This window comes from Streptomyces sp. NPDC043878 (assembly GCF_056435735.1).
This window is the reverse complement of sequence record NZ_JBWKDW010000014.1, coordinates 178,327-226,983: the sequence shown is the minus strand read 5'-3', so window position 1 is coordinate 226,983 and position 48,657 is coordinate 178,327. Positions and strand designations below refer to the sequence as shown.

The following is a 48,657-nucleotide window of genomic DNA, read 5'->3' as shown; positions in this document are numbered from 1 at the left end:
TTCCCCGCACCCCCGACGAGGTGGGTCGGGGGATCCGTCGACAGTCTGTGCCGGTCCGTCGGGGGCTTTCGCGCAGTTCCCCGCACCCCCGACGAGGTGGGTCGGGGGATCCGTCGACGGTCTGTGCCGGTCCGTCGGGGGCTTTCGCGCAGTTCCCCGCACCCCCGACGAGGTGGGTCGGGGGATCCGTCGACAGTCTGTGCCGGTCCGTCGGGGGCTTTCGCGCAGTTCCCCGCACCCCCGACGAGGTGGGTCGGGGGATCCGTCGACAGTCTGTGCCGGTCCGTCGGGGGCTTTCGCGCAGTTCCCCGCACCCCCGACGACGTGGGTCGGGGGATCCGTCGACGGTCTGTGCCGGTCCGTCGGAGGCTTTCGCGCAGTTCCCCGCGCCCCTGGAGGGGGGTGGGTCAGGCCGGGGTCAGGGCTTGGGGGGTGAGGGTGAGGGTGGTTTGGTCGTAGTGGTGGAGGAGGAGGTGGGCCATGGCGGGGTGGGTGCCGAGGGGGGCCGAGGCGATCCAGGGGGCGGCCTGGGCGCACTCGGTGGCGAAGCGGCCGGGGGCGGTGAAGCAGGAGGCGACGGCGACGCGGTCGTGGCCGCGGGCGGCGAGGGCGCGCAGGGCGGCGGGGACGGTCGGGCCGGCGGTGGTGGCGTAGGCCGGGACCACCGGAACGCCGAGGCGGTCCGCGAGGAGCTGCGCGGTGCGACCTGTGTCGACGGCGGAGTCCGGGTCGCGGGAGCCCGCGGCGGCGAGGACGACGGCGTCGGCGGTCCGGGGGCGCCAGCCGGCCTCGACGAGACGGGCGTACAGCGCCTCGGCGAGCAGCGGGTGCGGGCCCAGCGGGGCGGCCACCCTGGTGCGCAACGGGGCGGCGGCGGCCATCTCGGGGATGTCCCGCTTGACGTGGTAGCCGCGACTGAGCAGAAGGGGGACCAGGACCGCCTCCTCCGTGCCCATGTGCGCGAGGGTGGTCAGGGTGTCGGGCAGCAGCGGCTCGTTGAGCTCGATGTGGCCGAGGTGCACGGGCAGCCCGGGCCGCAGCTCGCGGACCCGGTCGAGGAGCGCGCGGACCGTGCTCAGCGCCCGCGGGTTGCGGCTGCCGTGTGCCACGACGACCAGCGCGGGCGGGTCGGGTCGCCGCCCGCCGTCGAGCGGGACGAGGCTGAGCCGGCCTGCGAGCCGGCTGCCGATCCGGTTCAAGAGGTGCGCCGTACTGTCGAGGTGAGCCCCCTGGGCCTGAGGGCCGGGGCCGGTCGTGGACTCGTGGCGAGCAGGGTTCGACGCCGTCATGCACCGATGGTGGCGGGCGGAGGTTGCCACCCCGTTGCACGGGAGTGACGGGTGTTTTCCGGGGGTTCACGGACGGGGGCACGGGGTGTGTGAGGCGGACTGAACTGCGGTTTCACCCGTACGAGTCCCGCGACAGGCACCGGACGCCGCTCCTTTGACGGGCAGACGTCGCCTTCGCGGCCACGGGTGAACCCGGTCACGTCCGGGTGACCGAACCGGAGAGCCTTACGCTGCGTCCCTCTCTGTCGAGAGCCGACCGGGGAGGAACCGTCCGATGCACCACCTGAAGCTCCGCAGACCCCGGCTGCCCCGCACCCGGACCGGACGCCGGCGGCTCGTGCAGGCCGTGATGGCCGGGTGTGTGCTGGCGCTGCTGCCGAGCACCTGGATGTGGGTGGTGACGGCCGACCGGCTGCGGACGACGGCGGACGCGCCCCGCGCCGACGTGGCCGTCGTCTTCGGTGCCGGTCTGTGGGACGGCGAGCCCTCGCCGTACCTCGCGCACCGACTGGACGCGGCGGCCACGCTGTACCGCGAGGGCCGGGTGAAGGTGGTCCTCGTCACCGGCGACAACAGCCGCGCGGACTACGACGAGCCGGACGCGATGCGCGGCTATCTGACCCGGCACGGCGTCCCCGGCCGGCGGATCGTCAGCGACTACGCGGGCTTCGACACCTGGGACTCCTGCGTCCGCGCCCGGAAGATCTTCGGTGTCGACCGGGCCGTCCTGATCAGCCAGGGCTTCCACATCCGGCGGGCTCTCGCGCTGTGCCGGGCGGCGGGCGTCGAGTCGTACGGCATCGGTGTCGCCGCCAAACACGACGTGACCTGGTACTACGGCGGCGCCCGGGAGCTGCTCGCGGCCGGCAAGGCGGCGCTGGACGTGGTGTTCGAGCCCGACCCGCGCTTCCTCGGCCCGAAGGAGCCGGGGGTCGCGCGAGCGCTCGCCGCCGCCCGGTGACGCCCGCCTCACGCGCCCCTCACTCCGGCCGGCCGGCGGCGGGGAGGTCGGCGTCCCGGCCGCGTAACAGGGCGCCGTCCCGCGCGTAACACGGCCGACGCACGCTGAGGGGCATGGAGAACTCCGTGACGCCCACGCACTGCCCGTACTGCGCCCTGCAGTGCGGGATGAACCTGACGCCCGCACCGGACGGGACGGTCGAGGTGACCGAGCGCGCGGACTTCCCCGTGAACCGGGGTGCCCTGTGCGGCAAGGGTCGTACGGCGCCGGCGGTGCTCTCCTCCCGGGTGCGGCTGACCTCTCCGCTGGTGCGCTCCGGGGGCACGCTCGTACCCGCCTCCTGGGAGGAGGCGCTGGACCGGATCGCCGGCGAGTTGTCCCGCACGCGTTCGGAGCATGGCCCGGACGCGTGCGGGGTCTTCGGCGGGGGCGGCCTCACCAACGAGAAGGCGTACGCGCTCGGCAAGTTCGCGCGGGTCGTCCTCGGCACCTCGCAGATCGACTACAACGGCCGTTTCTGCATGTCGTCGGCGGCCGCCGCCGGCACCAGGGCGTTCGGCCTGGACCGCGGGCTGCCCTTCCCGCTGGAGGACATCCCGCGCACGGGCTGTGTGATCCTCGTCGGCTCCAACCTCGCGGAGACCATGCCGCCCGCGCTGCGCTACCTGAGCGAACTGCGCGAGAACGGCGGCACGTTGATCGTCGTGGACCCGCGGCGCACGAAGACCGCCGAGCAGGCCGACCTGCACCTGGCGCCCCGGCCGGGCACCGATCTGGCCCTCGCCCTGGGCCTGTTGCACCTGGTCGTGGCCGAGGGCCGGGTGGACGAGTCGTACGTCCGTGAGCGGACCGTGGGCTGGGAGGACGCCCGGGCGGCGGCGATGGCGCACTGGCCGGAGTACGTGGAACGGATCACGGGGGTGTCCGTTCCCCAACTGCGCGAGGCCGTCCGGATGTTCTGCGAACCGGAGGCCGCGATGGTGCTCACCGCCCGCGGACCCGAGCAGCAGTCCAAGGGCACCGACACGGTGGGCGCCTGGATCAACCTGTGCCTGGCGACGGGCCGGGCGGGGCGGCCCCTCTCCGGGTACGGCTGTCTGACCGGTCAGGGCAACGGGCAGGGCGGACGCGAACACGGCCAGAAGGCCGACCAGTTGCCCGGCTACCGCAAGCTGACCGACCCGGCGGCGCGCCGGCATGTGGCCGAGGTGTGGGGCGTGGACCCGGACTCGCTGCCGGGGCCGGGGCGCAGCGCGTACGAACTCCTCGACGCGCTGGGCACGGACATCCGTTCACTGCTGCTGATGGGCTCGAACCCGGTCGTGTCGGCCCCGCGCGCCGCGCACATCGAGGAACGGCTGCGGTCCCTGGACTTCCTGGCCGTCGCGGACGTGGTGCTGTCGGAAACGGCCGCGCTCGCGGACGTGGTGCTGCCGGTGACGCAGTGGGCCGAGGAGACCGGCACGACGACCAACCTGGAGGGGCGGGTGCTGCTGCGGCGGCGCGCGATCACGCCCCCGGACGGCATCCGCAGCGACCTGGAGGTCCTCCACGAGGTCGCCGACCGCCTCGGCGTGGAGAAGGGCTTCCCGACCGACCCCGAGGAGGTCTTCGAGGAGCTGCGCCGCGCGAGCGCGGGCGGCCCCGCGGACTACTCCGGGATCACCTACCGGAGGCTCGTGGAGGAGAACGGGGTGTTCTGGCCGTGCCCGGCACCGGCACCGGCCCCGGCACCCGAGGACGGGAGCGTCGCCGGCTCGGCGGTGATCGTCTCGGAGGGCGACGGGCGGCGGAGGGATCTGCCGGTGCCGGACAACACGGTCCGACCGGTGCCGGACAACACGGTCCGACCGGTGCCGGACAGCACGGTCCGAGACGCCCGCGCCGACGTCCACCCCGGCACTCCCCGTCTCTTCCTCGACCGGTTCGCCACCGAGGACGGGCTCGCCCGGTTCGTCGCCGTGTCGCACCGGGCGGCCGCCGAGGAAACGGACGACGAGTACCCGGTGCTGCTGACGACCGGGCGGGTCGTGGCGCAGTACCAGTCCGGCGCGCAGACCCGGCGCGTGGACGAGCTCAACGCCGCCGCTCCCGGCCCGTTCGTGGAACTTCATCCGCGGCTGGCGGAGCGACTGGGGGCGGCCGAGGGCGACCCCGTGGTGGTGGTGTCCCGGCGGGGCCGGGCCGTGGCGCCGGCGCGGATCACCAGCACCATCCGGCCCGACACCGTCTTCATGCCCTTCCACTGGGCCGGCGAGGGCCGGGCCAACACCCTGACCAACCCGGCCCTCGACCCGATCTCACGGATGCCGGAGTTCAAGGTGTGCGCGGTACGGCTGGAGACGCCGGCCCCGACGCCGACACCCTGACCGGGCGGCTTCCCCGCTTCACGAGTGCGGCGGGAGCGGCCCGAACCGCGGGGTGACCTGAGCGGCCGGGCGGCCGGGCGGCCGGACTGGCCGAGGCGGCCGGGCGGCCGGGCGGCCGGACTGGCCGAGGCGGCCGGGCCGCCTCACCGCACCAACCACTCCCCGCCCTCGATCAGTTCCCCGCGGGCCCGCAGCCGTGCGGCGACGGCGGGTGCGGCGACGTACACCCAGGCCCGCACCGACCGTCCGTCCGCGCCGCGGGTCACCGCGCGTTCGACGCGGTCGTAGAGGTTGCCCGGGTCGCCGGGGGCGTACTCCTCCAGCCGGTCCAGGGCCAGGAGCAGCTCCGCGTACGCCTCCGGTACGGCGGTGACCAGCTCTCCGTGGACGATCCCGCCCGGTTCCTCGACGGCGTACGGGTAGCCGGGGCCGTCGTAGAGCACCGCGCCGTCGAGACGGGCGGGCTCCTCGGTCCGGGTGCGGCCGCGCAGGAAGGCGTCGTGGTGGCGGCGGCCGGGGCGCAGGGTGCCGTAGACGAAGAACGGGAGGGTCACGGAAACGATTCTCTCTCCTCACACACCCGCACCGACGCGCTATGGACATGACATGTCATGACCACTTAAATCTCAGTCACCATCAGCGCCGCCCCCACGCACCCAGGGCGCCTTCCCGAGGAGATCGATGAGTCGGACACGGCACATTCGAGGTTCCCGTATCGCCGCGGCCGGTGTCGCCGCGACCGCCGCCACCCTGCTGGCCACCGCACTCTCCCCCGCCGCCGGCGCGGCCGACCGACCCACCAGGAGCTCCGCGATCGAGCACGCCGCCTCGGCGCTCGTCGCGCACGCCGCGAGCCTCGGGCTCACCGCCCCGCAGGACACGAGCGTCCGGGACGTGGTCGTCGACAAGAACGGCACCCAGCACGTCCGCTACGACCGCACCTACCGCCGACTCCCCGTGCTCGGCGGCGACTTCGTGGTCCACCTGGCCTCCGACGGTTCGTACCGCGGGGCCTCGCGCGCGACCCGCTCGTCCATATCCCTGGCGAGCGTGACCCCCCGGCTGGCCGCGCCGAAGGCCGCCGGGCTCGCGGTGAACGCCCTGCGGGCCGCCCACCTCGGCGAGACGCTGAAGAAGGTCCGGGCCAAGCCGCGGCTCGTCGTCGACGCCCTGCACGGCACCCCGAGACTGGCCTGGCGGACCGACACGGTGGCGCAGGACTCCCTCGGCAACCCGGTCGCCCGCACCGTGCTGACCGACGCCCGCACGGGCGCGCAGATCGACGCCTGGGACAGCATCGAGACCGCGACCGGCGACGGGAAGGCGCTCTACGGCGGCACGGTCGCACTGGAGACGACGCTGTCGGGGTCGACGTACCAGCTGAAGGACGCGACGCGCGGGAACACGTACACCGGTGACGCGGCGAACAAGACCGACCTGTGCATCTTCGGCATCTGCATCAGCCGCGCACCGGCCACGCTGTTCACCGACGCCGACAACCACTGGGGCACGGGCACGACGGCCGACCGTTCCTCGGCCGCGGTGGACGCCCAGTACGGCACGAACGAGACCTGGGACTACTACAAGAGCGTCCACGGGCGCAACGGCATCGCGGGCGACGGCAAGGGCTCGTACAACCGCGTGCACTACGGCAGCAGCTACAACAACGCCTTCTGGGACGACAGTTGCTTCTGCATGACCTACGGCGACGGCGACGGGACGACCTTCGGGCCGCTGGTGGCCCTGGACGTGGCCGGCCACGAGATGTCCCACGGGGTCACCTCGAAGACGGCGGCCCTGACGTACTCGGGCGAGTCCGGCGGCCTCAACGAGGCGACGTCGGACATCTTCGGCACCCTGGTGGAGTGGCACGCGAACAACAGCGCCGACGCCGGTGACTACCTGATCGGCGAGAAGATCGTCCGCTCCGGCTTCGGCCGCGACGCCCTGCGCTACATGGACAAGCCCTCCAAGGACGGCAACTCGGCTGACTGCTGGAGTTCCTCGGTCGGCAACCTCGACGTCCACTACTCCTCGGGCGTCGCGAACCACTTCGCCTACCTGCTCGCGGAGGGCAGCGGCGCCAAGAGCCTCAACGGCATCAGCTACAACTCCCCCACCTGCAACGGGTCGACCGTCACCGGCATCGGGCGGGACAAGCTCGGCGCCATCTGGTACCGGGCCCTGACGGTCTACATGACGTCCTCGACGAAGTACGCGGGCGCCCGGACGGCCTCGCTGAACGCGGCGAAGGACCTGTACGGGACCGGCAGCACCGAGTACAACGCGGTGGCCGCCGCCTGGAGCGCGGTCAACGTGAGCTGACGCCGGGGGCGCTCGCCCGGCACGGCTTCGACGGGTGAGTGAGCCGGCCGCTCCGGGCCTGTTCCGGTACGGCCGGGAGGTGGCCGGTCCGCGGGTCTCCCCGCGGGTCCGGTCACCCGTTCACACCCGTGCAGCACCCTCTTCGCCGCATTTCCGTGACGAGACGTCAGTATGGCCGGTGACCTGCTGAAACGAGCGCCCCAAGGGCTCCCGGAGGGGGCCGGCGCCACCCGTTCACCACGTTTGTGACGCTTCCTCGGCAAGCGGACTCGCCCCGGTGGCCCTTACCTCTGAAGGGCAGGGGCGTGACCGACTCGGCGGCACATCGGGGGTGTCGCGGGTGCGCCCCGGCCGAGAAAGTTCGAGGGAGCACCGATGCGACGTACGTACCGTCTGCTGAGCGGAACCGCGCTCGCCGTCGCCGCCGCCGGGCTCGCCGTCACGCCCGCGTACGCCGCTGACACCGCCGACACCGGTGGCCTGGAGGTGTTCCCGTCCTCCGTCGTGCCGGGCGGCCGGGTGAGCGTGGACACCGCGGCGTGCGGCAAGGGCGCCGCCGCGGCGGGTGACGCGGGCGCGGTGGGCTCCGGCACCTTCACGCTGGCGCCCGGCACGCACGGGGACGACACGACCGGGCAGTTCCGGGTTCCGCCGAGCGCGCAGCCGGGAACGTACGAGATCGTCGCGGTGTGCGCCCGCAGCGGTCGGCGGGTGACGGGCGACCTGGTGGTCACGCTGACGTCCCCCCGGCAGCAGGTGCATCCCCGCGGAAGTGTGAAGACGGGGGTCGGCGGCGCTCTCGGCCACGACCCCGCGCAGACCGCGGCAGGCGTGGCGGCTCTCGCCGTCGCCGCCGCGGGCGGTACCTGGCTCCTGCATCGCCGGGCGAGAGGCGACGGGATCTGACGGACACCCTCCGCCGTCCGTCCGCCGGTACCGCATGTCCCCTCCCCCTCCGGGCCCGACGCCCCTCGCGGCCCGGAGGGGGACCCGGGCCCGCCCAGGGGCCGGCCCGGGGCCGCCGCCCGGATCGGTCCGGGCCCCGCGAGCCCGAACTGATCCGCACGACAGACCCGAGGAGGCTCGTGTGCGCGGGTTCAGCAACACCGCGATAGCCGGCGTCACCGTAGCCGCCCTGTGCTGCGCCGCGTGGCTGTTGGGCAGCGGCGCCGAGACGCATCCACCGCCACAGCCGTCCGCCGCGCAGGCGGGCTCCGGACCGGACGGCGGCCGGACCGGGACGTACGGGCGGCTGTCGCGGGCGCCCGTCGTGCCCGCGCTGCCGCCGTCCGCGCCCGACCGCATCCGCATCCCGGCGATCCGTGTGGACGCCCCCCTCATGGGCCTGCGCCTCACCCGGGCCGGCAGCCTCGACGTGCCGCCGGCCGCGAGGAAGAACCTGGCCGGCTGGTACGAGGCCGGCACCACACCGGGCGAGACCGGCACGGCGATCGTCGCCGGGCACGTCGACAACGCCGACGGCCCCGCCGTCTTCTACGACCTCGGCGCCCTGAAGAAGGGCAGCACCGTCGAGGTCGACCGGCGGGACGGCAGCGTCGCGCTGTTCACCGTCGACGCGGTGGAGATGTACGAGGCGAAGGACTTCCCCGACGAGAAGGTGTACGGCGCCGCCGACCGGCCGGAGCTGCGGGTGATCACCTGCGGCGGAGGCTACTCGCGGGCCACCGGCTACGAGGGCAACGTGGTCGTGTTCGCGCACCTGACGGGCAGCCGCTGAGGCACCGGTTCACGGATGCGCCGACGACGGGGGCATGCCCCGGGCTGCGTCCCGGCCGGCCGCCGCTGTCGCCGGGCGATCCGCTCCCGTCGGGCGATCCACTCCCGTCAGGCGATCCGCTCCCGTCAGGCGATCCGCCCCACCCCGGCTGGGCGTCGGCTCGCCTCACGCCACGCCCCTCGCCCGCCCCGATCCCCCGTCGGGGCCCCTCACCACCCCTCCCCGCCGCCCGCCGACCCCCTCACACCGCGCCCCGCCGCGTCCTGGGAACCCTCACACCCACCGTCCGCTTCAGCTGAGGGCAGCGTTCCTCGCGGGAAACAGACGTGATGCGGTCGGGTAACACCCACCCCGCAGGCTCCTGGACATGACCTCGAATACGCGTGTGGTGGTGATCGGCGCCGGGCTCGCGGGCGTACGGCTCGCCCGGCGGCTCGGTGAGCTCGGCACGCCCGCGCTGCTGATCGGCGAGGAGGAACACCGGCCGTACAACCGGGTGCTGCTCGCCGAGGTGCTGGCCGGCCGGTACAGCCCCGAGGTGATCGCCCTCCCGGCGCCCGCCGGGCTGACGCGCGCCCGGGTCACCGGCATCGACCGCGCCGAGCGGAGCGTGCACTGCGCGGACGGCACGGTGATCGCATACGACACGCTCGTCCTGGCCACCGGCTCCAACCCCGTACTCCCGCCCCTGCGCGGCCTGTTCACCCCCGACCACGAACTGCCCGAGGGCGTCCACGCGTTCCGCACGATGGACGACTGCCTGGGCCTGTCCAAGGCGGTACGGCCGGGGGTGCGGGCGGTCGTGATCGGCGGCGGGCTGCTCGGGGTGTCCGCGGCCCGCGCGCTCGCCGTGCGCGGCGCGCAGGTCGTCCTGGCCCAGCAGTCCGAGCGGCTGATGGAACGTCAGCTCGACTCGGGCGCGTCCCGGCTGGTCCACCGCCACCTCGGCGACCTCGGCGTCGAGGTGCACACCGAGTGCCGGGTGCGGGACGTGCGCTGCGTCGGCGGCGCGGTCCGCTCGGTGGAGATGGCCGACGGCTACGCCCTCGACGCCGACCTCGTCGTCCTGGCCTGCGGGGTCCACCCGCGCGTCGGCCTCGCCCAGCAGGCCGGGCTCGCCGTCCACAAGGGCGTCCTCGTCGACGACGAACTCCGCACATCCGACCCGGACATCCGGGCCGTCGGCGACTGCGCGCAGCACGACGGCACGGTGTACGGCCTCGCCGCGCCGGCCCTGGAACAGGCCGAGATCCTGGCCGGGTTGCTGGCGGGCGGCACCCGCGCCCGCTACACCGGCACCCGCTCCCTGACCCGGCTCACGCTCGCCGGGCACAGCGCCTTCGACCTCGCCGCGTTCGGCGAGACGGAGGCACGCCCCGGCGACGACGTCGTGCAGCTCGCCGACGCCACCCGCGGCACCTACCGCAAGGTCGTCGTCCGCGACGACCGCCTGGTCGGCGGGGTTCTCGTCGGCGAACTCGGCACCGTCGGCGCGCTCGCGCGCGCCTGGGAGGGAGCAGAGCCGCTGCCCTCCGACGGCGGCCCCCTGCTCCACCTGCTCACCAACGACGGAGGCTCCTGATGACCGCCACCCTGGGGGGCACCCCCACGATCGTGCTCGTCGGCCATGGCATGGTCGGCCAGCGCTTCCTCGAAGCGCTCGCCGAGCGCGGCCTGACCGCCACGCACCGGGTGGTCGTACTGTGCGAGGAGCCGCGGCCGGCGTACGACCGCGTACAGCTCACCTCGTACTTCTCGGGCCGTACGCCCGAGGACCTGTCGGTCACCGACCTGGAGTTCATCAAGGACCACGGGATCGAACTGCACGTCGGTGACCCCGCGTTGAGTATCGACCGCGCCGCGCGGACGGTGACCGCCCGCTCCGGCCTGACCGTCGCCTACGACACCCTCGTACTGGCCACCGGCTCCTACCCCTTCGTGCCGCCGGTCCCCGGCAAGGACGCCGAGGGCTGCTTCGTCTACCGCACCATCGAGGACCTGTTCGCCATCGAGGCGTACGCGAAGTCGCGGGCCACCACGGGTGCCGTGGTCGGCGGCGGCCTCCTCGGACTGGAGGCGGCCGGCGCCCTCAAGGGCCTCGGACTGACCTCCCACATCGTGGAGTTCGCGCCGCGCCTGATGCCGGTGCAGGTCGACGACGGCGGCGGCGCCGCCCTGCTGCGCACCATCGAGGACATGGGCCTGAGCGTCCACACCGGCACCGGCACGCAGGAGATCGTGGTCGGCGAGGACGGCGCGGTCACCGGCATGAAACTGTCCGACGGCTCCGAACTCGCCACCGACATGGTGGTGTTCTCCGCCGGTGTCCGCCCGCGCGACCAACTCGCCCGCGACAGCGGCCTCACGGTCGGCGACCGCGGCGGCATCGCCGTCGACGAGCAGTGCCGGACGGTCTGCGACCCGCACGTGTTCGCGATCGGCGAGTGCGCGCTCGCCGCGGACGGCCGGGTCTACGGCCTGGTCGCCCCCGGCTACGAGCAGGCGCAGACCGCCGCGGCGACCATCGCCCAGGACGAGGCCGCCTTCACCGGCGCCGACCTGTCCACCAAGCTGAAGCTGCTCGGCGTCGACGTGGCGTCCTTCGGCGACGCCCACGGCACCACCGCGGACTGCCTCGACGTCGTCTACTCCGACTCACGCTCGGGCACGTACAAGAAGCTGGTCATCGGCCGCGACGGGGAACTGCTCGGCGGCATCCTGGTGGGCGACGCGGAGGCGTACGGCACGCTGCGCGCCCTCACCGGCTCGGTCCCCCCGATCTCGCCGGAGCAGCTGGTGCTGCCGGCGGGCTCCGGGGGCGGCGCCCAGCTCGGCCCCGCCGCCCTCCCCGACGAGGCGGTCATCTGCTCCTGCCACAACGTCACCAAGGGCACGATCCGCGACGCGGTCACCGAGCACTCCTGCACGACCGTGCCCGAGGTGAAGAAGTGCACCAAGGCCGGTACCGGCTGCGGCAGTTGCGTCAAGGTGCTCGGCCAGCTGGTCACCGCCGAACTGGAGGCGAGCGGCGTCGAGGTCGACAAGGGCCTGTGCGGCTGCTTCGCGCAGACCCGCGAGGAGCTGTACGAGATCGTCCTCGCCCTGCGCGTCACCACCTACCAGGACCTCCTCGACCGCTACGGCCGCGACGGCGCCCGGGGCGGCGACGGCTGCGAGACCTGCAAGCCGGCCGTCGGCTCGATCATCGCCTCCCTCGCCCCGACGATCGGCGCCAGCGGCTACGTCCTGGACGGCGAACAGGCCGCCCTCCAGGACAGCAACGACCACTTCCTCGCCAACCTCCAGAAGAACGGCTCCTACTCGGTCGTGCCCCGCATCCCCGGCGGTGAGATCACCCCGGAGGGCCTGATCGTGATCGGTGAGATCGCCCGCGACTTCGGCCTCTACACGAAGATCACGGGCGGCCAGCGCATCGACATGTTCGGCGCGCGCGTCGAGCAACTCCCGCTGATCTGGGCCCGCCTGGTCGACGCCGGCTTCGAGTCCGGCCACGCGTACGGCAAGGCCCTGCGCACCGTGAAGTCCTGTGTGGGCCAGACCTGGTGCCGCTACGGCGTCCAGGACTCCGTCCGGATGGCCATCGACCTGGAGCTGCGCTACCGGGGCCTGCGCTCCCCGCACAAGCTGAAGTCGGCGGTCTCCGGCTGCGCCCGCGAGTGCGCCGAGGCCCAGTCCAAGGACTTCGGCATCATCGCCACCGCCAACGGCTGGAACCTCTACGTCGGCGGCAACGGCGGCGCCACCCCACGCCACGCGGACCTGCTGGCCCAGGACCTCAACGACGCCGAACTGGTCCGTCTCATCGACCGGTTCCTGATGTTCTACATCCGCACCGCCGAGCGCCTGGAGCGCACCTCCACCTGGCTGGAGCGCATCCCGGGCGGCCTCGACCATGTGCGGGACGTGGTGGTGGAGGACTCCCTCGGCATCTGCGAGGAGCTGGAGTCCCTCATGGCCGCCCATGTCGCGGGCTACCGCGACGAGTGGGCGACGACCATCAACGACCCCGAGAAACTCGCCCGGTTCGTGTCCTTCGTCAACGCGCCCGACACCCCCGACCCGGTGGTCGGCTTCGTCCCCGAGCGCGACCAGATCAAGCCCGACCTGCCGCTGCTGTCCATCGGCATGCGCCCCCTGGCAGACACCGCAGACGTCCTGGAAGGAAGCGCCCAGCGATGACCCTGGCACCCGAGACGACCGATCTGAAGCTGCAACTGAACCTGGACGACGCCTGGTTCACGGTGTGCGACCTGAGCGCGCTGCTGCCCGGCCGGGGGGTGGCGGCCCTGCTGCCCGACGGCCGCCAGGCTGCCCTCTTCCGCGACCGCTCCGGCCGGCTCTACGCCATCGACAACCGCGACCCGTTCGGCGGTGCGGCCGTCCTCTCCCGCGGTCTGACCGGCACCCACCAGGGCCGCCCCTTCGTCGCCTCCCCCCTCCTGAAGCAGCGCTTCGACCTGGAGTCCGGAGCGTGCCTGGACGACGAGACGGTACGGGTACGGACGTACGAGATCCGGGCGGCGTAGGGGCGTCGCGTGACAGGCCGTCCTCCGCCCCGGACGCGGCGGCCCCCGCCGTGGACACGGACCTGACGGCGGGCAGCGGGGCGACGGCCTGACGGCGGTCGGGCCGTCGCCGGATGTCACGGAAAAGCCACTTCCGCCACACGGCCGGGAGCACGGCAATACGGTCATTCCCCTCACGCCGCACCTCTGGGGGATCCACATGAGCAATCCGTACGCCGTGCCGCAGCCGCCCAAGTGGGCCCGGAAGCGGTTCGTTCTGCCCGCGCTCGCGACAGCGCTGTTCGTCGGCGTCGGGATCGGGGCCGGTGGCGGCGACACCACGACGACCGACGCGAAGCCGGCGGCCGCCGCGCCGCGGCCGACGGTCACCGTCACGGCCACGGCCACGGCCACGACCACGGAGACGGCGACGCCCGAACCGGCGGCCACGGTGACCGCCACCGAGACCGTCAAGGCCACCAGAACGGTCAGGGCGACCAGAACCGTCACGGCCGAGCCCGCCGAGGACAGCGGCTCAGGAGGCGGTGACGTCTACTACGCCAACTGCACGGAGGCGCGGGCCGCCGGCGCCGCTCCCATCCACCGCGGTGAGCCCGGCTACGCGTCCCATCTGGACCGCGACAACGACGGGATCGCGTGCGACGCGTGACCGCCGACGATTCGGCCCCCCGACGTCAGCCCCGGGTTGATGCGCCGCCCGGCTGAAGTCAAAGGTCCGAGCGACGGCTCCCCCGCCCCGCCCGCCGCACGCCTCGCTACGGTGGAGCGCATGAAGCTCTCCCCGCTCGTCGCCCGGGAACGTTTCGTCGCGTCGCCTGTCGCCCGACTGGCGACGGCCGACAGCAAAGGGTTGCCGCACGCGGTGCCCGTGACCTTCGCCGTACTGGACGACGTCGTGTACTTCGCGGTCGATCACAAGCCCAAGAGCACGTGGGACCTCCGCCGGTTGCGCAATATCCGGGAGAACCCTTCGGCGACGGTACTGGTCGACCACTACGGCGAGGACTGGTCGACACTGTGGTGGGCGCGGGCCGATGGTCGTGGCGAGGTGCTGGAAGGCGGCCAAGAGCGACTTCGGGCGGTGGAGTTGCTGTGCGGCAAGTACGACCAGTACCAGGACTCACCTCTCCAGGGACCCGTGGTCGCCGTTCGGGTGGAGAAGTGGAGTGGCTGGGCCTTCGCATAACCTTGCCGGGGACAGTCGAGCCTGAGGTGACGCGCATGCCGGACCGAGACCTTCCCCCCTGCCGGGACTCCTCCAGCCTGTCGATCCGGCGGAGGCATTGAGCGCGTGCGTCGCCGAGACCAACGCCCGCTCCAGCCAAGGGCTGTCCGTGTCGGCGAACTCGTCTCTCCCGACTGCCACGCGGACGCCGCGCGTCGCAGGGTCCACTTCAGCGTCCTCGCCGGAGTGCGCGCTGGCGAAGCGGCCCGGCTACGAGGACCTGCACACCGAGTGCCGTCAGACGCAGGACGTGTTCCTTCCGGGAGCCGCGGGCATCCTACTGGCACCCCGCTGCGGTTGCGCCTGCCACGGCATCACCGACGGCAGCGAAGGCGGGTAGGCGCCGCCCCTGTCCGGACAGACGAAGGAGGCGGCACCCCCGCACAGGGTGCCGCCTCCTCCTTACGAGCCGGAGCCGTCGCCCGTCGCTGAGGGTCTGGGTGACGGGTGAAGGCTCCGGAGCTTCTACCGGTGGTCGCTGCCTGTCGACTGCGAGGCCGCGCGGCCCGCTTCCAGGCGGGCCACCGGGATGCGGAACGGGGAGCAGGAGACGTAGTCGAGACCCACCTCGTGGAAGAAGTGGACCGACTCCGGGTCGCCGCCGTGTTCGCCGCAGACGCCGAGCTTCAGGTCGGGCCGGGTCGCGCGGCCGGCCTCCGCGGCGAGTTTCACCAGGGAGCCGACGCCGTCCCGGTCGATCGTCTCGAAGGGGGAGACGCCGAAGATGCCCTTCTCCAGGTAGGCGGTGAAGAAGGATGCCTCGACGTCGTCGCGGCTGAAGCCCCACACCGTCTGGGTGAGGTCGTTCGTGCCGAAGGAGAAGAACTCCGCGGCCTCCGCGATCTGCCCCGCCGTCAGCGCGGCCCGGGGCAGCTCGATCATCGTGCCGATGGCCAGCTTGAGTTCGGTGCCCGTGGCGGCCTCGACCTCGGCCACCACCTGGTCCGCCTCCTCGCGCACGATCTCCAGCTCCTGGACGGTGCCCACCAGCGGGATCATGATCTCCGCCCGCGGGTCGCCCTTGGCGGCCTTGCGTTCGGCGGCGGCCTCGGCGATCGCCCGTACCTGCATGGTGAACAGGCCCGGGATCACCAGACCGAGGCGCACCCCGCGCAGACCCAGCATCGGGTTCTGCTCGTGCAGGCGGTGGACGGCCTGGAGCAGGCGCAGTTCGTTCTCGTGCGGCTCCTGCCGGGACTCCGCGAGCGCGACACGGACCGAGAGTTCGGTGATGTCGGGGAGGAACTCGTGCAGCGGCGGGTCGAGGAGGCGGACGGTGACCGGGAGGCCGTCCATCGCCGAGAACAGCTCCACGAAGTCCTTCTTCTGGAGCGGCAGCAGCTCCTTCAGCGACTCCTCGCGCTCGGCCTCCGTGTCCGCCAGGATCAGGCGTTCCACCAGCTCACGGCGGTCGCCGAGGAACATGTGCTCGGTGCGGCACAGGCCGATGCCCTGGGCGCCGAAGCGGCGGGCGCGCATCGCGTCCTCGGCGTTGTCCGCGTTGGCGCGCACGCGCAGCCGGCGCTTGCGGTCGGCGAAGGCCATGATCCGGTGGACGGCCTCGACCAGTTCGTCGGCGTCGTTGGCGCCCGCGTGCATCCGGCCCTCGAAGTACTCCACGACCGGGGAGGGGACCACCGGGACCTCACCGAGGTACACCTTGCCGTTCGAACCGTCGATGGAGATCAGGTCGCCCTCCTCGACGACGTGTCCGCCCGGGACCGTCATGCGGCGGCGCTTGGTGTCGACCTCCAGCTCCTCCGCGCCGCAGACGCAGGTCTTGCCCATGCCGCGGGCGACGACGGCCGCGTGCGAGGTCTTGCCGCCGCGCGAGGTGAGGATGCCCTCGGCCGCGATCATGCCGTCGAGGTCGTCGGGGTTGGTCTCACGGCGGACCAGGATGACCTTCTCGCCGGAGCGGGACCACTTCACCGCGGTGTACGAGTCGAAGACGGCCTTGCCGACGGCGGCGCCCGGCGAGGCGGCGATGCCCCGGCCGACCTGTGCGACCTTGGTGTGCTCGTCGAAGCGGGGGAACATCAGCTGGGCGAGCTGGGCGCCGGTCACCCGCTGGAGCGCCTCGGCCTCGTCGATGAGGCCCTGGTCGACGAGCTGGGTCGCGATGCGGAAGGCCGCGCCCGCGGTGCGCTTGCCGACGCGGGTCTGGAGCATCCACAGCTGGCCGCGCTCGATGGTGAACTCGATGTCGCACAGATCCCGGTAGTGGTTCTCCAGGGTGGCCATGATCTGCATGAGCTGGTCGTACGACGTCTTGTCGATGGTCTCCAGCTCGGCGAGCGGGACCGTGTTGCGGATGCCGGCCACCACGTCCTCGCCCTGGGCGTTCTGGAGGTAGTCGCCGTAGACGCCCTGGTGGCCGCTGGCCGGGTCGCGGGTGAAGGCGACGCCGGTGCCCGAGTCGGGGCCGAGGTTGCCGAAGACCATCGAGCAGACGTTGACGGCGGTGCCGAGGTCGTGCGGGATGCGTTCCTGGCGGCGGTAGAGCTTGGCGCGGTCGGTGTTCCAGGAGTCGAAGACCGCGTGGATGGCGAGGTCCATCTGTTCGCGGGGGTCCTGCGGGAAGTCCCGGCCGGCCTCGGTCTTGACGATCCGCTTGAACCGGGTGACCAGCTTCTTGAGGTCGGCCGCCTCCAGTTCGGTGTCGACCGTGACCTTCTTGGCGTCCTTGGCCTTCTCCAGCGCGTCCTCGAAGAGGTCGCCGTCGACGCCGAGGACGGTCTTGCCGAACATCTGGATCAGGCGGCGGTAGGAGTCCCAGGCGAACCGCTCGTCGCCGGCCTGGGCGGCCAGCCCCTGGACCGACTTGTCGGAGAGGCCGATGTTGAGGACGGTGTCCATCATGCCGGGCATGGAGAACTTCGCGCCGGAGCGGACCGAGACGAGCAGCGGGTCGTCGGCCTGGCCGAGCTTCTTGCCCATCTTCGCTTCGAGGGCGTCGAGGTGCGCACTCACCTCGTCACGCAGTGCCGCCGGCTCCTCGCCGCTGTCGAGGTAGACCTTGCACGCCTCGGTGGTGATGGTGAAGCCCGGAGGCACCGGAAGGCCCAGGTTGGTCATCTCGGCGAGGTTGGCGCCCTTGCCGCCGAGGAGGTCCTTGAGGTCCTTGTTGCCCTCGGTGAAGTCGTAGACGAACTTCACGCCCTCAACGCTGGTGCCGTGCTCAGCTACGTGGGGTTCTCTGTTTTCCGACACGGGTCTCGACTCCTCGAGGACGCGGTGGCTGCCCTGACGGGCAGGAACATACCCAGATCGAAGGCGCCTGGGTACGTCCACTTGCGTGTCATGCGCCTGTAACCAGCCGTCCGCCAGCGGATCGAAAGTCAAGGCTTGGCAAGCGAGCGGCGCTTTGTGTTTTCACTTCTTGAACGCGCAGGCCCCCGGGGCTGCGCCCATAGTCCCACCATAGCGCTCAGGTGAGCGTCTTTCGGCACGTTTGATTTCGATCGATGAACGATCAAGGGGTGGCACTGAGTGCCACCCCTTGGAGAAGTGGACTCGCCCACCATCCGCTCATCTGAGCGGAACCCCTATCAGGGGTGGCGAGAATCACCTGCCCCGGCCGAGCGAATTCCATGATGCGGACGCGCACAGGGAACGGAAAACGCGGAACGCGGACACGGAAGGGCGACCTCACTCGCCGAGCGCCAGCAGCCGTTCCTCCACCCGCTCCGGCGCGTACAGGTGCTCCACCACCAGCGCACCGGCCCCCACCAGCCCGGCCCGCTCCCCGAGCCGTGAGGTCACGACGTCCAGGTGGCCGGTCGAGCGCGGCAGCGCCCGCTGGTACAGCAGCTCGCGCACCCCCGTGAGGAAGGGCGTGCCGGCCAGGTCTCCCGCGATCATCAGGACCCCGGGGTTGAGCAGGGTCACCACGGTGGCCAGTACGTCACCGACCTGCCGGCCCGCCTCGCGCGCCAGCGCCGCCGCCTCCGGGTGTCCCGAGGCCAGCAGGTCCCGCACGTCCGAGCCGGAGGCGGCCGGCACGCCGGCCTCCGCCAGCCGCCGCGCGACGGCGCCGCCGCTGGCCACGGCGGCCAGACAGCCGTAGGACCCGCACCGGCACAGCAGGCCGGCGCCCGCGGGGACCCGGATGTGGCCGATGTCCCCGGCGCCCCCGTCGACGCCCCGGTAGACGGAGCCGTTCACCACGACGCCCGCGCCGATGCCCGTCGACACCTTGACCAGGACGAACGCCGAGCAGTCGGGGTGGGCGGTGCGCTGTTCGCCGTACGCCATGAGGTTGGCGTCGTTGTCGACCAGCACCGGGACCGCCGGGGCGCCCGTGCGCTCGGTGAAGGCTCCGGCCAGGCGGCTCCTTATGTCGTAGCCGTCCCAGCCGGGCATGATCGGCGGCTGTACGACCCGGCCGCTCTCGCTGTCGACGGGCCCGGGCACCGCGAGCCCGACACCGCAGACCTCCGTCGCCCGGCGGCCGGTCTTCTCGACGAGTTCGGCGAACCAGCGGCCGAGTTCGCCCAGGACCACCTCGGGGCCGTCCTCCAGACGCGGTGTCCCGCTGTGTTCGGCGAGGATCTCGCCGGTCAGGGAGAGGACGGCGGCGCGCGCGTGCCGGGTGTCGAGGTCGGCGGCCAGGACGACGGCGTGGGCGTCGTCGAACTCCAGGGTGATCGAGGGCCGGCCGCCCTGCGGGGAGTCCACCGGCCCGCCGGCGCCCTCGCGCAGCCAGCCCGCGCGGAAGAGGCGGTCGAGGCGGTGACCCACGGTGGCGCGGGAGAGTCCGGTCACCTGCTGGAGCGCGCCGCGGGTGGTGGCGCGCCCGCTGCGGACCAGTTCGAGCAGGTCTCCCGCACTCGCCTGGCTCGCGCCCCTCCCGGTCCTGCCGGGCCTTCCGGTCATGCGCACCCCCTTGTGTTTCTCCATGTTGCATTACATATTGAGTTCTGCGTGTTAAATAGACGTAACCCTACGGTAGCCACAACCGAACTGGTCGGCCGTACGTCTTCGGGGAGCCTGAGTGGACCGCACAACCCAACTGACCGCTCGCAACGCGGGACGCCTGGACCACACGCGCACCATGTCCTCACCTCCCTTTTCCGGCCGGGGTGAGGTTTCCGGCCCGGGGGCCATTGCATACGATCCGGCGGTGACCAGGCCGTCACTGCACGTCAGAGCGGCCCGGGTGCTGGAGGGCAACTGGACCGGCACCTCGACGGTGCCCTCGCGCGGCCTGTATCCGCACCAGTGGTCCTGGGACTCGGCGTTCGTCGCGATCGGCCTGCGCCACCTGTCGCCGTTACGGGCACAGACGGAACTGGAGACACTGCTGGGCGCCCAGTGGGGCGACGGCCGCGTCCCGCACATCGTCTTCAACCCCTCCGTCCCGCTCGACGCGTACTTCCCGAGCCCCGACTTCTGGCGCTCCTCGACCGCGGGGCGCGCTGCGGGCGCCCCGCGCACCGTACAGACCTCGGGCATCGTGCAGCCACCGGTGCACGCGCTGGCCGCGTGGCTGGTGCACTGCGCGGACCCGGGTCTGTCACGGGCGCGCGGCTTCCTGGCGGGCGTGTACCCGCGCCTCGCCGCCTGGCACCGCTATCTGCTGCACCGGCGGGACCTGGGCGGGGGATCGCTGGCGTCCGTCGTCCACCCCTGGGAGCAGGGGATGGACAACAGCCCGTGCTGGGACGCCCCGCTGAGCCGGATCACGCCCGCCCCGGCCCGCTCCTTCCGCCGCGCCGACCTCGACCACGGCGCCGCCGACGACCGGCCGACCGATCTGGACTACGGCCGGTACGTGCGGCTGGCGACGGACTACCGCGACGGCGGATACGCCGACGGGGCGGGCGGGTTCGCGGTGGAGGACCCCGCGTTCAACGCGCTGCTCATCGCCTCGGAGCACGCGCTGGCCCGCATCGCCCGGGAACTCGGGGCCACCGGCACGGCCCGGCACGCGCGCGCGGAGCGGCTGACGGCCGCGCTCGTCGACCGGCTCTGGGACCCGGCGCGGGGCCTGTTCCTCTGCCGTGACGTGCGCGGCGGGGAGCTGATCCCCGAGCGGAGCGTCTCCGGGCTCGTCCCGCTGCTGCTGCCCGGCCTGCCGCGCGAGATCGCCGCCCGCCTGGTCGAGGCGGCGTACTCCCCGCACTTCGGGCTCGGCACCACGACCCGCCTCGTACCGAGCTACGACCTGCTCGGCGAGGCCTTCGACCCGCACCGCTACTGGCGCGGACCGGCCTGGTTCAACACGAGCTGGCTGGTGGAGCGCGGGCTGCGGCAGCACGGCGAGCAGGCCAGGGCCGAAGCGCTGCGGGAGGCCGTCCTGCGCACCGCCGGGACGTCGGACTTCGCGGAGTACGTCGACCCGTACACCGGCGAGGGCTGCGGGGCGACCGGCTTCAGCTGGACCGCCGCGCTCACGCTCGACCTGCTGCACGAGCCCCTCGCGGGCGGCGCACCCGGCGCCCCGGACACCGGCACCGGCACCGGCACCGGCACCGGCACGGATCGGAGCACCGGCGTTCTCGGCCTGCGCGACCGGAGCGACCGGAGCGACCGGAGCGACCGGAGCGACCGGAGCGACCGGAGCGAGCCGAACGACCGGAGCGAGCCGAACGACCTGAACGACCTGAGCGATGTGAACAGCCGGACCACGTGACCGGCCCGGACCTCAACCGTCCGGACGGGAACAGCGGGACCGGAACAGGCCGGACGTGAACGGCCCGGACAGTGCGGGCCCGAACGGCCCGGGCGGCAAGGCACGCAACGGCGTCAAAGGAGGGGACCGGGGATGACGGACCGGCATCATCTGCTCGTGCACGGTGGGACGTTCGCCGCCGTGGGTGACGGTGGGGACATCAGCGGGGTCCGGGGCGGCAGCTCCCCGGACGGACTGTTCGTGCGCGACGCGCGGCACCTGAGCCGTTGGCAACTGACGGTCGACGGTGCGGTGCCCGAGGCGCTCACGCCGGTCGCGGACGGGGACACGGCACGCTGTGTCCTCGTCCCGCGCGGCGGCCGGCAGGAACCGCCCGCGTACACGATCTTCCGCGAACAGGCCGTCGGGGACGGCGCGTTCGTCGAGTCACTGCGGGTGACCAGCAACCGCCCGGAGCCGACCACCGTGCGCCTCGCGGTCACCGCGGACGCCGACTTCACCGACCAGTTCGAACTGCGCTCCGACCACCGCACCTACGCCAAGACCGGCGCCACCCGCTCCCGCCACGTCCACGACGACGGCGTGGAGTTCACCTACCGGCGCCGGGAGTGGCGGTCCGTCACGACCGTGACGGCGGAACCCGCGCCGGACGCCGTCGAGGAGACCGGCACGGGCGCCCGGCGCCTGGTGTGGACGCTGGAGCTGGCGGCCCACGGGTCGGCGGAGCTGACGCTGCGGGTCATGGCACGCCCGCACGGCGACCGGCGGGCCCGCCGCGTGCCCCGCTCCCCCGCCGCCCTCAACGAGCAACTCCTCGCTCTCGAAGGCGAGTTCGTGGAGGGTGTGGCGTTCCCGACCGGCTGGCCCGAGCTGGCCGCGGCCTGCGCCCGCGGTCTCGCCGACCTGGCCTCGCTCCAGGTGCCGGCGACCGGCCCGGACGGCGAGGAACTGCGGGTGCCCGCCGCCGGCGCCCCCTGGTTCCTGACGCTGCTGGGCCGCGACGCCCTGCTCACCTCACTGTTCGCCCTCCCCTACCGGCCCCGGCTGGCCGCCGCCACGCTCCCGGCGCTCGCCGCGGCCCAGGCCACCGAGGTCGGCCCCGACGCGGTGGCGCAGCCCGGCAAGATCGTGCACGAGGTACGGCACGGCGAACTGGCGCACTTCGGGCAGGTGCCGTACGGCCGGTACTACGGCTCGGTCGACGCCACCCCGCTGTTCCTGGTGCTGCTCGGGGCGTACGTCGAGCAGACGGGGGACGTGACCCTGGCCCGCCGCCTGGAGCCGCACGCCCGCGCGGCGATCGGCTGGATGCTCGACCACGGCGGGCTCACCTCCCGCGGCTACCTGGTCTACCGCGCCGACCAGGGCGGCCTGGCCAACCAGAACTGGAAGGACTCCCCCGGCGCGATCTGTTCCGCCGACGGCACCCGGGCGAGCGGCTCGGTGCTGGCGGCGGGGGCCCAGGGGTACGCGTACGACGCGCTGCGCCGCACCGCGCACCTGTCCCGCACGGTGTGGGACGACGAGGTGTACGCGGCCCTGCTGGAGCAGGCCGCCGCCGACCTCCGCGACCGCTTCCAGCGTGACTTCTGGATGCGGGCCCACTCCTTCCCGGCGCTCGCGCTCGACGGCGAGGGCCGGCAGGTGGACGCGCTGGCCTCCGACGCCGGGCACCTGCTGTGGTCGGGGCTGCTGGACAAGGAGTACGGCGAGCTGGTCGGCCGGCGGCTGCTGGAACCCGACTTCTTCTCCGGCTGGGGCGTGCGCACGCTGGCGGCCGGGCAGCGGGCGTACCACCCGCTGTCGTACCACCGCGGTTCGGTGTGGCCGCACGACAACGCGCTGATCACGCTGGGCCTGGCCCGCTACGGCCTGCACGACGAGGCGCGTACGGTCGCCCACGCCCTGGTGGACGCGGCGACGGCGACCGGCCACCGCCTGCCCGAGGTGATCGCGGGCTACGGCCGCGACACGCACGCCGAGCCGGTGCCCTACCCGCACGCGTGCGTGCGGGAGTCCCGGTCGGCGGCGGCCCCGCTGGCGCTGCTCACCGCGGTGGGCGGCGCCTAGCCGGAAGGTGCGGGCGCCGGTGCGTGGGTTGGGGAGGCGTTTGCCCGGTGTTTGCCGAGCTCTGGTCCGTCCTGGCTGAACAGGGCCCGCGCACCGGCCGTACGGGATTACGGCGGAATCGTTCCCCCCGTGTCGGGTCCGCCGGTTCACCGGGCTTCGTACGGAAGGACCTTCGGGTGCCTGTCTTCACGCGTTTTCGCCATCTGTCCGCGCCGGACGACGACGCGTCCTCGCCGGCACCGTCGCCGGCGCCCGAGAGCACGTCGGAGGCACCGGCGGAGGCCGAGGCATCCCCGTCACCCGGGACCGCGACACCGGCGGAGGCCGAGGCATCCCCGTCGCCCGAGACCGCGACACCGGCGTCCCCGGAAGCGGCGACACGACCGGCGGCACCGGATGCCTCCGCGGCGGAGGCGGAGACCTCCACGGCGGCGGACCCGGAGGGCGAGACCCCCACGACGGCCGACCCCAAGCCCGAGGCCAAAACACCGCCAGCGGCGGGCCCCAAGCCCGAGTCCCCGACCCCGGCAGTCCCCGAGGCCGCGTCCCCCGCCACCCCCGACGTCCCCGCCCCCGCCCCCGCCCCCGCCACCCTCGGATCCCGCCTGGCCCACGTCCGTGCCTGGCGGACCCGGTATCCGCAGGCCGCGCGGGTGCTGCGCCGGGTGGTCAGCGTGCTCGCGGCGGTGCTCGTCCTCGGTGCTCTGCTGCTGCCGAACAACGAGGCCGCGCTGCACGTGAACCGGTTCACGCGGCTGCCGGCGGAGGCGATCGTCGGGGCGGCGGTGATGATCGCGCTGCCGCGCCGGCCGCGCGTCGTCCTGGCGGCGGTGTCCGGGGCCGGTCTGGGCGTGCTGACCGTGCTGAACGTCCTCGACATGGGCTTCAACGAATACCTGGGCCGGGGCTTCAACGCCGTCCTGGACTGGGAGTTGCTGCCCGACGCGCAGTCGTACGTGGCGGACTCGCTGGGCAGGACGACGGCGATCGCCGCGACCGTCGGTCTCGTCGTCCTGGTCCTGCTGCTGCTCGTGGTGATGGCGCTGGCGGCGGTCCGGCTCGCCAACCTGCTGGCCGGCAACGCCCGGACCGCGACCCGCTCCACGCTCATCGCGGGCATCGTCTGGGTCACCTGCTCCACGCTCGGTGTCCAGGTGGCGGGCATGCCGGTCGCCTCCGACCGGGCGGCCGGCGCGCTCCTGATCCAGGCGCGCAGGGTCAAGGACACCGTCAGGGACGAGGCCTCGTTCGCGAAGGAGGCAGGCGCCGACCGCTTCGGGGGGACGCCCGGCGCCCAGCTGGTGCCCGATCTGCGCGGCAAGGACATGATCTTCACGTTCATCGAGAGCTACGGCCGCAGCGCCATCGAGGACCCGGTCATCGCCCCCGGCGTGGACAAGACGCTCAAGGTTCGTACGGCGGCCCTGGCCAAGGCCGGCTTCCACGCGAAGAGCGGCTGGCTGACCTCGGCGACGTACGGCGGCAGCAGCTGGCTCGGCCACTCCACGACCATGTCGGGCCTGTGGATCGACAACCAGCAGCGCTACCGCACGGTCATGGCCGGCGATCACCTCAGCCTCACCAAGGCGTTCCAGAAGACCGGTGCCTGGGACACGGTCGGGGTCATGCCGGGCATCCAGAAGGGCTGGCCCGAGGCCAGGTACTACGGCCTCGACAAGGTCTACAACGCCTTCCAGATGGGGTACAAGGGCCCGAAGTTCAGCTGGTCGACGATGCCCGACCAGTACGCGCTGGAGGCGTTCCAGCGGCTGGAGCACGGCAGGAAGCGCGACAAGCCGCTGATGTCGGAGATCATCCTGACCTCCAGCCACCAGCCGTGGGCGCCCATCCCCAAGTCGGTCGGGTGGGACCAGCTGGGTGACGGCTCGGTCTTCGGCCCGATCCAGAAGGCGGGCAACAAGCCGTCGGACATCATCGCCGACTCCACCCGGTCCAAGCAGGAGTACGGCAAGTCGATCCAGTACTCCGTCACCAGCCTCACGCAGTGGCTGGAGCGCTACGGCAGTGACGACACGGTTCTCGTCTTCCTCGGCGACCACCAGCCCATCGCCCGGGTCAGCGGCAACCACGCCAGCCGTGACGTGCCGGTGTCGATCGTCGCCAAGGACCCGAAGGTCCTGGACAAGGTGGCCTCCTGGAACTGGTCGGACGGTCTGATGCCCGCGCACAACGCCCCGGTGTGGAAGATGAGTTCGTTCCGCGACCGTTTCCTGACGGCGTACGGGTCCACTCCGCACCCCACGAAGGACTGAGCGCCCCCGGGGGCCGGCCGCCCGGCGGCGTTCAGCCTCCGGAGGTGTCGAGTTCCGCGTCCTCGCCGATGCCCGCGCAGTCGTAGGGGTCCTTGAGCCAGCCGTCCGGCAGCACCACCCGGTTGTTGCCGGACGTACGGCCGCGGGGCCCGTCGGCGCCGTCCGGCCAGGGCTGGTGGAGGTCCAACTCGTCGAGCCCGGAGCGGAGTTCGGCGAGCGAGGAGGTGATCGCGAGCCGCTTGCGCATCTCGGAACCGACGGCGAAGCCCTTGAGGTACCAGGCCACGTGCTTGCGGAAGTCGATGACCCCGCGCGTCTCGTCGCCGATCCACTCACCGAGCAGGGTGGCGTGGCGGACCATGACGTCGGCGACCTCGCGCAGGGAGGGCCGCGCGCCGTATCCGTCAGCGCCTCCGGCGCGGGCCTGCGTACGGCCCTCGAAGGCGGCGACCAGGTCAGCGAACAGCCATGGCCGGCCCAGGCAGCCGCGTCCGACGACCACGCCGTCGCAGCCCGTCTCGCGCACCATCCGCAGCGCGTCCTCGGCCGCCCAGATGTCGCCGTTGCCGAGCACCGGGATCTCCGGGACGTGCTCCTTGAGGCGGGCGATGGCGTCCCAGTCGGCGGTGCCGCCGTAGTGCTGGGCGGCGGTGCGGCCGTGCAGGGCGATGGCGGTGACGCCCTCCTCGACGGCGATGCGCCCGGCGTCGAGGTAGGTGATGTGGTCGTCGTCGATGCCCTTGCGCATCTTCATGGTGACGGGGAGGTCACCGGCGCCGCCGACCGCCTCACGCAGGATGGCCCGCAGCAGGTTGCGCTTGTAGGGGAGCGCGGAGCCGCCGCCCTTGCGGGTCACCTTGGGCACCGGGCAGCCGAAGTTCAGGTCGATGTGGTCGGCGAGGCCCTCGTCCGCGATCATGCGGACGGCCTTGCCGACGGTCGCCGGGTCCACGCCGTACAGCTGGATCGAGCGCGGCGTCTCGCTCGCGTCGAAGTGGATCAGCTGCATGGTCTTCTCGTTGCGCTCGACCAGCGCCCGGGTCGTGATCATCTCGCTCACGAACAGGCCCTTGCCGCCGCTGAACTCCCGGCACAGGGTGCGGAAGGGGGCGTTGGTGATCCCGGCCATGGGCGCCAGCACGACGGGCGGCCGGACGGTGTGCGGGCCGATCTGCAGGGGGGACACGAGGGACACGGGCGTGGACATTGCTCCATTGTGGCGCACCCCGGGCAGTGCCCGGGGACGGCGTCCGACCATGACCATGTAGTGGTCATTAGTTAGCCGCACTATTGATACGCGGGTACGATGGTGCGCATGCCCGAGCTGAGCCGTCGCCGCCGCATGCTGGTGCTCGCGATCTGCTGCATGAGCCTGCTGATCGTGAGCCTGGACGTCACCGCCCTGAACGTCGCCCTGCCCTCGATGCAGCAGGAGCTGCACGCGAGCACCGCCGGCCTCCAGTGGACGATCGACGCGTACACGCTCGTCCTGGCGTCCCTGCTGATGCTGGCGGGCTCCACGGCCGACCGGATCGGCCGCAAGCGCGTCTTCGTCACCGGCCTGGTGGTCTTCGTCATCGGCTCGCTGCTGTGTTCCCTGGCGCCGAACCTCGACGCGCTCGTCGCGTTCCGCATGGTGCAGGCGGTCGGCGGCTCGATGCTCAACCCGGTCGCCATGTCGATCATCACCAACACCTTCACCGACCCCCGCGAGCGAGCCCGCGCCATCGGCGTCTGGGGCGCGGTGGTCGGCATCTCCATGGCCGCCGGACCGCTGGTCGGCGGAGTGCTGGTGGAGTCGGTCGGCTGGCGGTCGATCTTCTGGGTCAACCTGCCGGTGGGCCTCGCCGCCCTCCTGCTCACCCTGCGCTTCGTGCCCGAGTCCCGGGCGCCCAGGGCGCGCCGCCCCGACCCGGTCGGCCAGCTCCTGGTCATCACCCTGTTCGGCTCCCTGACGTACGCGATCATCGAGGCGCCGAGCGCCGGGCTCACCACGGTCCTGCCCTTCGGGGTGCTCGCGCTGGCCGCACTGCTCGGCCTGCTGCGCTACGAGCCCCGCCGCGCCGAACCCCTCATCGACCTGCGCTTCTTCCGCTCTGTGCCGTTCAGCGGGGCCACCGTGATCGCGATCAGCGCGTTCGCCTCGCTCGGCGGGTTCCTGTTCCTGTCCACGCTCTACCTGCAGAACGTGCGCGGCCTGGACGCGCTGCACGCCGGTCTGTGGATGCTGCCGATGGCGGTGCCGATGTTCCTGTGCGCGCCGCTGTCCGGACGGCTGGTGGGCAGCAGGGGGCCGCGTCTGTCGCTGCTCGTCGCCGGGTTCGCGATGACGGCCAGCGGGGTGCTGTTCGCCGCCTTCGAGGCCGAGACCTCGAACGTCACCCTGTTCGCCGGATACGTGATGTTCGGCGTCGGCTTCGGCTTCGTGAACGCCCCGATCACCAACACCGCGGTGTCCGGCATGCCGCGGGCCCAGGCCGGGGTCGCCGCCGCCGTCGCCTCGACCAGCCGCCAGCTCGGGCAGACGCTCGGGGTCGCGGTGGTCGGCGCGGTGCTGGCGTCGGGCGTGGGCTCCTCGTCGTACCGGGAGACGTTCGTGTCGGCGGCCCGGCCGGGGTGGTGGATCCTGGCGACCTGCGGTCTCGCGGTGCTGGTGTTCGGGGCCCTGACCAGCGGTCCCTGGGCCCGGCGGACCGCCGAGCGGACGGCCGAGCAGTTGGCGGCGGCGGACGTGCGCGAGGCGGCGCGGGTCGTCGCGTGACGCCGGGCGGGCGCGTCACCTCTCCAGCGATATGGCGTGCAGCTTCTCCAGCCGCTCCCTCGACACCCGGTCCGCCGGCACGTACGTGACCATCCTCGGACCCACCCCCGGGCCGATCCACAGGTCCGTGTGGTCGACGGTGATCCGGCCGACGTGCCGGTTGTCGAACTCCTTGCGCTTGGTGCGGTGGGCGACGACCTCGTGCCGCTCCCACGCCTCGCGGAAGGCGGGGGACTCCGCGCGCAGCCGCTTCAGCAGCAGCTTCCAGGCCGGCTCGGCGAGATGACCCGCCATCGTCGCGCGGGCAGGTGGTGGCCGGCGTCGGATCCACCGCGCCGGCCAGCTGGAAGAGATGGCCGCGCTCGCTGGGGTCGAGGAGCAGGGTGCGGGCGAGGGCGTCGAGGACCTGCACGGAGACCTGGATGTCCCGGGCCTGTTCGAGCCAGGTGTACCAGGTGACGCCGACCGCGGAGACCATGATCACCGCCCAGCAGTCGTCGCTGGCGCTGGGCGTGGCCACCCTCGGCACCCTGTTCCTCTCCCTGGCGTCGAGCCTCGGCATGCGGGACGCCCTGGTCACCACCCTCCTGGTGCAGCTGGCGGGCATCGCCCTGATCGGCCTGCTGAGCACCCGCCTCCCGCGGACGATCGGCTGACGTCCACCGCAGGCCCCGCGTCCGGTGCGCGCCCGCATGTCCTCACTTGTCCCCACGTGTCCTCACGGTATGGACAACTCATCACCGTACGGACCCTGTTGACGCCGGGCGTGCTGCACACTCCTTGCTGCGCGGACTCCGCCGCGCACCCGGACGGGTTCTTCGCTGCGGGTCGCCGCTGGAGGCGTCATGCTGGAGAGCAACACGAGCAAGGTGAGCCGCTGGGACCAGCACGGACGCGAGCACGTCGTCCGGGTGCGGCGCGCGGGAATGCAGCGCACGATCAGGTGCGACACCTGCGGCTGGCGCAGGGGTGCGCAGTTCCTGCCCTGGCTGAAGGCGGAGGAACACCTGGCCGAGGCCCACCAGGCGACTGTTGACCCGGCGGGGACCTAGGGCGGGTACGACGACAGCGCACCGGAAGACAGGGCGATGAGCGCGCTCCGGACCACCCCGCGGCGGCACGTCGACGACGGATCGGTGCCGGGCGCCGTCGGGCTGGTGGCCCGCGGCGACAGGTCGCCATGCCGAACCCGACCCCACCCCGCTGATGCGGGACTTCCGGCGCCGCGCGGCCGGGCTCCGAGCCGGGTCCTGCGTGTGCCGCCCGGCGGGCAGGCCGGACGCGGCCTACGCCCGCAGCCCGCGCAGCACCAGACGCACGACCTCGTCGAACTCCGCCTCGATCTCCGGGTGTTGCCAGTACTTCGCGTGGCACGGGTCGTGGAAGCGGCCCGTCGCCAGGAGGACGGCGCGGGCCGTGGCCCGGGGGTCGGGGGCGGTGAAGACGCCGCTGTCGGTGCCCGCCTCGACGATCACGGTCAGCTGGTCCACGAGATGGGTGACGTGCCGGCCGACCACGGAGCCGTTCTCGCCGGTCAGGACCATGTAGGTGGCGAACAGCTCGGGGTCGTCGCCCGCCTTGTGGCGCTTGGCGGCGAACAGGGCGGCGAGCCAGTCGCGCAGCCGGGACGCCGGGTCCCGGTCCTCGGCGACGATGCCGGACAACATGTCGGTCGTCCGGTCCAGCCAGCGCTTGGTGACCGCCTCGCGCAGCGCGGCCTTCGTACGGAAGTGCCGGTAGACACTGCCGTGGCTGACGCCGAGCGCGCGGGCCACGTCGACCACGGTGGCCTTGGCCGGGCCGTGGCGGCGCAGCACCTCCTCGGTCGCTTCGAGGATGCGCTCGGCGGTCAGGGTCTCGCTGGATGCCATGGGAAGGACCGTACCGGCGGCCGGATCAGCGTTCGCTGTCGAGGTGGGCCATGGCGGCGGGAGCATAGCGCTCACCGGCGGCCGCGTCGGCCGGCACCGCTTCCTCGATCGCGGCGAGGTCCGCGGCGTCCAGGGTGACGTCCAGCGCGCCCAGCGACTCCGCGAGCCGCTCCCGGCTGCGCGCGCCGACCAGCGGCACGATGTCCTCACCGCGGGACAGCACCCAGGCGATCGCGATCTGCGCGACGCTGACACCCTTCTCCTCGGCGACCTTGCGCAGCGCCTCCACGAGGTCGAGGTTGTGCCGCAGGTTGTCGCCCTGGAAGCGGGGTGAGTGGGCGCGGAAGTCGTTGGCGGCGAGCTGCCGGTCGTGGGTGAAGTGGCCGGAGATCAGGCCGCGGGACAGGACGCCGTAGGCGGTGATGCCGATGCCCAGTTCGCGGGTGGTGGGCAGGATCTCCGCCTCGATGCCGCGTGAGATGAGGGCGTACTCGATCTGGAGGTCGGCGATCGGCGCGGTGGCGGCGGCCCGGCGGATCGTCTCGGCGCCGACCTCGCTGAGGCCGATGTGCCGGACGTACCCCTGCTCGACCAGCTCGGAGATCGCGCCGACCGTGTCCTCGATGGGGACGTCCGGGTCGAGGCGGGCGATGCGGTAGACGTCGATGTGGTCGACGCCGAGGCGCTGGAGGGAGTAGGCGGCGAAGTTCCTCACGGCGGCGGGGCGGCCGTCGTAGCCCGACCAGCCGCCGTCCGGGGCGCGCAGGGCGCCGAACTTGACGCTGGTCAGGGCCTGTTCGCGGCGGGCGGCGGGGGCGGAGCGCAGCGCCTCGCCGATGAGCAGTTCGTTGTGGCCCATGCCGTAGAAGTCGCCGGTGTCCAGCAGCGTCACACCCGCTTCCAGGGCGGCGTGGATGGTGGCGATCGACTCGGCGCGGTCCGCGTCGCCGTACAGCGCGGACATGCCCATGCAGCCGAGGCCGAGGGCGGAGACCTGGGGACCGGTGGTGCCGAGGGTGCGCGTGCGTGTCGTCATGCGTCCACCCTGACATGACAGATGACAGATTTCAATATCTGTCATCTGTCATTTGTCAGTCACCTCACCTCACCTCACCCGGACACGGCGAACGCCGGACGGGCTGATCGGCTCAGCCCGTCCGGCGTCGGAGGTGAAAGGGGAAGGTGAAGGTGAAGGGGGCCGCGACCCCTTGCCGCTAGGCGCCCAGCAGGCGCCCGGCCAGGTAGCCCTCGATCTGGTCGAGAGACACCCGCTCCTGCTTCATGGTGTCGCGCTCGCGCACGGTCACCGCGTTGTCGTCGAGGGTGTCGAAGTCGACCGTCACACAGAACGGCGTGCCGATCTCGTCCTGACGGCGGTAGCGGCGGCCGATCGCGCCGGCGTCGTCGAACTCGATGTTCCAGTTCTGACGCAGCGCCGCGGCCAGGCCCTTGGCCTTCGGGGAGAGCTCGGCATTGCGGGACAACGGCAGCACCGCGACCTTCACCGGGGCCAGACGGTGGTCGAGGCGCAGCACCGTGCGCTTCTCCATCTTGCCCTTGGCGTTCGGCGCCTCGTCCTCGACGTAGGCGTCGAGCAGGAACGCGAGCATCGCGCGGCCGACGCCGGCGGCCGGCTCGATGACGTACGGCGTCCAGCGCTCCTGGGCATCCTGGTCGAAGAAGAAAAGATCCTGGCCGGATGCCTTGGAGTGCGCGGTGAGGTCGTAGTCCGTGCGGTTCGCGACACCCTCCAGCTCGCCCCACTCGTTTCCGCCGAACTGGAAGCGGTACTCGATGTCGGCGGTGCGCTTGGAGTAGTGGGAGAGCTTCTCCTTGGGGTGGTCGTACCACCGCATGTTCTCTTCACGCAGGCCGAGACCGGTGTACCAGTTCCAGCGCTGCTCCATCCAGTACTCCTGCCACTTCTCGTCCTCGCCCGGCTTGACGAAGAACTCCATCTCCATCTGCTCGAACTCGCGGGTGCGGAAGATGAAGTTGCCGGGCGTGATCTCGTTGCGGAAGGACTTGCCCATCTGCGCGATGCCGAACGGCGGCTTCTTGCGCGAGGTGGTCTGCACCTGGGCGAAGTTGGTGAAGATGCCCTGAGCGGTCTCGGGGCGCAGGTAGGCGACGGAGCCGGTGTCCTGCGTCGGGCCGAGGTGGGTGGAGAGCAGGCCGGAGAACTGCTTGGGCTCGGTGAACTGGCCCTTGTTGCCGCAGTTGGGGCAGTTGATGTCCGCCAGGCCGTTCTCCGGCGGGCGGTTGTGCTTGGCCTCGTACGCCTCTTCCAGGTGGTCCGCGCGGAACCGCTTGTGGCAGGAGGTGCACTCGGTGAGGGGGTCGGAGAAGGTGGCGACGTGACCGGAGGCGACCCACACCTCGGGGGCCAGGATCACGGACGAGTCGATGCCGACCACGTCCTCGCGCGACGTCACCATGTAGCGCCACCACTGGCGCTTCAGGTTCTCCTTGAGCTCGACACCCAGCGGTCCGTAGTCCCAGGCGGCCTTCTGGCCGCCGTAGATCTCACTGCAGGGGAATACGAAGCCACGGCGCTTGCTCAGGCTGACGATGGTGTCGATCTTGTCGGCGGCCACGGTGCTCTCTTCATAACGACGACGGGCGACGAAGCGAGACGCTTCAGAGCGAATGCCTCAGCGTACCGGCGGGGGCTCCCCCTCGACCAAATCGGTGCCCCGTACAAGCCTCGCCAGGGTTGTTGACAACGGTTTCCATGTTTGTTGAAAATGACTGTCATGAACGTACGACGGCTCATACCCGCGACCGCGACAGCGGCGGCCACCGCACTCGGCCTCACCGCCCTCTCCGCCTGCTCCACCGAGACCGCCGCGGCCAACACGGACAAGTTCGACGTCGTCGCGTCGTTCTACCCGATGGCCTTCCTCGCCGAGCGGATCGGAGGGAGCCACGTCCGCGTCACCGGCCTCACCAAGCCCGGCCAGGAACCGCACGACCTGGAGATCAGCGTCAGGCAGCGCGTACAGCTCGAGGGGTCCGACGCCGTCCTCTACCTCAGAAACCTCCAGCCCTCCGTCGACGACGCCGTCTCGCAGTCCGGCGTGAAGACGAAGATCGACGCCGCCTCCCTCACCACGCTGGAGAAGCACGGCACCGAGGTCGGCGGCCACTCCGCCGAGCACGACAGCGGCGCCGGCGACGAACCGGCCGGTCTCGACCCCCACGTCTGGCTCGACCCGGTGCGCTACGCCCAGGTCGCCGCCGGCGTCGGCAGGGCCTTCGAGAAGGCGGACCCGGACCACGCGGCCGACTACCGGAAGAACACCGCCGCCCTGGTCGAGAAGCTCGACGCGCTCAACACCCGGTTCGCGGACGGCCTGAAGAACACCAGGTCCAAGGTCTTCATCACCACCCACGCCGCCTTCGGCTACCTCGCCGAGCGCTACGGCCTCACCGAGGAGGCCGTCAACGGCCTCGACCCCGAGTCCGAACCCAGCGCGGCGCGCGTGCGGGACCTTGAGAGGATGGCGAAGGCCGACGGCGTCTCCACGGTCTTCTACGAGACGCTCGTCAGCGACAAGACCGCGAAGACCGTCGCCCGGGACGCGGACCTGAGGACGGACGTCCTCGACCCGATCGAGGGCATCACGGCCAAGTCCCGTGGCAGGGACTACTTCTCGGTCCAGGAAGCCAACCTCAAGGCGCTGCAGACGGCCCTGGGAACCAAGTGAGCGTCACGGAAGGCGGCGAGGACGTCATGGGCGAGCCCGTCATAGAGCTGCGCGGGGTACGCGCCGAGCTGGGCTCGCGCCCCGTGCTGCGCGGCATCGACCTGACCGTGCACCGCGGCGAGGTCGTCGCGCTGCTCGGCGCGAACGGCTCCGGCAAGTCGACGGCCGTGCGCGGCGTCATCGGCCAGGTACCTCTCAGCGCCGGCGAGATCGAGCTGTTCGGCACCCCGCGCCGGCGCTTCCGCGACTGGCGGCGCGTGGGCTACGTACCGCAGCGCACGACGGCCGCGGGCGGAGTGCCCGCCACGGTCACCGAGGTCGTCTCCTCCGGCCGTCTGTCGGCCGCCCGCTTCGGCGTGCTGCGCAAGGCGGACCACGCGGCCGTACGGCGGGCCCTGGAGCTCGTCGGCATGGCCGACCGGGCCAGGGACTCCGTGAACGCCCTGTCCGGCGGCCAGCACCAGCGGGTCCTGATCGCCCGCGCGCTCGCCGCCGAACCCGAACTCCTGATCATGGACGAGCCGATGGCGGGCGTCGACCTCGCCAGCCAGGAGGTGCTCGCCGCGACCCTGCGCGAACAGGTCGCCGCCGGTGCGACGGTCCTGCTCGTCCTGCACGAACTCGGGCCCCTGGAACCGCTGATCGACCGGGCGGTCGTCCTGCGCGACGGCTGCGTGGTGCACGACGGGCCGCCCCCGCGGGCGGTCGGCCAGCACGCGCTGCCCGGCCACGACCACGTCCACCCGCACGCACCCGCGGGCACCGAACCGATCCGCACGGGACTGCTGAGCTGATGACCTTCCTCGACTTCCCCTTCATGCAGCGGGCGCTGCTCGCCGCCGTCCTGGTCGGCATCACCGCCCCCGCCGTCGGCATCTACCTCGTGCAGCGCCGCCAGGCCCTGCTCGGCGACGGTATCGGCCATGTCGCGATGACCGGCGTCGGCCTCGGCTTCCTGCTGTCCACCTCGCCGGTGTGGATGGCCACGGCCGTCTCGGTCCTCGGCGCGGTCCTGATGGAGCTGATCCGCTGGTACGGCAGGACCCGCGGCGACATCGCCCTCGCGATGCTCTTCTACGGCGGTATGGCCGGCGGCGTGATGCTCATCAACCTCGCGCCGGGCGGCTCCAACGCCAACCTCATGTCGTACCTCTTCGGCTCCCTCACGACCGTCTCGCGGTCCGACGTGACGGCGATCTGCCTGCTCGCCGCCTTCGTGATGCTGGTCACCCTGGGTCTGCGCCGCCAGCTCTTCGCGGTCAGCCAGGACGAGGAGTTCGCCCGGGTCACGGGCCTGCCCGTGCGCGCGCTCAACCTGCTGACCGCGATCACGGCGGCGATCACCGTGACGGTCGCGATGCGGGTCGTCGGGCTGCTGCTGGTCTCCGCGCTGATGGTGGTCCCGGTGGCGGCTGCCCAGCAGCTCACCCGCAGCTTCGCGGCGACCTTCGCGGTCGCGGTGGCGATCGGCGTGACCGTGACCGTCAGCGGCACCGTCACCTCGTACTACCAGTACGTGCCGCCCGGTGCGACGATCGTGCTGATGGCCATCGCCGCGTTCTTCGTGCTCACGCTCCTCGCCGCCCCGCTGGCCCGGCGCCGCGCGCGGGCACTGGCCGCCGCGCAGCCGGCCGGCGACCCCACCGAGTGCGCGATTCCGGCCGCCCGGCCGGCCGACGGCACCGTCGGTGTCTGACCGCTGACAGGGCGGGCTGGCACAATGGCCCGGCAAGCGCAGACGTGAGGAGGCAACCGGTGACGACCGCTGGACCGCCCGTGAAGGGCCGCTCCACCCGGCAGCGGGCTGCCGTGGCGGCCGCCCTCGACGAGGTGGACGAGTTCCGCAGCGCCCAGGACCTGCACGACATGCTCAGGCACAAGGGCGACTCCGTCGGCCTCACCACGGTCTACCGCACGCTGCAGAACCTCGCCGACGCCGGCGAGGTCGACGTCCTGCGCACCTCCGACGGTGAGTCCGTGTACCGGCGCTGCTCCACCGGCGACCACCATCACCACCTGGTGTGCCGCGTCTGCGGCAAGGCCGTCGAGGTCGAGGGCCCGGCCGTGGAGAGGTGGGCGGAGTCGATCGCCGCCGAACACGGCTATGTCAACGTGGCCCACACGGTGGAGATCTTCGGCACCTGCTCCGACTGCGCGACCGCGGCCACGCCCCCCGCCACGGCCGGCTGAGCGCGACCGCCTGCCGCGCCCGCCCGGAGCACCTCTCCAGCTCGTCCAGGTCGTGGAACGTGCTGCCCCTGGTGATCGGGCGGCACCCGGCCCTGAAGGCGGTCTCCTTCTCGTCGCAGAGGGGCGGGCATGAGGGCGGTTCATGACCGGATCGCCGGGGACCGTCATGAACCGCGGGTGACTACGGGGCGGCCTCTCCGCCTTCCAGTGACAACAGCACCTCGTTCGGCGTGGCCCCGCCGAAGCGGCGGTCCCGGGAGGCGAACTCCACACACGCCCGCCACAGGTCACGGCGGTCGAAGTCCGGCCACAGCACGTCCTGGAAGACCATCTCCGCGTACGCGCTCTGCCAGATCAGGTAGTTGGAGGTGCGCTGCTCGCCGCTCGGCCGCAGGAACAGGTCGACGTCCGGCATGTCCGGGTAGTACAGGTACTTCGCCAGGGTCTTCTCGTCGACCTTCGACGGGTCGAGGCGGCCCGCCCGCACGTCCTCGGCGAGGGCCCGCGCGGCGTCCGCGATCTCCGCCCGGCCGCCGTAGTTCATGCAGAAGTACAGGGTGAGACGGTCGTTGTCCCTGGTCTGCTCCTGGGCGATCTGGAGCTCCTTGGCGACCGACTTCCACAGCCGGGGCATCCGGCCCGCCCAGCGCACCCGGATGCCGAGCGCGTCGAGCTGGTCGCGGGACTTGCGGATGAAGTCGCGGTTGAAGTTCATCAGGAAGCGGACCTCGTCGGGCGAGCGCTTCCAGTTCTCGGTGGAGAAGGCGTACAGCGAGATGTTGCGCACCCCGATCTCGACCGCGCCCTGCAGCACGTCGAGGACCTGCTCGGCGCCGACCTTGTGCCCCTCGGTGCGCGGCAGCCCGCGCTCCTTGGCCCAGCGGCCGTTGCCGTCCATGACGATCGCCACATGCTCGGGGACCAGCTCAGCGGGGAGCTTCGGCGGACGGGCGCCGGACGGATGGGGCTCCGGCGTCCTGTACTCGCGGCGCTGGCGCCCCAGGATCCCGCGTACGGCCATGTGCTTCTCGTCTCCTCGGTCTCGTGCTTCTCTACTTCTCCACGTAGCGCAGCGAACGCAGCCCGCGTTCCATGTGCCAGTGCAGATACGCGGACACCAGCCCGCTCCCCTCGCGGACGTACCGCGCCTCGCACGCGTCCGCGTTCTCCCAGTCTCCCGTAAGCAGCGCGCCGAGCAGTTCGAGGGTCCGCGGCGAGGGCACGACGCTGCCGGGCACCCGGCAGTCGACGCAGACGGAGCCGCCGGAGGCGACGGAGAAGAACCGGTTCGGACCGGGCAGCCCGCACTTCGCGCAGTCGCCGAAGCTCGGTGCGTAGCCGTTGACGGCGAGCGAGCGCAGCAGGAAGGCGTCGAGTACGAGATGCGAGGCGTGCTCGCCGCGGGCGAGGGTGCGCAGGGCGCCGACGAGCAGCAGGTACTGCTGCACCGCGGGCTCCCCCTCGTGGTCGGTGAACCGCTCCGCGGTCTCCAGCATGGCGGTGCCGGCGGTGTAGCGGCCGTAGTCGCTGACGATCCCGCCGCCGTACGGCGCGATGGTCTCGCTCTGCGTGCACAGCGGCAGGCCGCGCCCGACCAGCTCGCTGCCCCGTGCGAAGAACTGCACGTCGACGTGTGAGAAGGGCTCCAGCCGCGCCCCGAACTTGGACTTGGTGCGCCGCACCCCGCGCGCCACCGCGCGTACCCGGCCGTGACCGCGGGTGAGCAGCGTGATGATCCGGTCCGCCTCACCCAGCTTCTGGGTGCGCAGCACGATGCCGTCGTCGCGGAACAGACTCATGCCGTCCATTCTCACCCACGGCGCAGGCGCCCCGGGCCGGGCCGGCCGCATCGGTCACGGCGGGGCGGCCGCCGGTCCAGGGCGCGGGCCGTCTTCGCGGTGCCGGGGCTCGCCGGGGGTCGGCGGGGGTCAATCAGGGGCCGGAGGGGTCCGGCGGGTTGGTCGCCGCGCGCAGCGGGTCGGGTAAGCCGTTGGGGCTGATGTTCCACAGCTCTGCGAAGCGCTTGACGCGTTCCTGCACCTCCTTGTGGGTGGCGTCCACCGTCGTCCAGGACGGCACGTTCATCTGGTCCGCGGTGATCTCGTAGGAGAGCGCCCCGTCGAAGATGATGAAGTCGATCATCTTGCCGCGCTGGGCGTACATCGGCAGCTGGGGCAGGGCCACGACCCGCACCTCGATGCCGATCCCCCGCTGCTCCTCGCGGAGTTGGTCCAGCAGGGCGATCTCCTCCGGGTTCTTCACCACGTGCAGCCGGCGCACCCGGACCCCGCGTTCGACCGCCTCGCTCTGCGCCTCCAGATAGCGCCCCGCCGGCTCGCTGCTCCAGAAGTCCCGGTCGACGGAGGTGGAGATGGCGTCCACGGAGATCCGCGCGCACCGGGTGAGGGTCAGCAGCCAGTCGTGGTTCTCACCGGGGGACTTGGCGTGCAGGTTGGCGAAGTTGTACATGTAGCCGGCGAGCCGGTCGATCTCCTGGTGCGCGAACTCGTGCAGGATCGTCGGCCCCTCGGCGACCACTTTCGTGGCGTGCTCGGCCAGCCGGGGCACCCCGTCGTCGCGCAGTTGCTCCACCTCGTTGAAGAGCTTGGTGGCCCGCCCGATGTCGATGAAGCGCTGCTCGACCACGGTCCTCAGCTCCCCGAGCTGCTGCGCGAAGGTGATCATGAACTGGACGATCAGGATCGCGCCGCCGAACAGCACGGACACGACCACCCGCCACAGGTCGTCCTGGGAGGGGGAGATCACGTTCGTCAGCACGTAGGCCACGCCCCCGGTCACCACGGTGATCAGGAACTTCTGGAGCAGTGACCGGGCGCCGTCGTCCCTCTCGCGTTCGCCTCTGCCCGTGGGACCGGTGGTGCCGCGCGGCGGTGTCGGTGAATTCATCTCGTGTCTCCCCCCGTTGGGATGTGTCTGTGCTCCGCGATCAGGGCCCTGTCGTCTGGAGCTCGTGCCGCGGCGTCGCGGCGTGCAGGGCGAGCTGGTCACGGACGCGCTGGACCAGCGTCCGCCACTGCCGGCTGAAGCCGGGTTCCTCTTCGAGTACGTCCCACAGGGCGCCCAGCGACCGCTCCACGCGGGCCCTCGGCATCCACAGGTGCAGCAGGTGGTCGACGAGCGGGCGCAGCGTCCTCAGCGCCTGCGTCCCGTCGGCGGATCCGAGCCGGATGCCGTCCAGCTTGTCCACGACCGTCGTCAACAGCCAGTCGTGCAGGGCGAAATCCTCGGTGAGCCGGGCCAGGGCGGTGGGGTCGGTGCCGTGCGGCACCCTCAGCTCCACCAGCCGTACCCCGTCGGCGGCCACGGTGAAGCGTTCCAGCCGTGCCCCCTGCCCGTCCGGCGCGGGAAGCGCCGCCCAGCGCAGGCTGGTGGTGGGGGACGTGAGGGGGGCTTCGTAGTCGAGGAGCCGGTGCTCGCGGGAGACCGTGGCGAGCAGCCCCTCGGCGACTGAGCCGACGTCGAGTTCCTCGGGGCCCGGCTGCCGGTGCTCCGCCAGGAAAGCCTGGGCGACGCCGAGTTGGGGCAGTCTGCCGAGTGGCTCCAGCTCCCCCGGCCGGGCCAGGTAGTGGCCCCACGGCCGGCGGCGGTCCGGGCCGGCGGCCGGTGCGCCGAAGTACGCCGTCGCCTGGAGGACCCGGCCCTCGGTGAGGCTCGCGCGGGCCGCCACCGTGCCGACCGCGCGGACCCTGGCCCCGTTGGCGGTGGGCAGCCGGCAGTCCACGCCCGTGAGGACCTCGGGGGAGACGGCGTGCAGGTTGGGGCGCCGGGAGACCCGGACGCGTTCGTCGGCGCGCAGGGTGAGCAGTCGCTCGGTGACGGCCGCGCTCACCGCGTCACGGCACGGCAGCAGACAGGTGCGCACCTCGCCGCAGACGAGGACCGGGCCCGCCGTCTCCCCCGGGGCGCCCATGTCACAGCCCCGGCGGGAACACGTAGGACGTGCGCTTCACGGCGCCGGCGGGCACGGGGAACCCCTCGTCGGCGGCCCGCCGGATCAGCTGGTCGAGCGCTCCGGCGTCCACCTGGGTCTGCTCCAGGACGACGCGCACGGCGTGCTCCACGGGCAGGAACCGGGCGGGCAGCACGCTGCACGTGTAGTACGCGGTGAAGGGGGGCGCGGACGGGTTGAGCCGGAGCAGCGGCGGGAGCGCGTCCCAGTCGTCGGGGAAGGCGGCCGGATCCCAGCCGGTGGGGGTGAGGACGGCCCTGCCGTTGTCGCGGAGCAGTCCGAGGCGGGCCAGTTGCCAGACGGCGGCCAGGAACGCGCACGACCAGGTGCGGCGGTCCGTGTCCTCGTCCCACAGCTCCACGTCCACGAAGACGGAGTGGCCGCGCGCGCCGGTCTCGCTGGGGGGCTGCCAGGCGGGCGTGGCGCTCAGCGCGGCCGCTGTGCGCTGGGCCGGGGCGCGGCGCCCGTTGGTGAGCCAGCCGGTCCGGCTGAGCGGCGGGCGGAAGCCCCGACTGCCGGGCGGCGGTGTCTCGACGAGCCGGCCCAGGACGAACTCGGCGAGGCCGCCGCGCTCGGGCCGGCGGGGGTCGGTGGCGGCGCAGCCCGACTCGCGGGCCAGGTAGTCGATGGTCAGGCCGGCCCGCTCGGCCGCCTCGATGAGGGGCGGCAGGAGTTCGGCGGGTGTGGCCGGGCGGCTGAAGTAGTCGTCGATCAGGAAGCAGGTGCTGATCCGGGGCTTTCCGCCGCCCGGAAGCGCGGGCAGCGAGGCGCGGGCGGCCTCCACCCAGGGGCGTACGGCGGCGAAGTGCCCGCGCAGCCGCTCGGGGCCCTCCGTGACGTCCTCCATGTACAAGTGGCCCAGTTCCAGGGAGAGATGGGAGAACGGCACGGCCTCCGTGCGCGGCTGGGCACTGGTCTCCCGGAAGACGGACCCGGTTCCGCTTCCGCTCACAGCTCCCCCCAGTACTTGTCGTCGGCCAGCCGCTCCGCCAGTTCGCCCATCGCCTGCCAGGTGCCGATGTTGGCGATCCGGCTGTCCAGCACGTCCTGGTCGGTGATGAGCTGTTCCCGCAACTGCAGCACGGGTTCCAGGGGGACGGACCCGAGCACCCTGCTCCTGCCGATGCCGAGTTCGGCGGCGACGACCTCCAGCTGTTTGTTGTACTGGCGCATCCAGGCCGACTGCGCGGGCGGCATCTGCGACCAGAGCGACGATTCGAGATCCGGTACGGCGGCCCGTACGAAACGGATCGCGCCGAGCAGCGCCTGCCGGTCGTGCCCCATTTCCTCACCGGCGCTCACGATGCCCTGTTTTCCGCTGACGAGTTCGGCGGCGGCCATGACGTGCTGCCGGGTCCAGCGGTGGTAGACGAGCCAGCGGACTTTGACGCGCCGCAACTCCTCCTGGGCGGTGGCGGCGAGTGCCAGGTCCATCGCATAGCTGCGTCCGGCGCTCAGATCCACCACGATCACGTTGAATTCACGTCTGAGGCGCAGAATCAGGTCGACGCAGCGGTGCAGGTTTTCCCTGTCGGTGACGAATTCGCCGCCGCTGCGGTCGCCGGGCAGCAGGACCAGTCGTCCGGAGCGGTCCGGTTTGTCGCGCAGGACGTCATGCTCGGTGCGCGCCCAGATGTCGACGCGCAGGGATTCCCCGGTCTCGCCTTTCAGATAGGAGTGCAGGCCGCGTCCCTCGGCTTCTTTCAGGACATCGGGTATGTCGAAGACGGCCGGGGCGGTGGGCGAGCCGAAGTCGAAGTCGAGATAGCAGACGTCGTCGCCGTCCAGTGCCCGGCGGTAGGCGAGGTTGGCGCTCGTGACCGAGCGGCCGGTGCCTCCCTTGTCGGAGGCGGCGAACACCAGCACCCCTCACACCCCCGACCCGGTGTCCCTGGCGCGGGCCAGGGTGTCGAGCCGGCGCAGCACTCCCATGGACAGCGCGCAGGCGGTGCCCGGCTCGGTGTCCAGGAGCAGCCGGGCGCGGCGCAGGTCGGCCTCGACGCCCTTGAGTTCCTCGCCCTCCTGGCTCTTGGCGGGCGGGGCGAGTTTCATCTGCTCCTTGCCGAGCAGGTGCGTGGACTCGCTGAGCAGGGACCGGGCGAGCGCGGTGAGTTCGGCGCTGCGGATCGGTGGCTGCGTGTACAGCTGGGAGGCGGCGACCATGCACTCGGTGACGCGTTCGGTGATGCTCCACGACAGCGGTCCGCTGCGCTCCTGCGAACTGGGGTACGCCGCGTGGACGTTGTCCCACAGGCCGACCCCCTCACCGTCGCTCACGCGCCGCCTCCACAGGTGGCCGAGGATGTCCTCGGCCAGTTGGAGGAGCCGGTCGTGGGAGGCCAGGTTGCGGGAGAGCGAGCACAGCTGGATGGTCCGCTTGAGCAGCTGCGCCGAGAAGTCCGTCATGGCCCACTGCATGGCCGGCCCCTGCCCGTCGCTGCCGAGCAGGGGCAGCGCGACTCCGGGGTTGTGCAGGCGCACGGCGGGATCGTCCCTGGTCATGCGGCTGGTGATACGGCCGCGTTCGGCGAGGCGCTCCATGATGCCGACCGTGCGGGTGAGGTCGTCGTCGGTGGCCCGGCGGCGGACCAGGTCGTGCACGAGGATGGAGGCGACGCAGAGGGAGAAGTACTCCGACTCCAGCTGCTGGCCCGTGGTCCGCCACGGGATGTCCTCCAGGGGCCAGCTGCCGTCCCCGAAGCGGGCGATGGCCGACCAGTACTGCTGGGTGATCTCCCAGCGCAGCCGCAGCGCCTCCGCGAGCCGCTGCTGTTCGGTGTTGAGCAGGGCGAGGGTCAGCGTGCGGTCCGAGAACAGGTCCTGGATGCCGTCGAGGGCGACGACGGTGAAGTACAGGTAGGGGACGGCGTCGGCGGCGCCCGGGGGCTGGACGCCGATGTCGTCGCTGGTCTCCACCTCGGGCGCGTCCCGCACCAGGCTCCAGGCCCAGCCGCACTCGAACAGCCGGTTCTCGTTGCGGAGTTGCTCCTCGACGTCGACGCCGAGGACGAGGCTCTCGCTGATGACGGCACGCAGCGCCTTGAAACGTTCCTGGAACCGTCCGAGGACCACCCGGTCCGACAGGCGCTGCTGGCCCAGGAGCCGGCACAGTGCCTGCCCCTGTCCGGACTCGGCGTCGAACACGTTGACGGTGAAGGAGCGCAGCAGGCTCACCATGGCGGAGGTGAGCCGTTGGCTGGTGGCGTCCCAGAGTTCCTGGATCAGCCGCTGGGTGTCGGCGCGGTTGGTTCTCGTGCGGTAGATCTTGAGGAAGCCGAGGGTGGCGAGGCACAGGGTGACGGACATGGAGAAGGAGTCGACCACCCCGATCTCCCGCTGTTCCTTGGTGAGTTCCTGGTCGGGGTCCTCGGACTGGAAGTAGTAGCCACCGGAGAAGGTGGGGCCGACGTCACCGCCGTGGTGCTTTCCCATGAATTCGCCGAGCACCCGTACCAGACTTCCGGGAATCTCCGTGGGATCGCCCATCTCCTTGAGGGCCTTCTCCACGTCCTCCTGGGTGGTGTCCGGGCTGTCGAGCCGGAATTCGGGAATCTCGGTCGCCGGATACATGAGGCAGAGCAGACGTTCGGCGTCGGCGACACTGCTGCGGCCTCCCCATTCCCCCCAGGCCCAGTCGCCACTTCTGAAAGAGTGGCCGGCAATGGCCTGCCACACGTCGAGAAGCTGAAGGCGCGGCTTGATCTGCATTCCCATGCCCCCTCACACAGGTGCGAAAAAGAGACCGCTGTCAGTCGTTGCGGTGACCGCAGGCCAGGATCATTCCGGTGTACCCCTCGCGCACGAGACCGCCGGGTTTTCCGATGTGCAGGGGATCGACGTCCCCGGCGTACTGCTTGAGCAGGTTGCGCACCTCCTGCTCGCCGACGTCACTGGCCGGGAAGTCGTGCGCGCCGACCTGGTATCCCAGGGAGTGCTCCATGAACGCGGCGGCGAACGGGGCGCCCGGTTCGAGGGCGTTCATGAAGCAGGACACCCCGCGCCGGAACTCCTCCAGCGAGGTGGTGATCGACTCGGCGACGAAGAACATCGTGCCCATGCCCCAGCGTTCCGCTTCGCCGTCCGGCCCCGGCCGGCCGAGGTCGTACAGGTTGCCGCGGCGGGGTCTGACGGTCCGCCCGAACCGCGCCCGGGGGTCCGCGCCGAGCCTGGCGTAGCCGTCCTCCGCGCGCAGGACGTCCCAGAAGCGGTCCCAGCTGGGGTCGAAGGAGGCGCGCTGGCCGTCGAGATGCGCGACGTTCGCAGCCGACCACTCGTAGAGGGTGATCTCCTCGCACCACGGGAGCATCGTGAAGGCGGGGTAGAGGTTCGGGCCCGCGCCGACGTCGATACCGGTGGCGACGGTGCCGGGGTGCCGCCGGAAGTGATCACAGAAGTGATCGCGGACAGCCGAAAGGATCTCCTCGTCGTCGGGATGAAGGACGAGGTAATTGTTCCTGATGTACGCCTGGGGGTCGAAATCGTCCCAATCGACGTCGGCGTTCAGCTTATCCGCACCAGTTGGTGATCCCAGGGTCATTGGCTCAATGTAGCGCACCGCGCCCATGCGCTGCGCCAGCCAATCACGCCAGGTCCGGTTCTCACCTTGAATGACCGGATAGCGTCCGACGAAGATAGGGGAACCTGCGCCGACACGGTCGGTATGGATATCGCACCATTGGTATGTATCTTCGAATACTCCACAAGGGGACTACATGGCTCCTCTTCCCCGGATCAGGACGGTCACCGCGGCGGATCTGCCGGAACTCGTCCGTCTGGACGGGCAGGCCTTCCCGTCGGGACCGTATCCGTACTTCGTCCTGCGGCAATTCCTCGACGCCTACGGTGACCATCTGCTCGTTCTCGACGACGGCTCCGGTCTGCTCGGCTACGTGTTCGCGACCGCGCCCAACGCCGACCACAGCTGGATCCTCAGCCTCGCGATCACACCCGGCCTCCAGGGCCGGGGCCTGGGACGCCGGCTCATGTCGGAGATCCTGGAGCGGCTGCGGTCGGAGGAGGTGAAGGAGGTCTGGCTCACCGTCGAGCCGAACAACGACACGGCGGTGCTGCTCTACCGTTCGCTGGGCTTCGTGGCGGAAGGGGCGCCCCGCCAGGACTACTTCGGTCCCGGGGAGGACCGCCTGCTGATGACGCTCGCCTTCTGACCGTAGACGCGCGCCACGGCGTGGAACGCCGCCTTCGGCTCCCGGTGCCAGCCGGAGTCCGGGTCGCCCGGGCGGTCCTCGATGGTCTTGGTGATGCCGTAGCTCGCCAGGTCGAGGTCGTGGCGCGCGTCGCCCGGCCGGTGCGGGGCGTCGGGGGTGACGAACTCGAACACCATCGCCGCGTACAGGTTCATCGACTCGAAGACGTGCAACAGATCGGTCAGATAGGCGGCCTGGACGCGCTCGCTGCGGACGAGGTGCCCCTTGATCTCCGGGGGGTCCTTGTCGTAGTCGACGACGTTCCAGCCCATACCGGCCGTCCGGGGCGCGCCCCGGTACGCGCAGGTGCCGAACTCGGTGACGGCCAGCGGCTTGCCCCAGCGCAGGTGGCGACGCAACTCGCTTACGTAGGCCGCGGGTTGGCGGTGGTAGGAGTAGTAGTCGATGCCGACGACGTCGAACTGGTCCCAGTCGACCTTGTCGTCCTGCGCGGCCGCGTAGCTCAGCCGGCCGTGGAAGACGGAACGGCCGACCGCCGCCGCCCGCGCGGTGAAGCGGTCCAGGCGGCGCTGCATCCGCTCCGGGTCGAAGGTGCCGTCCAGCAGGTTCCGCACCCGGTCCATGACCGTGTCGCCCGGCACGATCCCGGGCACGAACAGCCAGAACTCGCAGCCCACACTGAGCTCGACGCTCGCGCCCTGCCTGCGCAGCCGTTCCGCGAACCGGCCGGTTTCGGCCAGGTGTTCAAGGATGTCCCGCTCCGGAACGTCACCGAGGGTCGGCTGGAGCCAGACGTGCAGTCCGCGCTCGGCGGCCTCGGCGGCGGTGGCGGTGAGGCGCTCGACGCCGTCACCGGTGACGTCGACGGTGTCGGCGTGCAGGTCGTCGCGGATCGTGCGCAGGTCCGCCCGCATCCGGGCCGGGCTGAAGGCGGTGCCCGGGCGCTCCCCCTCCCCGACGGTGTAGACCACACCCCGACGCGCGAGGCCGCGCCCGCCCGCACCCCCGTGCCCTCCCCCGCCTCCGCCCCCGGCCGCCGCTGCCGGTCCGGCCGCCGGCACGGTCGCGCCGAGCCCCACGGCCGCCGCCCCGGCGAGGAACTGTGCCCTGTCGATCCCCTTGGTCTTCTCCATGCCGCCACTGTGCGCGGCGCGCGGCCCCGGCACCGTCCGCCGACGGTTCACCGTGCCGCAACCAAGGAATGACATCCGGCGTCGGTCACTGAAGAGATCGACGGCCCGCTTCGACGAAGGAGACAAAGATCTTGGGCTCCGCGTGGACCGAGGACGGCACCCCGCTCGTCCTGGCGGTCCAGACGACTCTGCCGGACCGGGACGCGGCCTACGACCACGACCTGATCAAGGAGACCGCGGCGCTCCTCGCGGACGCGCTCACCTGACCGGTCGGGGGAACCGCCGTACGTAGCGCCGCTGCCACGGCGTCTCCACCGCGTGCCGGTCGTAGTGCGCCCGGACGTATTCGACGGCCTCCTTCGGCGGTACGCCGTCCAGGACCGCCAGACAGGCCAGGGCGGTGCCCGTGCGGCCCCGGCCGCCACGGCAGGCGATCTCCACCCGTTCGTCCGCGGCCCGCTCCCACGCCTCGGCCAGCAGGGTGCGGGCGGCCACCCGGTCGGCCGGCAGCCGGAAGTCGGGCCAGCGCAGCCAGTGGGACTCCCAGGGCACCGCGGGCGGCGGGCCGCCGAGCAGATACAGGCCGTACGACGGGGTCGGCGCCCCCGGTGGCGGGGGGCGCCGCAGGCCACGCCCGCGGACCAGGCGTCCGGACGGCAGCCTCAGGACACCCGCGGCCCGCTCGCTCCACCGCGCGGCCCGCGCCCCGTCCCGTCGCCCGTCGTCGGTCACCGGCCCATTCCAGCCCCATCCCGCCGTGCCGGGCAACCGAATCGGTCCCGGCGGTGGTCTGGGAGGCGAGGGAGGGGGCTTGATGCAGGCCGAACAGGAAGACAGATTCCAGGAGTTCGTCAGAGCGCGGTGGTCCCATCTCGTGCGGACGGCGTACCTGCTCACCGGCGACGCGCACCACGCCGAGGACCTGACACAGACCGCCCTGGCGAAGGCGTACCGCTCGTGGCGGCGGGTCGCGCGCAGCGACAACCCGGAGGCGTACGTCCGGCGGATCCTCGTCAACTGCAACAGTGACCGCTTCCGCAAGCGCCGGGTCGCGGAGTCGCTCACGGCGGCCCCGCCGGACGTCGCGGGGCGGGACGAGGCCGTGTCGTGGGCCGACGAGCGCAGCGCGCTGATGACCGCGCTGGCCGGACTGCCGCCCCGGCAGCGGGCGGTGGTCGTCATGCGCTACTGGGAGGACCTGTCCGAGGCGGAGGTCGCCGACGTGCTCGGCTGCTCCCCCGGCACGGTGAAGAGCCAGGCGTCCAAGGGGCTGGCGAAGTTGCGTACGTATCCGGGGCTCGCGCAGATCATGGACGCGGCCGGACAGAGGGGCACCAGGTGAGCGACGAGCGGGACCGGGAGCAGGACCGGGAGCCGGAGCAGGCACGGGAACGGGACATCGAGGAACGGGTACGGGAGCTGCTCGCCCAGGACGCCTACACGATCCGGCCGTCGCCGGCGCCGTATCCGGCGATCCGCCGGCGGGGCACGCTGGAGCGGCGGCGCCGGGTGACGGCGGCCGGGGCGGCTCTGGTGACGCTGGCGGCGGTGCCCGTGGGGGCGTACGCGGTGGGTGGCGGCGGGGGCCTCGGCACGGGGACGCCTCAGTCGCCGGTCGGCACCACGCTGTCCCCGGCCCCGACCCCACCGTCGACACCGGCAGCGACGCCCTCGGGACCCGCGGGACCGGCCACGGCGGGGCAGCTGCTGGACGGGATCACCTTCGCGCGGGCCGCGGAGGGGCTGGACAAGTGCCTCGCCTACGACCGTTCGCACGGGCAGGCAGCGGGGAGCTCGGACCTGGGCACCTCGGCGGGCTACCGGATCATCCTGGCGATGCGCAGCACCGGCGACTCCAACGCGCCCGGCGAGGGCATGTACGTGGTCGCGGTGAAAGAGCGGGCGAAGATCCGGCTGGTGTGCTCCGTGAAGAACGGCGCCGCCCAGGGCCTCGGCACCAGCGTCGGTGACGACAGCGCGACGGTGCCGGACGGCGGCCCCGTGTACCCCGACATGAACGGCGGCAGGCTCTACCAGCAGTCCGTCCTCGACAAGGGCGACTGGAAACTCCCGTTCCGCTGGGGGGCCGTCGGCAGGGTGAAGCCGTCGGTGTCCGAGGTGACCGTCTCCTACGGCGACACCGGCGGCCGGGCCGTGCTCGACCACGGCTGGTTCGTCGCCTCCGGCATCCTGAACCAGCAGGTCACCAAGGCCCCGCACATCAAGGGATACGACGCCCACGGCCGGCTCGTCTACGACTCCGACCAGGACAAGTACTACGAGAAGACGCTGCCGTGAGGGCACCAGCGTGACCGCACCACGGAAACCGGGCCGGGGGGGGGGGGGGGGGGGGGGGGGGGGGGGGGGGGGGGGGGGGGCGGGGGAGGGGGGGGGGAGGGGGGGGAGGGGGGGGGGGTGGTGGG

General features: G+C 72.1%; 41 protein-coding genes and 2 pseudogenes. 24 read left to right on the top strand and 19 right to left on the bottom strand.

Annotated features, from left to right (window positions below):
* Nucleotides 1–407: 407 nt before the first annotated feature.
* Entirely contained in the window at nucleotides 408–1,289 is an 882-nt protein-coding gene (locus tag AC07AZ_RS21190; RefSeq protein ID WP_478849929.1) for a sirohydrochlorin chelatase, read from the bottom strand.
* 274 nt (nucleotides 1,290–1,563) lie between these two features.
* Here AC07AZ_RS21190 and AC07AZ_RS21185 point away from each other — a divergent pair, with 274 nt between their 5' ends.
* Together AC07AZ_RS21185 and AC07AZ_RS21180 are read left to right on the top strand one after the other, a co-directional pair.
* The gene (locus tag AC07AZ_RS21185) at nucleotides 1,564–2,250 is read left to right on the top strand and encodes a SanA/YdcF family protein (protein WP_478849927.1); all 687 of its coding nucleotides are present in this window, start codon (nucleotides 1,564–1,566) and stop codon (nucleotides 2,248–2,250) included.
* Nucleotides 2,251–2,363: 113 nt separating this feature from the next.
* Complete coding sequence (locus tag AC07AZ_RS21180; RefSeq protein WP_478849925.1) at nucleotides 2,364–4,619, top strand: molybdopterin oxidoreductase family protein; 2,256 nt, start codon at nucleotides 2,364–2,366, stop codon at nucleotides 4,617–4,619.
* A gap of 143 nt (nucleotides 4,620–4,762) precedes the next feature.
* On the opposite strand, the gene AC07AZ_RS21175 is transcribed toward AC07AZ_RS21180, so the two are convergent.
* On the bottom strand, nucleotides 4,763–5,173 hold the full coding sequence (locus AC07AZ_RS21175) for a gamma-glutamylcyclotransferase family protein (RefSeq protein ID WP_478849923.1): 411 nt from the start codon (nucleotides 5,171–5,173) through the stop codon (nucleotides 4,763–4,765).
* 127 nt (nucleotides 5,174–5,300) lie between these two features.
* Between AC07AZ_RS21175 and AC07AZ_RS21170 the strand changes: the two genes are divergently transcribed.
* The 8 genes from AC07AZ_RS21170 (at nucleotide 5,301) to AC07AZ_RS21135 (ending at nucleotide 14,415) form a co-directional block, all read left to right on the top strand.
* Entirely contained in the window at nucleotides 5,301–6,944 is a 1,644-nt protein-coding gene (locus tag AC07AZ_RS21170; protein ID WP_478849921.1) for a M4 family metallopeptidase, read from the top strand.
* A 375-nt stretch (nucleotides 6,945–7,319) separates the two neighbouring features.
* Complete coding sequence (locus AC07AZ_RS21165) at nucleotides 7,320–7,850, top strand: hypothetical protein (RefSeq protein ID WP_478849919.1); 531 nt, start codon at nucleotides 7,320–7,322, stop codon at nucleotides 7,848–7,850.
* Between the two features lie 181 nt (nucleotides 7,851–8,031).
* Nucleotides 8,032–8,682 (top strand): class F sortase, encoded by a 651-nt coding sequence (locus AC07AZ_RS21160; protein WP_478849917.1) that lies wholly within the window; start codon nucleotides 8,032–8,034, stop codon nucleotides 8,680–8,682.
* A 367-nt stretch (nucleotides 8,683–9,049) separates the two neighbouring features.
* The gene (locus tag AC07AZ_RS21155) at nucleotides 9,050–10,264 is read left to right on the top strand and encodes an NAD(P)/FAD-dependent oxidoreductase (protein WP_478849915.1); all 1,215 of its coding nucleotides are present in this window, start codon (nucleotides 9,050–9,052) and stop codon (nucleotides 10,262–10,264) included.
* Nucleotides 10,264–12,882, top strand: coding sequence for a nitrite reductase large subunit NirB (gene nirB / locus AC07AZ_RS21150; RefSeq protein WP_478849913.1), 2,619 nt, complete (start codon nucleotides 10,264–10,266; stop codon nucleotides 12,880–12,882). The genes AC07AZ_RS21155 and nirB overlap by 1 nt, the downstream gene beginning before the upstream one ends.
* Nucleotides 12,879–13,229 carry a nitrite reductase small subunit NirD gene (nirD, locus tag AC07AZ_RS21145; protein ID WP_478849912.1) on the top strand — a complete coding sequence of 117 codons (351 nt, stop codon included), beginning with the start codon at nucleotides 12,879–12,881 and terminating at the stop codon, nucleotides 13,227–13,229. The genes nirB and nirD overlap by 4 nt, the downstream gene beginning before the upstream one ends.
* 199 nt (nucleotides 13,230–13,428) lie before the next feature.
* Complete coding sequence (locus tag AC07AZ_RS21140) at nucleotides 13,429–13,878, top strand: excalibur calcium-binding domain-containing protein (protein ID WP_478849910.1); 450 nt, start codon at nucleotides 13,429–13,431, stop codon at nucleotides 13,876–13,878.
* A 120-nt stretch (nucleotides 13,879–13,998) separates the two neighbouring features.
* Nucleotides 13,999–14,415 (top strand): TIGR03668 family PPOX class F420-dependent oxidoreductase, encoded by a 417-nt coding sequence (locus AC07AZ_RS21135; protein WP_478849908.1) that lies wholly within the window; start codon nucleotides 13,999–14,001, stop codon nucleotides 14,413–14,415.
* A 504-nt stretch (nucleotides 14,416–14,919) separates the two neighbouring features.
* On the opposite strand, the gene ppdK is transcribed toward AC07AZ_RS21135, so the two are convergent.
* On the bottom strand, nucleotides 14,920–17,667 hold the full coding sequence (gene ppdK, locus AC07AZ_RS21130) for a pyruvate, phosphate dikinase (RefSeq protein WP_478849906.1): 2,748 nt from the start codon (nucleotides 17,665–17,667) through the stop codon (nucleotides 14,920–14,922).
* A 438-nt stretch (nucleotides 17,668–18,105) separates the two neighbouring features.
* Nucleotides 18,106–19,332: an ROK family protein gene (locus AC07AZ_RS21125; protein WP_478849904.1), complete on the bottom strand. Its 1,227-nt coding sequence runs from the start codon at nucleotides 19,330–19,332 to the stop codon at nucleotides 18,106–18,108.
* Nucleotides 19,333–19,450: 118 nt separating this feature from the next.
* Between AC07AZ_RS21125 and AC07AZ_RS21120 the strand changes: the two genes are divergently transcribed.
* The 3 genes from AC07AZ_RS21120 (at nucleotide 19,451) to AC07AZ_RS21110 (ending at nucleotide 25,434) form a co-directional block, all read left to right on the top strand.
* Nucleotides 19,451–21,091: an MGH1-like glycoside hydrolase domain-containing protein gene (locus tag AC07AZ_RS21120; RefSeq protein ID WP_478849902.1), complete on the top strand. Its 1,641-nt coding sequence runs from the start codon at nucleotides 19,451–19,453 to the stop codon at nucleotides 21,089–21,091.
* 132 nt (nucleotides 21,092–21,223) lie between these two features.
* A complete protein-coding gene (locus AC07AZ_RS21115; RefSeq protein ID WP_478849899.1) occupies nucleotides 21,224–23,161 on the top strand; it encodes an amylo-alpha-1,6-glucosidase in 1,938 nt (645 codons plus the stop codon).
* A gap of 176 nt (nucleotides 23,162–23,337) precedes the next feature.
* On the top strand, nucleotides 23,338–25,434 hold the full coding sequence (locus tag AC07AZ_RS21110) for an alkaline phosphatase family protein (protein WP_478849897.1): 2,097 nt from the start codon (nucleotides 23,338–23,340) through the stop codon (nucleotides 25,432–25,434).
* 31 nt (nucleotides 25,435–25,465) lie between these two features.
* Here the strand turns inward: AC07AZ_RS21110 and dusB are convergent, their stop codons facing one another.
* Nucleotides 25,466–26,641, bottom strand: a complete 1,176-nt coding sequence (gene dusB / locus AC07AZ_RS21105; RefSeq protein ID WP_478849895.1) for a tRNA dihydrouridine synthase DusB — start codon at nucleotides 26,639–26,641, stop codon at nucleotides 25,466–25,468.
* A 108-nt stretch (nucleotides 26,642–26,749) separates the two neighbouring features.
* Between dusB and AC07AZ_RS21100 the strand changes: the two genes are divergently transcribed.
* On the top strand, nucleotides 26,750–28,195 hold the full coding sequence (locus tag AC07AZ_RS21100; protein ID WP_478849893.1) for an MFS transporter: 1,446 nt from the start codon (nucleotides 26,750–26,752) through the stop codon (nucleotides 28,193–28,195).
* Nucleotides 28,196–28,210: 15 nt separating this feature from the next.
* Here the strand turns inward: AC07AZ_RS21100 and AC07AZ_RS21095 are convergent.
* Nucleotides 28,211–28,679: pseudogene (locus AC07AZ_RS21095) on the bottom strand (helix-turn-helix transcriptional regulator); the annotation flags it as partial.
* On the opposite strand from AC07AZ_RS21095, the pseudogene AC07AZ_RS21090 reads away from it, so the two are divergent.
* Both AC07AZ_RS21090 and AC07AZ_RS21085 read left to right on the top strand, forming a co-directional pair.
* Nucleotides 28,672–28,851: pseudogene (locus AC07AZ_RS21090) on the top strand (MFS transporter); the annotation flags it as partial. The pseudogenes AC07AZ_RS21095 and AC07AZ_RS21090 sit on opposite strands and share 8 nt — an antisense overlap.
* A 189-nt stretch (nucleotides 28,852–29,040) precedes the next feature.
* On the top strand, nucleotides 29,041–29,247 hold the full coding sequence (locus AC07AZ_RS21085) for a hypothetical protein (RefSeq protein ID WP_478849891.1): 207 nt from the start codon (nucleotides 29,041–29,043) through the stop codon (nucleotides 29,245–29,247).
* Between the two features lie 234 nt (nucleotides 29,248–29,481).
* On the opposite strand, the gene AC07AZ_RS21080 is transcribed toward AC07AZ_RS21085, so the two are convergent.
* The 3 genes from AC07AZ_RS21080 to AC07AZ_RS21070 form a co-directional block, all read right to left on the bottom strand.
* Nucleotides 29,482–30,066 (bottom strand): TetR/AcrR family transcriptional regulator, encoded by a 585-nt coding sequence (locus AC07AZ_RS21080; RefSeq protein ID WP_478849889.1) that lies wholly within the window; start codon nucleotides 30,064–30,066, stop codon nucleotides 29,482–29,484.
* A gap of 25 nt (nucleotides 30,067–30,091) precedes the next feature.
* Nucleotides 30,092–31,102: an aldo/keto reductase gene (locus AC07AZ_RS21075; protein ID WP_478849886.1), complete on the bottom strand. Its 1,011-nt coding sequence runs from the start codon at nucleotides 31,100–31,102 to the stop codon at nucleotides 30,092–30,094.
* Nucleotides 31,103–31,280: 178 nt separating this feature from the next.
* Nucleotides 31,281–32,663, bottom strand: a complete 1,383-nt coding sequence (locus AC07AZ_RS21070; protein ID WP_478849884.1) for a glycine--tRNA ligase — start codon at nucleotides 32,661–32,663, stop codon at nucleotides 31,281–31,283.
* Between the two features lie 159 nt (nucleotides 32,664–32,822).
* Here AC07AZ_RS21070 and AC07AZ_RS21065 point away from each other — a divergent pair, with 159 nt between their 5' ends.
* From AC07AZ_RS21065 to AC07AZ_RS21050, 4 genes are read left to right on the top strand one after another with little or no spacing between them, the layout of a single operon-like run.
* The gene (locus AC07AZ_RS21065) at nucleotides 32,823–33,776 is read left to right on the top strand and encodes a metal ABC transporter substrate-binding protein (protein ID WP_478849882.1); all 954 of its coding nucleotides are present in this window, start codon (nucleotides 32,823–32,825) and stop codon (nucleotides 33,774–33,776) included.
* Between the two features lie 26 nt (nucleotides 33,777–33,802).
* Nucleotides 33,803–34,570: a metal ABC transporter ATP-binding protein gene (locus AC07AZ_RS21060; protein ID WP_478849940.1), complete on the top strand. Its 768-nt coding sequence runs from the start codon at nucleotides 33,803–33,805 to the stop codon at nucleotides 34,568–34,570.
* Nucleotides 34,570–35,472 (top strand): metal ABC transporter permease, encoded by a 903-nt coding sequence (locus tag AC07AZ_RS21055; protein ID WP_478849880.1) that lies wholly within the window; start codon nucleotides 34,570–34,572, stop codon nucleotides 35,470–35,472. Before AC07AZ_RS21060 ends, AC07AZ_RS21055 begins: the two co-directional genes overlap by 1 nt.
* Nucleotides 35,473–35,531: 59 nt before the next feature.
* Nucleotides 35,532–35,966: a Fur family transcriptional regulator gene (locus tag AC07AZ_RS21050; protein ID WP_478849878.1), complete on the top strand. Its 435-nt coding sequence runs from the start codon at nucleotides 35,532–35,534 to the stop codon at nucleotides 35,964–35,966.
* A 181-nt stretch (nucleotides 35,967–36,147) separates the two neighbouring features.
* Here the strand turns inward: AC07AZ_RS21050 and AC07AZ_RS21045 are convergent, their stop codons facing one another.
* The 8 genes from AC07AZ_RS21045 to AC07AZ_RS21010 all read right to left on the bottom strand — a co-directional run bounded on the left by AC07AZ_RS21045 (nucleotide 36,148) and on the right by AC07AZ_RS21010 (nucleotide 44,473).
* Nucleotides 36,148–36,987, bottom strand: a complete 840-nt coding sequence (locus tag AC07AZ_RS21045) for an isoprenyl transferase (protein ID WP_478849876.1) — start codon at nucleotides 36,985–36,987, stop codon at nucleotides 36,148–36,150.
* A 31-nt stretch (nucleotides 36,988–37,018) separates the two neighbouring features.
* Nucleotides 37,019–37,765, bottom strand: coding sequence for a DNA repair protein RecO (gene recO, locus AC07AZ_RS21040; protein ID WP_356043389.1), 747 nt, complete (start codon nucleotides 37,763–37,765; stop codon nucleotides 37,019–37,021).
* 133 nt (nucleotides 37,766–37,898) lie between these two features.
* Nucleotides 37,899–38,873 (bottom strand): DUF6879 family protein, encoded by a 975-nt coding sequence (locus AC07AZ_RS21035; protein WP_478849873.1) that lies wholly within the window; start codon nucleotides 38,871–38,873, stop codon nucleotides 37,899–37,901.
* Between the two features lie 40 nt (nucleotides 38,874–38,913).
* Nucleotides 38,914–39,897, bottom strand: a complete 984-nt coding sequence (locus tag AC07AZ_RS21030) for an SCO2521 family protein (RefSeq protein WP_478849871.1) — start codon at nucleotides 39,895–39,897, stop codon at nucleotides 38,914–38,916.
* A gap of 1 nt (nucleotide 39,898) precedes the next feature.
* Entirely contained in the window at nucleotides 39,899–40,888 is a 990-nt protein-coding gene (locus AC07AZ_RS21025; protein ID WP_478849870.1) for an SCO2522 family protein, read from the bottom strand.
* Complete coding sequence (locus AC07AZ_RS21020) at nucleotides 40,885–41,802, bottom strand: SCO2523 family variant P-loop protein (RefSeq protein ID WP_478849869.1); 918 nt, start codon at nucleotides 41,800–41,802, stop codon at nucleotides 40,885–40,887. Before AC07AZ_RS21020 ends, AC07AZ_RS21025 begins: the two co-directional genes overlap by 4 nt.
* Nucleotides 41,803–41,805: 3 nt before the next feature.
* Nucleotides 41,806–43,644, bottom strand: a complete 1,839-nt coding sequence (locus tag AC07AZ_RS21015) for an SCO2524 family protein (protein WP_478849867.1) — start codon at nucleotides 43,642–43,644, stop codon at nucleotides 41,806–41,808.
* A 40-nt stretch (nucleotides 43,645–43,684) separates the two neighbouring features.
* Nucleotides 43,685–44,473 (bottom strand): SCO2525 family SAM-dependent methyltransferase, encoded by a 789-nt coding sequence (locus AC07AZ_RS21010; protein WP_478849865.1) that lies wholly within the window; start codon nucleotides 44,471–44,473, stop codon nucleotides 43,685–43,687.
* Nucleotides 44,474–44,648: 175 nt separating this feature from the next.
* Between AC07AZ_RS21010 and AC07AZ_RS21005 the strand changes: the two genes are divergently transcribed.
* Nucleotides 44,649–45,101, top strand: a complete 453-nt coding sequence (locus tag AC07AZ_RS21005; protein WP_478849863.1) for a GNAT family N-acetyltransferase — start codon at nucleotides 44,649–44,651, stop codon at nucleotides 45,099–45,101.
* Here the strand turns inward: AC07AZ_RS21005 and AC07AZ_RS21000 are convergent.
* Entirely contained in the window at nucleotides 45,053–46,234 is a 1,182-nt protein-coding gene (locus AC07AZ_RS21000; RefSeq protein ID WP_478849861.1) for an abortive phage infection protein, read from the bottom strand. The two genes, AC07AZ_RS21005 and AC07AZ_RS21000, sit on opposite strands and share 49 nt — an antisense overlap.
* Nucleotides 46,235–46,365: 131 nt before the next feature.
* Between AC07AZ_RS21000 and AC07AZ_RS20995 the strand changes: the two genes are divergently transcribed.
* A complete protein-coding gene (locus AC07AZ_RS20995; protein WP_478849859.1) occupies nucleotides 46,366–46,500 on the top strand; it encodes a hypothetical protein in 135 nt (44 codons plus the stop codon).
* On the opposite strand, the gene AC07AZ_RS20990 is transcribed toward AC07AZ_RS20995, so the two are convergent.
* Nucleotides 46,493–46,966, bottom strand: coding sequence for a protein-tyrosine phosphatase family protein (locus AC07AZ_RS20990; RefSeq protein WP_478849857.1), 474 nt, complete (start codon nucleotides 46,964–46,966; stop codon nucleotides 46,493–46,495). The two genes, AC07AZ_RS20995 and AC07AZ_RS20990, sit on opposite strands and share 8 nt — an antisense overlap.
* Nucleotides 46,967–47,048: 82 nt before the next feature.
* On the opposite strand from AC07AZ_RS20990, the gene AC07AZ_RS20985 reads away from it, so the two are divergent.
* Both AC07AZ_RS20985 and AC07AZ_RS20980 read left to right on the top strand, forming a co-directional pair.
* A complete protein-coding gene (locus AC07AZ_RS20985) occupies nucleotides 47,049–47,576 on the top strand; it encodes a SigE family RNA polymerase sigma factor (RefSeq protein ID WP_478849855.1) in 528 nt (175 codons plus the stop codon).
* The gene (locus AC07AZ_RS20980) at nucleotides 47,573–48,532 is read left to right on the top strand and encodes a hypothetical protein (protein WP_478849852.1); all 960 of its coding nucleotides are present in this window, start codon (nucleotides 47,573–47,575) and stop codon (nucleotides 48,530–48,532) included. Before AC07AZ_RS20985 ends, AC07AZ_RS20980 begins: the two co-directional genes overlap by 4 nt.
* Nucleotides 48,533–48,657 lie beyond the last annotated feature (125 nt).

What these genes read in the sequence shown, in the direction of transcription:
- AC07AZ_RS21155 (WP_478849915.1), top strand. Translation starts at nt 9,050, where the DNA reads ATGACCTCGAATACGCGTGTGGTGGTGATCGGCGCCGGGCTCGCGGGC.
- AC07AZ_RS21190 (WP_478849929.1), bottom strand. Translation starts at nt 1,289, where the DNA reads ATGACGGCGTCGAACCCTGCTCGCCACGAGTCCACGACCGGCCCCGGC.
- AC07AZ_RS21045 (WP_478849876.1), bottom strand. Translation starts at nt 36,987, where the DNA reads ATGGCCGTACGCGGGATCCTGGGGCGCCAGCGCCGCGAGTACAGGACG.
- AC07AZ_RS21140 (WP_478849910.1), top strand. Translation starts at nt 13,429, where the DNA reads ATGAGCAATCCGTACGCCGTGCCGCAGCCGCCCAAGTGGGCCCGGAAG.
- AC07AZ_RS21005 (WP_478849863.1), top strand. Translation starts at nt 44,649, where the DNA reads ATGGCTCCTCTTCCCCGGATCAGGACGGTCACCGCGGCGGATCTGCCG.
- AC07AZ_RS21115 (WP_478849899.1), top strand. Translation starts at nt 21,224, where the DNA reads ATGACGGACCGGCATCATCTGCTCGTGCACGGTGGGACGTTCGCCGCC.
- AC07AZ_RS21085 (WP_478849891.1), top strand. Translation starts at nt 29,041, where the DNA reads ATGCTGGAGAGCAACACGAGCAAGGTGAGCCGCTGGGACCAGCACGGA.
- dusB (WP_478849895.1), bottom strand. Translation starts at nt 26,641, where the DNA reads ATGTCCACGCCCGTGTCCCTCGTGTCCCCCCTGCAGATCGGCCCGCAC.
- AC07AZ_RS21000 (WP_478849861.1), bottom strand. Translation starts at nt 46,234, where the DNA reads ATGGAGAAGACCAAGGGGATCGACAGGGCACAGTTCCTCGCCGGGGCG.
- nirD (WP_478849912.1), top strand. Translation starts at nt 12,879, where the DNA reads ATGACCCTGGCACCCGAGACGACCGATCTGAAGCTGCAACTGAACCTG.
- AC07AZ_RS21055 (WP_478849880.1), top strand. Translation starts at nt 34,570, where the DNA reads ATGACCTTCCTCGACTTCCCCTTCATGCAGCGGGCGCTGCTCGCCGCC.
- AC07AZ_RS21170 (WP_478849921.1), top strand. Translation starts at nt 5,301, where the DNA reads ATGAGTCGGACACGGCACATTCGAGGTTCCCGTATCGCCGCGGCCGGT.
- AC07AZ_RS21065 (WP_478849882.1), top strand. Translation starts at nt 32,823, where the DNA reads ATGAACGTACGACGGCTCATACCCGCGACCGCGACAGCGGCGGCCACC.
- AC07AZ_RS20985 (WP_478849855.1), top strand. Translation starts at nt 47,049, where the DNA reads ATGCAGGCCGAACAGGAAGACAGATTCCAGGAGTTCGTCAGAGCGCGG.
- AC07AZ_RS21165 (WP_478849919.1), top strand. Translation starts at nt 7,320, where the DNA reads ATGCGACGTACGTACCGTCTGCTGAGCGGAACCGCGCTCGCCGTCGCC.
- recO (WP_356043389.1), bottom strand. Translation starts at nt 37,765, where the DNA reads ATGAGTCTGTTCCGCGACGACGGCATCGTGCTGCGCACCCAGAAGCTG.
- AC07AZ_RS21100 (WP_478849893.1), top strand. Translation starts at nt 26,750, where the DNA reads ATGCCCGAGCTGAGCCGTCGCCGCCGCATGCTGGTGCTCGCGATCTGC.
- AC07AZ_RS21135 (WP_478849908.1), top strand. Translation starts at nt 13,999, where the DNA reads ATGAAGCTCTCCCCGCTCGTCGCCCGGGAACGTTTCGTCGCGTCGCCT.
- AC07AZ_RS21075 (WP_478849886.1), bottom strand. Translation starts at nt 31,102, where the DNA reads ATGACGACACGCACGCGCACCCTCGGCACCACCGGTCCCCAGGTCTCC.
- AC07AZ_RS21035 (WP_478849873.1), bottom strand. Translation starts at nt 38,873, where the DNA reads ATGAATTCACCGACACCGCCGCGCGGCACCACCGGTCCCACGGGCAGA.
- AC07AZ_RS21080 (WP_478849889.1), bottom strand. Translation starts at nt 30,066, where the DNA reads ATGGCATCCAGCGAGACCCTGACCGCCGAGCGCATCCTCGAAGCGACC.
- nirB (WP_478849913.1), top strand. Translation starts at nt 10,264, where the DNA reads ATGACCGCCACCCTGGGGGGCACCCCCACGATCGTGCTCGTCGGCCAT.
- AC07AZ_RS21125 (WP_478849904.1), bottom strand. Translation starts at nt 19,332, where the DNA reads ATGACCGGAAGGCCCGGCAGGACCGGGAGGGGCGCGAGCCAGGCGAGT.
- AC07AZ_RS21010 (WP_478849865.1), bottom strand. Translation starts at nt 44,473, where the DNA reads ATGACCCTGGGATCACCAACTGGTGCGGATAAGCTGAACGCCGACGTC.
- AC07AZ_RS21060 (WP_478849940.1), top strand. Translation starts at nt 33,803, where the DNA reads ATGGGCGAGCCCGTCATAGAGCTGCGCGGGGTACGCGCCGAGCTGGGC.
- AC07AZ_RS21180 (WP_478849925.1), top strand. Translation starts at nt 2,364, where the DNA reads ATGGAGAACTCCGTGACGCCCACGCACTGCCCGTACTGCGCCCTGCAG.
- AC07AZ_RS21015 (WP_478849867.1), bottom strand. Translation starts at nt 43,644, where the DNA reads ATGCAGATCAAGCCGCGCCTTCAGCTTCTCGACGTGTGGCAGGCCATT.
- AC07AZ_RS21185 (WP_478849927.1), top strand. Translation starts at nt 1,564, where the DNA reads ATGCACCACCTGAAGCTCCGCAGACCCCGGCTGCCCCGCACCCGGACC.
- AC07AZ_RS21030 (WP_478849871.1), bottom strand. Translation starts at nt 39,897, where the DNA reads ATGGGCGCCCCGGGGGAGACGGCGGGCCCGGTCCTCGTCTGCGGCGAG.